Source organism: Halorubrum sp. AD140 (assembly GCF_034497445.1).
In the GTDB taxonomy this organism is placed as follows: Archaea; Halobacteriota; Halobacteria; order Halobacteriales; family Haloferacaceae; genus Halorubrum.
This window is the reverse complement of sequence record NZ_JAXRUU010000019.1, coordinates 1-48661: the sequence shown is the minus strand read 5'-3', so window position 1 is coordinate 48661 and position 48661 is coordinate 1. Positions and strand designations below refer to the sequence as shown.

The 48661-nt window shown below is 69.1% G+C and carries 46 protein-coding genes; 16 read left to right on the top strand and 30 right to left on the bottom strand.

What is annotated here, in order from left to right:
* A partial coding sequence (locus tag U4E84_RS07060) for a paraslipin (protein ID WP_322531392.1) occupies positions 1-650 on the bottom strand: 650 nt, incomplete at its 3' end.
* A 145-nt stretch (positions 651-795) separates the two neighbouring features.
* Here U4E84_RS07060 and U4E84_RS07055 point away from each other — a divergent pair.
* The gene (locus U4E84_RS07055) at positions 796-2100 is read left to right on the top strand and encodes an O-acetylhomoserine aminocarboxypropyltransferase/cysteine synthase family protein (RefSeq protein WP_322531391.1); all 1305 of its coding nucleotides are present in this window, start codon (positions 796-798) and stop codon (positions 2098-2100) included.
* A gap of 35 nt (positions 2101-2135) precedes the next feature.
* On the opposite strand, the gene U4E84_RS07050 is transcribed toward U4E84_RS07055, so the two are convergent.
* Positions 2136-2573, bottom strand: a complete 438-nt coding sequence (locus U4E84_RS07050; protein WP_322531390.1) for a hypothetical protein — start codon at positions 2571-2573, stop codon at positions 2136-2138.
* Between the two features lie 139 nt (positions 2574-2712).
* On the opposite strand from U4E84_RS07050, the gene U4E84_RS07045 reads away from it, so the two are divergent.
* The 5 genes from U4E84_RS07045 to U4E84_RS07025 all read left to right on the top strand — a co-directional run bounded on the left by U4E84_RS07045 (position 2713) and on the right by U4E84_RS07025 (position 8491).
* On the top strand, positions 2713-4053 hold the full coding sequence (locus U4E84_RS07045; protein ID WP_322531389.1) for a PQQ-binding-like beta-propeller repeat protein: 1341 nt from the start codon (positions 2713-2715) through the stop codon (positions 4051-4053).
* 110 nt (positions 4054-4163) lie between these two features.
* Entirely contained in the window at positions 4164-5819 is a 1656-nt protein-coding gene (locus tag U4E84_RS07040; RefSeq protein ID WP_322531388.1) for a CTP synthase, read from the top strand.
* Positions 5820-6737 (top strand): glutamine-hydrolyzing GMP synthase, encoded by a 918-nt coding sequence (gene guaA / locus U4E84_RS07035; RefSeq protein WP_322531387.1) that lies wholly within the window; start codon positions 5820-5822, stop codon positions 6735-6737.
* Positions 6737-7090: a CTP synthetase gene (locus tag U4E84_RS07030; protein WP_322531386.1), complete on the top strand. Its 354-nt coding sequence runs from the start codon at positions 6737-6739 to the stop codon at positions 7088-7090. Before guaA ends, U4E84_RS07030 begins: the two co-directional genes overlap by 1 nt.
* A 93-nt stretch (positions 7091-7183) precedes the next feature.
* Entirely contained in the window at positions 7184-8491 is a 1308-nt protein-coding gene (locus U4E84_RS07025; protein WP_322531385.1) for an acetamidase/formamidase family protein, read from the top strand.
* 29 nt (positions 8492-8520) lie between these two features.
* On the opposite strand, the gene rdfA is transcribed toward U4E84_RS07025, so the two are convergent.
* The gene (rdfA, locus tag U4E84_RS07020; RefSeq protein ID WP_322531384.1) at positions 8521-9180 is read right to left on the bottom strand and encodes a rod-determining factor RdfA; all 660 of its coding nucleotides are present in this window, start codon (positions 9178-9180) and stop codon (positions 8521-8523) included.
* Positions 9181-9756: 576 nt separating this feature from the next.
* Here rdfA and lhgO point away from each other — a divergent pair.
* Together lhgO and U4E84_RS07010 are read left to right on the top strand one after the other, a co-directional pair.
* Positions 9757-10965, top strand: coding sequence for an L-2-hydroxyglutarate oxidase (gene lhgO, locus U4E84_RS07015; protein WP_322531382.1), 1209 nt, complete (start codon positions 9757-9759; stop codon positions 10963-10965).
* Positions 10966-11149: 184 nt separating this feature from the next.
* Positions 11150-12622: an acetyl-CoA hydrolase/transferase C-terminal domain-containing protein gene (locus U4E84_RS07010; protein ID WP_322531381.1), complete on the top strand. Its 1473-nt coding sequence runs from the start codon at positions 11150-11152 to the stop codon at positions 12620-12622.
* Positions 12623-12668: 46 nt separating this feature from the next.
* Here U4E84_RS07010 and U4E84_RS07005 read toward each other — a convergent pair whose 3' ends face one another.
* From U4E84_RS07005 to U4E84_RS06975, 7 genes are all read right to left on the bottom strand, one after another.
* Entirely contained in the window at positions 12669-12902 is a 234-nt protein-coding gene (locus U4E84_RS07005; protein ID WP_322531380.1) for a hypothetical protein, read from the bottom strand.
* Positions 12899-14896 carry a TRAP transporter fused permease subunit gene (locus U4E84_RS07000; protein ID WP_322531379.1) on the bottom strand — a complete coding sequence of 666 codons (1998 nt, stop codon included), beginning with the start codon at positions 14894-14896 and terminating at the stop codon, positions 12899-12901. The genes U4E84_RS07005 and U4E84_RS07000 overlap by 4 nt, the downstream gene beginning before the upstream one ends.
* Positions 14897-15051: 155 nt before the next feature.
* On the bottom strand, positions 15052-16179 hold the full coding sequence (locus tag U4E84_RS06995; protein ID WP_322531378.1) for a TAXI family TRAP transporter solute-binding subunit: 1128 nt from the start codon (positions 16177-16179) through the stop codon (positions 15052-15054).
* Between the two features lie 124 nt (positions 16180-16303).
* Positions 16304-17125: a fumarylacetoacetate hydrolase family protein gene (locus U4E84_RS06990; RefSeq protein WP_322531377.1), complete on the bottom strand. Its 822-nt coding sequence runs from the start codon at positions 17123-17125 to the stop codon at positions 16304-16306.
* A gap of 45 nt (positions 17126-17170) precedes the next feature.
* Positions 17171-17518, bottom strand: coding sequence for a cupin domain-containing protein (locus U4E84_RS06985; protein WP_322531376.1), 348 nt, complete (start codon positions 17516-17518; stop codon positions 17171-17173).
* Positions 17515-18303, bottom strand: a complete 789-nt coding sequence (locus U4E84_RS06980) for an SDR family oxidoreductase (protein WP_322531375.1) — start codon at positions 18301-18303, stop codon at positions 17515-17517. Before U4E84_RS06980 ends, U4E84_RS06985 begins: the two co-directional genes overlap by 4 nt.
* 78 nt (positions 18304-18381) lie before the next feature.
* On the bottom strand, positions 18382-19686 hold the full coding sequence (locus tag U4E84_RS06975) for a DUF362 domain-containing protein (RefSeq protein WP_322531374.1): 1305 nt from the start codon (positions 19684-19686) through the stop codon (positions 18382-18384).
* 113 nt (positions 19687-19799) lie between these two features.
* On the opposite strand from U4E84_RS06975, the gene U4E84_RS06970 reads away from it, so the two are divergent.
* From U4E84_RS06970 to U4E84_RS06960, 3 genes are all read left to right on the top strand, one after another.
* Positions 19800-20909 carry a mandelate racemase/muconate lactonizing enzyme family protein gene (locus U4E84_RS06970; RefSeq protein ID WP_322531373.1) on the top strand — a complete coding sequence of 370 codons (1110 nt, stop codon included), beginning with the start codon at positions 19800-19802 and terminating at the stop codon, positions 20907-20909.
* A 22-nt stretch (positions 20910-20931) separates the two neighbouring features.
* Positions 20932-22149, top strand: coding sequence for a mandelate racemase/muconate lactonizing enzyme family protein (locus U4E84_RS06965; RefSeq protein ID WP_322531372.1), 1218 nt, complete (start codon positions 20932-20934; stop codon positions 22147-22149).
* Positions 22150-22250: 101 nt separating this feature from the next.
* Positions 22251-23411, top strand: a complete 1161-nt coding sequence (locus tag U4E84_RS06960) for an acyl-CoA dehydrogenase family protein (RefSeq protein WP_322531371.1) — start codon at positions 22251-22253, stop codon at positions 23409-23411.
* Between the two features lie 36 nt (positions 23412-23447).
* On the opposite strand, the gene U4E84_RS06955 is transcribed toward U4E84_RS06960, so the two are convergent.
* Both U4E84_RS06955 and U4E84_RS06950 read right to left on the bottom strand, forming a co-directional pair.
* Positions 23448-24407: a D-2-hydroxyacid dehydrogenase gene (locus U4E84_RS06955; RefSeq protein ID WP_322531370.1), complete on the bottom strand. Its 960-nt coding sequence runs from the start codon at positions 24405-24407 to the stop codon at positions 23448-23450.
* A gap of 79 nt (positions 24408-24486) precedes the next feature.
* Positions 24487-25737: an MFS transporter gene (locus U4E84_RS06950; RefSeq protein ID WP_322531369.1), complete on the bottom strand. Its 1251-nt coding sequence runs from the start codon at positions 25735-25737 to the stop codon at positions 24487-24489.
* Between the two features lie 135 nt (positions 25738-25872).
* Here U4E84_RS06950 and U4E84_RS06945 point away from each other — a divergent pair, with 135 nt between their 5' ends.
* Positions 25873-26661 carry an IclR family transcriptional regulator gene (locus U4E84_RS06945; protein WP_322531368.1) on the top strand — a complete coding sequence of 263 codons (789 nt, stop codon included), beginning with the start codon at positions 25873-25875 and terminating at the stop codon, positions 26659-26661.
* A gap of 669 nt (positions 26662-27330) precedes the next feature.
* Here the strand turns inward: U4E84_RS06945 and U4E84_RS06940 are convergent.
* Together U4E84_RS06940 and htpX are read right to left on the bottom strand one after the other, a co-directional pair.
* Entirely contained in the window at positions 27331-28626 is a 1296-nt protein-coding gene (locus U4E84_RS06940) for an MFS transporter (RefSeq protein WP_322531367.1), read from the bottom strand.
* 82 nt (positions 28627-28708) lie between these two features.
* Complete coding sequence (gene htpX / locus U4E84_RS06935; protein WP_322531366.1) at positions 28709-29578, bottom strand: zinc metalloprotease HtpX; 870 nt, start codon at positions 29576-29578, stop codon at positions 28709-28711.
* Positions 29579-29721: 143 nt separating this feature from the next.
* Here htpX and U4E84_RS06930 point away from each other — a divergent pair, with 143 nt between their 5' ends.
* Entirely contained in the window at positions 29722-30642 is a 921-nt protein-coding gene (locus U4E84_RS06930) for an NAD(P)-dependent oxidoreductase (protein ID WP_322531365.1), read from the top strand.
* A 281-nt stretch (positions 30643-30923) separates the two neighbouring features.
* Here the strand turns inward: U4E84_RS06930 and flaJ are convergent, their stop codons facing one another.
* The 10 genes from flaJ to U4E84_RS06880 form a co-directional block, all read right to left on the bottom strand.
* The gene (gene flaJ, locus U4E84_RS06925; RefSeq protein ID WP_322531364.1) at positions 30924-32660 is read right to left on the bottom strand and encodes an archaellar assembly protein FlaJ; all 1737 of its coding nucleotides are present in this window, start codon (positions 32658-32660) and stop codon (positions 30924-30926) included.
* Positions 32661-32688: 28 nt separating this feature from the next.
* On the bottom strand, positions 32689-34362 hold the full coding sequence (locus U4E84_RS06920) for an ATPase, T2SS/T4P/T4SS family (RefSeq protein ID WP_322531363.1): 1674 nt from the start codon (positions 34360-34362) through the stop codon (positions 32689-32691).
* Positions 34363-34378: 16 nt separating this feature from the next.
* Positions 34379-35128, bottom strand: coding sequence for an ATPase domain-containing protein (locus U4E84_RS06915; RefSeq protein WP_322531362.1), 750 nt, complete (start codon positions 35126-35128; stop codon positions 34379-34381).
* Between the two features lies 1 nt (position 35129).
* Positions 35130-35627: a flagellar protein G gene (locus U4E84_RS06910; RefSeq protein WP_322531361.1), complete on the bottom strand. Its 498-nt coding sequence runs from the start codon at positions 35625-35627 to the stop codon at positions 35130-35132.
* Positions 35628-36104 (bottom strand): flagellin, encoded by a 477-nt coding sequence (locus U4E84_RS06905; RefSeq protein WP_322531360.1) that lies wholly within the window; start codon positions 36102-36104, stop codon positions 35628-35630. It abuts the gene before it with no gap.
* On the bottom strand, positions 36094-37800 hold the full coding sequence (locus U4E84_RS06900; protein WP_322531359.1) for a FlaD/FlaE family flagellar protein: 1707 nt from the start codon (positions 37798-37800) through the stop codon (positions 36094-36096). The genes U4E84_RS06905 and U4E84_RS06900 overlap by 11 nt, the downstream gene beginning before the upstream one ends.
* A gap of 133 nt (positions 37801-37933) precedes the next feature.
* A complete protein-coding gene (locus U4E84_RS06895) occupies positions 37934-38392 on the bottom strand; it encodes a chemotaxis protein CheD (RefSeq protein ID WP_322531393.1) in 459 nt (152 codons plus the stop codon).
* An 80-nt stretch (positions 38393-38472) separates the two neighbouring features.
* Positions 38473-39687 carry a chemotaxis protein CheC gene (locus U4E84_RS06890; RefSeq protein ID WP_322531358.1) on the bottom strand — a complete coding sequence of 405 codons (1215 nt, stop codon included), beginning with the start codon at positions 39685-39687 and terminating at the stop codon, positions 38473-38475.
* The gene (cheY, locus tag U4E84_RS06885) at positions 39687-40043 is read right to left on the bottom strand and encodes a chemotaxis protein CheY (RefSeq protein WP_322531357.1); all 357 of its coding nucleotides are present in this window, start codon (positions 40041-40043) and stop codon (positions 39687-39689) included. The genes U4E84_RS06890 and cheY overlap by 1 nt, the downstream gene beginning before the upstream one ends.
* 105 nt (positions 40044-40148) lie before the next feature.
* Entirely contained in the window at positions 40149-42629 is a 2481-nt protein-coding gene (locus tag U4E84_RS06880; RefSeq protein WP_322531356.1) for a BGTF surface domain-containing protein, read from the bottom strand.
* Positions 42630-42858: 229 nt separating this feature from the next.
* Between U4E84_RS06880 and U4E84_RS06875 the strand changes: the two genes are divergently transcribed.
* Positions 42859-43329 (top strand): zinc ribbon domain-containing protein, encoded by a 471-nt coding sequence (locus U4E84_RS06875; RefSeq protein ID WP_322531355.1) that lies wholly within the window; start codon positions 42859-42861, stop codon positions 43327-43329.
* Between the two features lie 33 nt (positions 43330-43362).
* On the opposite strand, the gene U4E84_RS06870 is transcribed toward U4E84_RS06875, so the two are convergent.
* From U4E84_RS06870 to U4E84_RS06855, 4 genes are all read right to left on the bottom strand, one after another.
* Positions 43363-44019 (bottom strand): hypothetical protein, encoded by a 657-nt coding sequence (locus tag U4E84_RS06870; protein WP_322531354.1) that lies wholly within the window; start codon positions 44017-44019, stop codon positions 43363-43365.
* Between the two features lie 85 nt (positions 44020-44104).
* Positions 44105-44734, bottom strand: a complete 630-nt coding sequence (locus U4E84_RS06865; RefSeq protein WP_322531353.1) for an archaellin/type IV pilin N-terminal domain-containing protein — start codon at positions 44732-44734, stop codon at positions 44105-44107.
* Between the two features lie 2 nt (positions 44735-44736).
* Positions 44737-45321, bottom strand: a complete 585-nt coding sequence (locus tag U4E84_RS06860) for an archaellin/type IV pilin N-terminal domain-containing protein (protein WP_322531352.1) — start codon at positions 45319-45321, stop codon at positions 44737-44739.
* A gap of 325 nt (positions 45322-45646) precedes the next feature.
* Positions 45647-45985 carry a hypothetical protein gene (locus U4E84_RS06855; protein WP_322531351.1) on the bottom strand — a complete coding sequence of 113 codons (339 nt, stop codon included), beginning with the start codon at positions 45983-45985 and terminating at the stop codon, positions 45647-45649.
* Positions 45986-46167: 182 nt separating this feature from the next.
* On the opposite strand from U4E84_RS06855, the gene U4E84_RS06850 reads away from it, so the two are divergent.
* Positions 46168-46506: a helix-turn-helix domain-containing protein gene (locus tag U4E84_RS06850; protein ID WP_322531350.1), complete on the top strand. Its 339-nt coding sequence runs from the start codon at positions 46168-46170 to the stop codon at positions 46504-46506.
* Between the two features lie 55 nt (positions 46507-46561).
* Here U4E84_RS06850 and U4E84_RS06845 read toward each other — a convergent pair whose 3' ends face one another.
* Positions 46562-47290: an ATPase domain-containing protein gene (locus U4E84_RS06845; RefSeq protein ID WP_322531349.1), complete on the bottom strand. Its 729-nt coding sequence runs from the start codon at positions 47288-47290 to the stop codon at positions 46562-46564.
* Positions 47291-47435: 145 nt separating this feature from the next.
* Here U4E84_RS06845 and U4E84_RS06840 point away from each other — a divergent pair, with 145 nt between their 5' ends.
* Complete coding sequence (locus tag U4E84_RS06840) at positions 47436-47999, top strand: HalX domain-containing protein (RefSeq protein WP_322531348.1); 564 nt, start codon at positions 47436-47438, stop codon at positions 47997-47999.
* Positions 48000-48036: 37 nt separating this feature from the next.
* Here the strand turns inward: U4E84_RS06840 and U4E84_RS06835 are convergent.
* Positions 48037-48661: DHHA1 domain-containing protein (locus tag U4E84_RS06835; RefSeq protein WP_322531347.1), on the bottom strand; the 625-nt coding region annotated here is incomplete at its 5' end.

Genomic DNA, 48661 nt, shown 5'->3' with positions numbered 1-48661 from the left:
TCCATCGCGCGCTGGACCTCCTGGGAGGGGCTCACCTCGCGGACCTCGACCGCCTCGACGCGGATCCCCCACTCGTCGGTCGGCTCGTCCAACTCCTCGTTGATGCGGTCGTTGATCTGGTCGCGCCGGGAGAGCGTGTCGTCGAGCTCCATGTCGCCGAGCACCGCCCGGAGCGTGGTCTGCGCGAGGTTCGAGACGGCGTTCTTGTAGTCGTCCACCTCTAAGAAGGCCTTCTTGGCGTCCATCACCTTGATGTAAACGACCGCGTCCGCGGTGACCGGCGAGTTGTCCCGCGTGATCGCCGACTGGCTCGGCACGTCGATCGTCTGCGTCCGCATGTCGAACGCGTACGTCCGCGAGACGAACGGCGGGATGAGGTGGACGCCCGGCTCCAGCAGCTTCCGGTACTCGCCGAACACCGTGAGCGCCTCCTTCTCGTAGGCGTCCACGATCTCCACCGCGCTGACGACCGTGACGGCCGCCAGCAACACCGCGAGCGCCGCGACGCCGAAGACGAGGCTCTGGCTGAGGAGGGCGATCCCGACGAGCAGCGCGGCGCCGAGCGCCGTGTACTGCCAGACGGAGTCCGGGATGCCGCCCATCGCGTCCTCCAACTCGAAGGGGTCGCCGCGCGGACCTTGGGTTCCCATGACCTGCGTTACGCTTCGACGCTGTTAACGGTTCGCACGAGGCGGGCGAGGGGCGCCGCCGCCGCGTCGGAGCGCTGACTCCGAGAAACCGGTAACGCCGGTCTCCGCGACCGTTTTTAAATAGATGGCGGGCGCACGTCGGACCATGCCATCCGACGAGGACGACATCGAGCACGAGTTCCGCACGCGAAGCGTCCACGCCGGCTCGAGTCCGGACCCGACGACCGGCGCCCGCGCAACGCCCATCTACCAGACGACCTCCTACGAGTTCGAGGACGCCGACCACGCCGCCCGGCTGTTCGCGCTGGAGGAGGCGGGCAACGTCTACTCGCGGATCATGAATCCGACGAACGCCGCCTTAGAAGAGCGGATCGCCTCCCTCGAGAACGGCGTGGGCGCGGTCGCCACCTCGTCGGGGATGGCGGCGCTCGACCTGGCGACGTTCATGCTCGCGTCCGCGGGCGACAACGTCGTGTCGTCGTCGGCGCTGTACGGCGGCACCTACACCTACCTCACCCACTCCGTCGAGCGCCGCGGGATCACGACGCGGTTCGTCGACCCGCTCGACTACGAGGGGTACGCCGACGCCATCGACGAGGACACCGCCTACGTCCACCTCGAGACCATCGGGAACCCCGCGCTCGTCACGCCGGACATCGAGCGAATTGCCGATATCGCTCACGACCACGGCGTTCCCCTGTTCGTCGACAACACGTTCGCGACCCCCTACCTCTGCCGCCCGCTCGACCGCGGCGCGGACCTCGTCTGGGAGTCGACGACGAAGTGGCTCACCGGTAACGGGACCACCGTCGGTGGCGTCCTCGTCGACGGCGGCTCCTTCCCGTGGGGCGAGTACCCCGAGAAGTTCCCGGAGATCGCACGGGACAACCCCGCGTACCACGGGATCAACTACGTCGACGCGTTCGGCGACGCGGCGTTCACGTTCGCGGCGGTCACCCGTGGCCTGCGCGACCTGGGCGACCAGCAGTCGCCGTTCGACGCGTGGAACACGCTCCAGCAGACGGAGTCGCTCCCGCTCCGGATGGAGCGCCACTGCGAGAACGCCGCGATCGTCGCGGAGTACCTCGACGACCACGCGGACGTGGCGTGGGTGAACTACCCCGGGCTGGAGAGCCACGAGACCCACGACGAGGCGAGCGAGTACCTCGAGGGCGGCTACGGCGGCATGATCACCTTCGGGCTGGAGGGCGGCTACGAGGCCGCGAAGGGGACCGTCGAGAGCGCCGACCTCGCCTCGCTGCTCGCGAACGTCGGCGACGCGAAGACGCTCGTCATCCACCCCGCCTCGACCACCCACCAGCAGCTGACCGAAGAAGAGCAGGAGGCCGCCGGCGTCACCGGCGACATGGTGCGGCTCTCGGTCGGGATCGAAGACCCCGCCGACATCGTCGCCGACCTCGAAGCCGCGATCGAGCGAGCGACGGCCTAACGCTCGGACCGGAGGCGAGGGTTCGAACGCGGACGTCAGGTCTCGTCCCGCCGTCGCCGCTCGCCGAGCGCGATCCCGGCGAACGCGACGACGGCCAGCTGGACCCCGACGCCGACGCCGGAGCCGACTCCGCCGAGCACGGTCACGAGACCCTGCCGTGGGTCGAGGACGAGGAGGGTCGCGGCGGTCGCGACGAGGTAGACGACCCCCGCGGCGAGCCCGGTCGCCAGCACCGTGGCGCCGGGCCCGTCGGCGGGGTCCCGGCGCTCGCCGGCCGCGACCGCGAGCGCGAACAGGAGCCCGTACACCAGGACGAACGAGACGAAGCGCCCGCCGAGGGCGTACAGCGATATCGTCTCGGGTGACGGTAGGCTGACTCCGCTCTCCAGCACGAGCGGGGGGAGGCGACGCGACACGGCGATCGCGGCCGCGGCGACGGCCGCGGCCGCGGGAGGGACTGCGGACCAGTTCATGGGGCGGGTGCCCGATGCGCGCTCGCGTCGGGAGTAGATTTCGCTTCGCGGCGGCCGACTCGGGCGTCCTCCGAGGCAGTCGTCCCGGGGGCTTCCGCGAGCGGCATGACTTTTTATCCTCACCCGCGAACCAGCCCCCATGACCCAACGGACGCGTCGCGACTGGCTCCGGACCGCGGGCGCCGTCGGCGCCGCCGGGCTCGCGGGGTGTAGCTCGCTCGGCGTCGACTGGCCGCCCGACGACGGCTCCGACGGCTCCGACGGCGACGACACGGGACCCGGCGCCCCGCTCGACGATCCTATCGACCTGGAGACGCGGTCGGAGTCGTCGGACGGGCTGACCACCCAGTTCCGGCAGGGGCTCCGCAACCACGGCCACGCCGACGCGACGATCCCGGACACCGTCGAGACGGAGTGGGCGGTCCCGACCAACCGCGGCGACCACACGGCCTCGAAGGGGAGCCCGGTGCAGGCGCCGACGGGCGCGATCCTCATCGCCGACGACACGGGACGAATTCGGTCGCTCACGACGGACGGGGAGACGAACTGGTCGACGTCGCTCTCCGACGACGACCGCGGGAGCCACGGGACCCCCGCGATAGCCGAGGGGACGGCGTACGTCGGCACGTACGACGGCGTCGTCTCGGCGGTGGCGGTCGAGAGCGGCGAGATCGAGTGGCAGACCGAGGTCGGCGACGCGGCCGCCGCCAGTCCGACCTACCACGAGGGGAAGCTGTACGTCGCCGTCGAGCACGCGACGCCGAGCGGGAGCGTCGTCGTGATGGACGCCGAGAGCGGCGAGGTCGAGTGGCGCGACGAGCGGCCGACCGACCACCCGCACTCGACGGTCGCCGTTGATCTGGAGCGCGACCGCTTCCTGTTCGGCTCCAACGACGGTCACGTCTACGCGTGGTCCCTCTCGGACCGCGAGCGGGCGTGGACGCACGACACCGGCGGCGACGTGAAGGCGCCGATCGCGATCAGCCGCGGGATCGCGCTGGTCCCCTCGTGGGCCGGCACCGTCACCGCCCTCGACGTCGCCGACGGCACCGCGCTCTGGGTGTTCGAGACCGACGAGGACGTGTCGCCCGAGGACGGAGAGGAGGGCGCCGATCCGATGCGGACGGGCGGCGTCATGTGCGCGCCCGCCGTCCACGACGGCGAGGTGTTCGTCGGGAGTCACGACACCAACGCGTACGCGATCGACCTGGCGACCGGCGAGGAGCTGTGGTCGACTCCCACCGACGGCCTGATCACGGGCAGCGTGACCGCGACGAACGAGCACGTCCTCGTCGGCTCGTACGACGCGCACCTCTACGCGCTCGACCGCGAAGACGGCTCGGTGACCTGGGCGGTCGAGGGGGGCGGCGACGTGACGAGCGCGCCGCTCGTCACCGACGACGGGATCTACTACGCCGAACGCGCGCCGGAGGACACCGACGAGCCCGGAATGTGCTACAAACTCGTTGCGCCGGAGTGAGTCGGCCGTCTCGGGCTCCAGACCGGCCGCCGCGCCCGCGAGAACTCACGAACGTCCACCCGAAACGGTGGGTCCGAAACGGTTTTGCCGGCCCCTGACGGACGGTCGATATGCCAACGGATCCCGACACAGGGTACGACCCGTCGCTGGGTCGGAAGTTCGTGTTCGTCACCGGCGGCGTCATGTCCGGACTGGGGAAGGGGATCACCGCCGCCAGCACCGGGCGGCTCCTCTCGAACGCTGGCTTCGACGTCACCGCGGTGAAGGTGGACCCCTATCTCAACGTCGACGCCGGGACGATGAACCCGTACGAGCACGGCGAGGTGTACGTGCTCAAGGACGGGGGCGAGGTCGACCTCGATCTGGGCAACTACGAGCGCTTCCTCGGCACCGACATGACGTTCGACCACAACGTCACCACGGGGAAGACGTACCAGCACGTCATTGAGCGCGAGCGCGCCGGCGACTACCTCGGCAAGACCGTCCAGATCATCCCGCACGTCACCGACGACATCAAGCGGCGCATCCGAGAGGCCGCCGAGGGCTCCGACGTCTGTCTGATCGAGATCGGCGGGACGGTCGGCGACATCGAGTCGATGCCCTTCCTCGAGGCGCTCCGCCAGTTCGCACACGAGGAGGACGACGAGGACATCCTCTTCACCCACGTCACGCTCGTCCCGTACTCCAAGAACGGCGAGCAGAAGACGAAGCCCACCCAGCACTCGGTGAAGGAGCTGCGCTCGATCGGGCTCCAGCCGGACGTGCTGGTCGGGCGCTCCGAGGACCGGCTCGACCCGGAGACGAAAGAGAAGATCGCCCTGTTCTGTGACGTCCCCACGGACGCCGTCTTCTCGAACCCCGACGTCGAGGACATCTACCACGTCCCGCTGATGGTGGAAGACGAGGGGTTAGACGAGTACGTGATGGACCGGCTCGGCCTCGCCGACGAGGCGCTCCCGAAGGCGGAGCGCTCCACGGAGTGGCGCGAGCTGGTCACCCGCGACCGCGACCGCGAGATCGACGTGGCGCTCGTGGGCAAGTACGCCTTAGAGGACGCGTACATGTCGATCCACGAGGCGTTGAAACACGCCGGGATCCAGACCGAGACCGAGGTGAACGTGCTCTGGGTCGACGCCGACGAGACCCGCGCGGAACACGAGGAGCGGCTCGCGTCGGCCGACGCCGTCGTCGTCCCCGGCGGGTTCGGCTCCCGCGGGACGGACGGGAAGATCGAGGCGGTCCGGTACGCCCGCGAGAACGACGTCCCCTTCCTCGGGCTCTGTCTCGGCTTCCAGATGGCGGTCGTCGAGCACGCGCGCAACGTGCTCGGGCTGGCGGGCGCCCACTCCGCGGAGATCGACCCCGACACCCCGCACCCCGTCATCGACCTCCTCCCCGACCAGTACGAGACGGAGGACATGGGCGGGACGATGCGGCTCGGCGCGCACGTGACCGACATCAAGCCCGGCACGCTCGCCGCGTCGGTGTACGGCGCCGACTCCTGTACCGAGCGCCACCGCCACCGCTACGAGGTGAACCCCGAGTACATCGACCAGCTGGAGGCCGACGGGCTGACGTTCTCCGGGCGCGCCGACAACCGGATGGAGATCGTCGAGCGCCCGGACCACCCGTTCTTCTTCGGGACGCAGGCGCACCCCGAGTTCCGCTCGCGCCCGGACCGCGCGAGTCCGCCGTTCGTCGCCCTCGTGGAGGCGGCGCTGGAATCGACGGACACAACCGAGCGGAACGCGGACGTGAGGCTATAGATGGTCGATACGGACGAGTTCATCGACGAGGCGATAGCGGAGATCCGGGAGGCGATCGGCGACGCGAACGCCGTGATCGCCCTCTCGGGCGGGGTCGACTCCTCGGTCGCGGCGACGCTCGCGTACGAGGCGGTCGGCGACCAGCTCACCCCCGTCTACGTCGACACGGGGCTGATGCGCAAAGGGGAGACCGAGGAGATCCGCGACACCTTCTCGTTCATGGAGTCGCTTCGCGTGATCGAGGCGCAGGAGCGCTTCTTCGACCGGCTGGCGGGCGTCACCGACCCCGAGGAGAAGCGCCACGTCATCGGCGAGGGGTTCATCGACGAGTTCGAGGCGGTCGCCCGCGACGTCGACGCCGACTACCTCGTGCAGGGGACGATCTACCCCGACCGCATCGAGTCGGAGGGGAACATCAAGTCGCACCACAACGTCGGCGGGCTCCCCGAGGTCGTCGACTTCGAGGGGATCGTCGAGCCCGTCCGGGACCTGTACAAAGACGAGGTCCGCGAGGTCGCCCGCGCGCTCGACCTCGAGGCGGTCATCTCCGAGCGCATGCCGTTCCCTGGGCCCGGGCTCGCCGTCCGGATCGTCGGCGAGGTGACCCCGGAGAAGGCCGCGGTCGCCCGCGAGGCGACCCACGTGGTCGAGGAGGAGCTGGCGGAGTACGACCCGTGGCAGGCGTTCGCCGCCGTCCTCGGGAAGGCGACCGGCGTCAAGGGCGACAACCGCGTCCACGGGTGGGTCGTCGCCGTGCGCTCGGTCGAGAGCCGCGACGGGATGACCGCCCGCGCCCAGGAGATCGATTGGGGAACGCTCCAGCGGATCCAGAGCCGGATCACCGGCGAGAACGAGAGCGTCGCCCGCGTCGTGTACGACGTGACCCACAAGCCGCCCGCGACGATCGAGTACGAGTGATGGCGGACCAGCAACTCGCCGTCGTCGCCGGCCCCGACGAGCACGGACTCGGCGAGGAGCTCGAAGCCCTCGGCGTCGACGTCCGCCGGATCGACGGGCTGGTCACCGCCGCCGCGCTCTCCGAGGCCGGGATCGCCGAGGCCACCCTCTTCGTCCTCACCGACGTCGAGGAGGCGACCGGGATCCCGATCGCCAAGGAGCTGAACTCGAACGCCCTCGCGGTGACGTACGCGGAGCGGTCGCTCCCCGAGTTCGTGGCCGGCGTCGCCGACCTCGCGGTCGACCCCGACCTGATGGACGCCGCGACCGTCGCCGAGGAGCTCGTCGACGGCGCCGCCGACCGGGCTGCGTAGGCAGGGGGCGCGGCGTTGGCGTCCGCCGGCGAGAACGTGGACGGTTCCGCGAACACTAGCGTTATTCCGGTGTGTCACGTATTGTCGCGTGTCATGTCACAGCAGGAAGTGAACGAGGAGCTGTACGTCGACCAGTACACGCTCGGGCTGGTCGGTCCCGACCAGGAGTGGGCCGGAACCGTCGCCGACGGCGGGACGGTGAAGACGTACACGCCGCCGGGGTGTTGGGGGCCGATGGTCACGCCCTCGTTCCGCGGCGGCCACGAGGTGACGCGGCCGATCCGCGTCGAGGGCGCCGAGGTCGGCGACGCCGTCGCGATCCGCATCCGCGACGTGGAGGTGACCAGCATGGCGACGAGCACGGGATCGATGGCCGAACGCGAGGGCGCGTTCCGGGACGATCCGTTTGTCGACCACCGCTGTCCGGAGTGCGGGACGACGTGGCCCGACTCCTACGTCGAGGGCACCGGCGAGGACGCGATCCGGTGTGCCGAGTGCGGCGCCAACGCCTCCTCGTTCGGCTTCGAGTACGGCTACACCGTCGCGTTCGACCACGAGAACGCGGTCGGCGTCACGCTCGACGAAGACGGCGCCCACGCGCTCGCGCTCGACGCCGACGAGGTGATGGACATTCCCGAGAACTCCCGACAGCACCCGATCCTCCTGTACGAGCCAGACGGGATGCCCGGCACGCTCGGTCGCCTCCGGCCGTTCGTCGGCAACATCGGGACGACCCCGCCCGTGACGATGCCCGACTCGCACAACGCGGGCGACTTCGGCCAGAGCCTGATCGGCGCCGACCACGACTACGGGGTCGAGACCGAGGAGGACTTAGAGAAGCGCACCGACGGCCACATGGACATCCCCGAGGTGCGGCCGGGCGCCACGCTGATCTGTCCCGTCAAGGTCGACGGCGCGGGGGTCTACGTCGGCGACCTCCACGCGAACCAGGGGGACGGCGAGCTCTCCTTACACACCACCGACGTGAGCGGCACCGTCACCATGGACGTCGAGGTGATCGAGGGGCTCGAACTCGACGGTCCCGTGCTGCTCCCCAACGCCGATGACCTCCCGTTCATCAGCGCGCCGTACACCGACGCGGAGCGCGAGGCCGGCCGCGCGCTCGGCGCCGACCACGGCGTCGAGGTGAACGCGGAGGCGGCGCCGATCCAGGTCGTCGGCTCCGGCGCCACCGTCAACGACGCCACGCAGAACGCCTTCGACCGCGCGACGACGCTCCTGGACATGAGCGAGGGTGAGGTCCGCGCTCGGTGTACGTTCACCGGCGGCGTCCAGATCGGTCGGCTCCCGGGCGTCGTCCAGCTCGACCTGCTCGCGCCGCTGGACGCCCTCGAAGCGCGCGGGATCGACGGGCTGGCCCGCGACCAGTACGACCTGTAGCGTCGTCGTCGCCGTGACGTCGCCGGAGGCTACTCCTCCGACTCCTCCGGCGTCCCGGCTTCCCTCCCCGCCTCTCCCGACTCGCAGTCGCACTCGCCGGTCGCGAGCAGCTCGTCGACGCCGTACCGCGAGCCGCACTCCGTACAGAGGACGCTCACGTCGACCATCACCCGGAACTCTCCGAGCGCGAGCCCCGACCGCTTCCGAAGCCGCTCCAGCTTCGTCTCCGCGACCGCGGCCAGCCGACCGCGGAGCTTCTGGATGGCCTCGCCGGCGCTGGCCGTGCGGTCGCCGTCCTCGCGCTCGTACTCCGCGCCGCGGTGGTCTCGAAGGTAGCTGCGGACGGCCTGATAGGTGACCACGTCGCCGTCGAGCGCGTCGACGTCGACGCCGTCGCGTTCGAGCCGCCGCCGGAGCTGCGTTCGGTCCGCCGCGCTCACCTCGTCGCCCGTCAGCGACCGCACCACCGCCTCGACCTCGCGTTCCGACAGCCGCACGCCCGCCTCCGCGAGCCGCGCCTCGACCAGCTCGCGGTTGAACGCCGCGGCGAGCTCGCGCAGGCTCCAGTGGTCGTCGCCGGTCGCGGTCCACCGCGACTCCAGCTCGTCGCCGACGCCGTCCAGGCCGTACTCGTCGACGAGGCGAGCCACCTTGTTCCGGCGGCCGCCCGCGCCCTCCCTGTCGCTCATTCGTTCGGCGTTCGGTCGAGCAGACCCATAGGCGTTGCCGTGGCGTCGGGCCGACGGATCACCGCCGCTCCGACGCGAGTCAGCTCACTCAGACAACGGGATCCCTCACTCGCCGTGCGCCCGAGACTCCGCTTCGGCTTCGTCGTCGACGTCTGGCCCGATCGCCGCTCGAAACATACTAAAACAGCCACTTTCAAATTCGTATTAGATTATATGAATATTCTGGCCGTGCGGTCCCACCCGCCGGCTGATCGAAGAGAGATACGTGAAGTGCCCGGAAGAGACGCCATTCGTCGTGATTCGCGCTCTCTGTGAGCTGTGACGGCTGCGAGACGAAACGTGCTGTACCGGGGATCCTCTCACGAAGTGTGTCCGGATACGAGGGTCTGAGATGCTGACTGCGCTGTCGACGACCTCACCGCATGGTAACGGTTCGATCTGTCGAGCACTAACACATATGTTTCCAATACAGTATATTTTTCTGATATTCAAGCGAGGAGCTGCACTGATTCGACGCCGTCGGCCTGCGGCGAACAGCACATATAAGCCCCCGCTCTCGGATCCGTGAGACGTGCCATGATGCGTCACGACGTCGCCGTCGTCGGCGGCGGCTGCGTCGGGCTGTCGGTCGCCAAACACCTGGCCGAGCGAACCGAGCTCGACGTTGCCGTCTTAGAGAAGGAGCACCACCTCGCGTCCCACCAGAGCGGCCGGAACTCCGGGGTGCTCCACCCGGGGTTCAACTACCCGCCGGATTCGAAGAAGGCGCGGTTCGCCGTCGAGGGAACCGCCCGGATGAAGGCGTACTGCGAGGAGCACGACGTTCCCTGCGAGGAACTGGGCGTCCTCGTCGTCGCGACGGACGACGAGGAGGAGGCGCGCCTCGACGACCTGGCCGAGCAGGCCGAGGCCAACGGCGTCGCCTACGAGCTGCTCGACTCCCGCGAGGCGATCCGCGAGCACGAGCCCCACGCGGAGGGACAGGCCGCGCTCCGCGCCCCGGAGGCGGCGTCCGTCGACTCCGAGCAGTACGTCTACGCGCTCGCCCGCGAGGTCCGGGAGCGTGGCGTCACCCTGTACACGGGCTACGAGGTCTCGCGGCTCGAGGAGGCGGCCGAGGGGTACCGGCTCGACACCAGCAACGGTCGGTTCGAGGTGTCCTACCTGGTCAACGCCGCGGGGCTCCACGCCGACACGCTCGCCCACCAGGTCGGCGTGGGAGAGGAGTACCAGGTGGTCCCGTTCCGCGGCGAGTACTACGAGGTACGTCCCGAGCGCGCCCACCTCTGTGAGACGATGATCTACCCGACGCCGAACCCCGAGCTCCCCTTCCTCGGCGTCCACTACACGCGCCGCACCGACGGCAAGGTGATCGTCGGCCCGAACGCGGTCCTCGCGTTCGGCCGCGAGGCGTACGACAACACGGACGTGAACCCGAGAGAGCTGCTCGAGACGCTCACTTACGGCGGGTTCCGGCGGCTGCTCGCCTCGCCGCTGATGCTCTCGGTCGCGTGGGCGGAGCTCAACAAGTCGTATCGGAAGGACCGGTTCGCGGCCGCCTCCCAGAAGCTGGTGCCCGAGGTGCGCGCGGAGGACCTCGAAAAGAGCTACGCGGGGATCCGCGCCCAGCTCGTGAGCGCGGACGGCGAGCTGGTGAAGGACCCGCTGTTCGTCGAGCGTGAGGACGCCGTCCACGTCCTCAACGCCGTCTCCCCCGGGCTCACCTCCTCGCTGCCGTTCGGCGAGCACATCGCGGAGCGGCTCGCGGCGAAGGTGACCGTTTAAGTCACGGCCGTTCGACGTTGCGACCACCACTCAGGGGACGTCGCCGCCGCAGCCCGGCTCTCGCCGCGCGGCGCGCCCCGATCACGACGATGACATCGCCGACTCGCGGCGGCCTCGTTCGAGCCGCCACCGACGGTCGCACCGCCCCTCGCGAGCGCGCTTCCCGGCCGGACCGAGGGACCAGATGAGCCGCGGGCCCGCCCGGCGACCGATCGAGAGCCGACTCCACGGCGACGTGCCGCTCGTCGACGCGGAGGCGGCGGCCGCGGCGATCGAACCCGGAGCGACGGTGCTCACGAGCGGGTTCGGCAGCGTCGGCTACCCGAAGGCGATCCCGCTCGCGCTGGCGTCGTCGTCCCGCGACCTGTCGCTCACGCTGGTCTCCAGCGGGAACGTCGGCGACGAGATCGACGTCGACCTCGTCGGCTCGGGCCAGGTCGCGCGCCGCTTCTCCTACCAGTCCTCGCGGGTCGCCCGCGAGAAGACGGACGCCCGCGAGGTCGCCTTCAGCGACCGCAACGCCTCGTCGATCGGCGACGAGGTCCAGTACGGCGGGCTCGTCGACCCCGACGTCGCCGTCGTCGAGGCGGTCGCCGTCGGCGAGGACTGGTTCGTCCCCTCGACGTCGCTCGGGCAGGTGCCGGCGTTCGTCGAGGCCGCCGACGCGCTGTACGTCGAGCTCAACCGTCACCAGCCCCTCGCGCTGCAGGCGCTCCACGACGTGTACCGCCCCGACGCGCCTCCGAACCGCGGGCCGATCCCCCTCTCAGCCCCCGGCGAGCGGATCGGCGCCGCACACGTCGCGTTCGATCCTGAGAAGCTCGCCGGCGTCGTCGAGACGGAGATCCCCGACTCGACGTACACGTTCCGCGACCCGACCGACGACGACCTCGACATCGCGGCCAACCTCGGCGCGTTCCTCCGCGGCGAGCTGGAGCGCTCGCCCGTCTTCGACGACGCGGTCCACCTCCAGTTCGGTGTCGGCTCGCTCGGCAACGCCCTGATGAGCGAGCTGCAGGCGCTCGAGTTCGGCGACCGCGACGTGTACTACTTCGGCGAGCTCATCCAGGACGGCCTCTTCGACATGCTCGACGCCGGGGGGCTGGCGGCCGCGAGCGCCACGTCGCTCGCGCTCACCGACGAGGGACAGGCGCGCCTCTTCGAGGACGTCGAGCGCTACGCCGAGGACGTGGTGCTCCGGCCGGCCGACGTCTCCAACCACCCGGGACTCATCGACCGGTTCGGGGTGATCGGCGTGAACAGCGCCATCGAGTTCGACGTCTACGGCAACGTCAACTCCACGCACGTCCGCGGCGAGCGCATGATAAACGGCGTCGGCGGCTCGGCCGACTTCAACCGGAACTCGCTGATCACGGTGTGTGCGCTCCCCTCGACGCTCGCCGACGGCGAGGTCTCGCGGGTCGTCCCGCAGACCTTCCACGTCGACCACACCGAACACGACGTCGACGTCTTCGTCACCGAGCAGGGCGTCGCCGACGTGCGCGGCCTATCGCCGGTCGAGCGCGCCGAGCTGATAATCGAGCGCTGCGCGCACCCCGCGTTCGCGCCCGAGCTGCGCTCGTACCTCGACGACGTCTGCGAGCGGGAGTACCACATCCCGCAGGACGTCGAGCGCGCCGCGGAGTGGTTCGAGTAGTCGGCAAAGGAAAGGAGTGCCGGCCGGCGCTACGTCGCCCGCGGCCTCACAGCAGTTCGAGGAAGATGAGCAGCCACCAGACGTAGCCGCCGGTGAGCGCGAGCGCGGTGAGCAGCTCCAGGGCGCTGACGTACGTTTCGCCGTGAGTCCGGCGGAACGCCTGCACCTTCTCCACTTGGTTCCACACCGGCATCAGCGGTTCCGGAACGACCTCGTCGAGGCCGCCGGCCTGCTGTGCGGACTCCTCGGCGATGGACTCGGGGGAGTCGTCGGCGCTCATTGGCTCGCCCCCGTGCTGAACGGCAGTTCGAGCCCGCGAGTCATCACCTTCTCGGCGACGAAGACGGCGGCGAACGCCGCGATGCCGACGAGCTTCGCGACGTTGCTCGGGTACGCCATGATGAGGACGCCGAGCGTCGCGAGCAGGGAGCGCGCGAGGAGCTTGCGTCCGGGTCGCATCTCGAACGGGTAGTTGAGCCCGTAGATGATCGCCACCGCGCCGAGCAGCACGAGCATCCCGACGGCGAGCGTGTCGAGCCCCGGCTCCATCGAGATCAGACCGGGGTTGTAGACGAACGCGACCGGGAGGACGAACAGCGGCGCGGCGATCCGGATCGCCGCGCCGCAGGTACGCCAGAAGTTCGCCTGCGCGATCCCGGCCGCGATCACCGCCGCCGTCGCCACTGGCGGCGTGATCCCCGCGAGGATGGCCGCGTAGAACATCGTGTAGTGGGCCGTGATCTCCGGGATGCCGAAGTCCGAGACGAAGGTCGGCACGATGAGGATTGCCACGATGACGTACGCGGCGACAGTCGGCATGCCGACGCCCATGAGGATGGCGACGGCCATCCCGAGCAGCACGGCGAACAGCAGCACGCCGCCGGAGATGTTGATGAGCAGCAGGGCGATCTTCGCCGGGATGCCGGTCGTGCTGAACAGGTTCACGACGCCGCTGATGACGATCAGGATGATCGCGATCGGCGCCAGGATGATGGCGCCGCGACGGATCCCGTGGACGGTGTTCTTCACCTGCGAGACGACCTCTTCGACCGGACCGGTGCCCGAGTTGTCCACGAACCGCTGGAGCGGCGGCATGAGCGTGCCGGTGATCATCATCGCGACGACGGTGTACAGCGCGGACGTCATCACCGTGTACTGGACGACGCCGAGCAGGTAGATGAGCAGCGCGAACGGGAGCCCGAACCGGATCGACTGGAACACCTTCTCCTCGGTGGAGAGCGTCTCGTCGAAGAACTCGGAGAACTCCATCTCCTGGTTGCTGGTGTCGGAGATGGCGAGGTAGTGAACCGCGATGGCGATGGACACGACCAGGATCGCGGCGGGCATGAGTCCGGCGACGACGATTGTGAGGTACGACACCCCGAGGTACGACGCCATCACGAACGCGGACGCGCCCATCACGGGCGGGAGCACCTGTCCGGACGTGGAGGCGACCGCCTCGATGGCGGCCGCGCGGTGGCCCTTCATCCCCGCCTCCTGCATCGTCGGAATGGTGAACGAACCCGTCATCGCCGCGTTGGCGGTGTACGAGCCGTTGATCGAGCCGATGACCGCCGAGGAGAGCACGGCGGTCTGGGCGATCCCGGACTCGATGTACCTCGCGGCCACGATGGCGACCCGCAGGATGAGGTCGAACGCGCCGTACGCGAACAGCAGCCCGGCGTACAGCAGAAACGGCGCGATCCACGAGGCCGTGATCTGCGTCAGGCTCCCGTAGAACCCGTACAGGTCGGTGACCGTCGCCTGCAGCAGCGTCGCCTGCGTCATCCCCGCGTGCCCCAGCACGCCGGGCACGTGATTCCCGTACACCGCGTACCCGAACACGACGAAGATGAGCCCGAGGAACACGTTCCCGAACTCGCGCCACGTGAGGTACATCAACGAGAGGATGACGAGGCGCGCGAGCATGTACTCGTGTTCGAGCGCGTACCCCTGTCGCTGGAGGTACACGTCCTCGAAGTTGATCGCGAAGAAGGCCGACGCGGTCATCAGCGACAGCGACGCGGCGATCAACACGGCGCCGTCGATCCAGTCGCCGTCCGCGATGGCGAGCCGCGTCTCGTTGAGCGCGTACACGGTCAGGATACCGCCGACGAACGCGGTGGCGAACTGCACCTGCGAGATCGCCTGGGTCTGCGCCCAGTAGAGGACGCCGGCCCAGAACAGCAGCGCCGCCGCCGTGACCGTGACGTCGAGTCCCCGCAGCAGTCCAGTCTCGGATTCGGGTTCCGTCGAGGCCGTTTCCGTGCTCATTGGCGCCAGCGTACGTTAGCGCGGCTGTTCGTTACTCCGGGCGTGGTTGGTCGTGTCATGGGTGGTGTCTGAGTAGTCGGTTACGCGTTCGATGATTTTAAATTATTGATCGGGACGCCCTGGAGGCGTGAGAGGAAAGCCGGTCTACCTGGCGTTCACTCGCTCCCGCCTTCCTCCAGGCTGTCGTCCCACGCGTCGTTCTCCTCGTAGTACTCCACCGCACCGCGGTGAACCGGGATGTCCTCGGTCGCGTAGGCGAGCATGTCCTCCGTGGACTCGTAGTCGTTGAACTGCGATTCGCCCTCGTTGACCACGTCGTTGTGTTCGTCGACGACGCGGCACAGTTCGTAGACTGCGTCGGGGTTCGCGTCGGGGTTGAACGTGTAGTTCACTTGCAGGTCCCAGGTGAACACTTCGTCGGTGCCGATGTCGGTGTCCGCGATCGGCCAGTCGTCGTACGCGATGGTGCTGCTGCCGGCGCCAGCGTACATCTCGGCGGACTCGCGGAGCGCGTCTGTCGGCTCGACGTAGTGGATGTCGACGCGAGAGGCGATCTCCTGGACGAACCCGGTGTACCGCTCACCGGGGGTTCCGTACGCGATGGAGGCGTCGATGTTGCCCTCCTCCATCGCACCGGGCGCGTCGCCGACGCCCATGTTCTGGATGCTCATCTCCTCGTACACGTCCGCCGTCGGGTCCTGCGACCAGACGTCGAGCGTCGTCGCGCGCGTGGAGTACCCCGGCTCGGCGGGATAGACGTTCGCCCCGGCGAGGTCGTCGAACGTCTCGATGTCCGTGTCGTCGCGGGCGACGATGTATATCGAGTAGGGGAACGCGGCGAACCCGTACTGCGGGATGCGGTCGACGGGCTCCTCTTCGAAGTCTCCCCGCTCGTCGAGCGCCTTCGACAGCGAGTTGTTGTCGGTGATGCCCGCGTTGAACTGGTCGTTCGCCATCCGCCGGATCGTCCCGATGAATCCCGGGCTCTCGACCGTCGAGTACTCCAGCGAGTCGCTCTCCTCGCTCACCGCGCGCTCGACGGCCAGCCCGACGTCTTGGGTGCCGCCCGCGGACGTCCCGACGCGCAGCGACAGGTCTCCACTGCCGCCGTCGCCGCCGTCGTCGCCGTCGGACCCGTCGTCGCCGTCGCCGCCGTCGTCTCCGTCGCCGCCGTCGTCTCCGTCGCCGCCGTCACCGCCGCCGGAACAGCCCGCGAGTCCGGTGATGCCTACTGCGCCAGTGCCGTACAGGAACTTTCGTCGGTTGACCGAATCGTCTACCATACTCAACCGTGATATTTCGGTCGATCATTAACAATGTATCTGTTTGTTTCAGTTCACACGGAGAGAATACTCCAATTCGTGAAACCCCGGGGACACGTTCCGGTGGCGCCGTCCGCGGCTGTGCTCACCGGGTCACGAGCGCGTCGACGGCGCCGATCGACTCGACGACCGCCCGCACCTCGTCGCCGGGGTCGATGGGCGCCGCGCCGGGCGTCCCCGTGCTGAACAGGTCGCCGGGCTCCAGCGTCATCACGTCGGAGTGGAACGAGACGATCTCCGCCGGCGGGAACAGCATGTTCCGGATCTCGTTTTCGGCCCGCACCTCGCCGTTGACCTCCGTCCGCACCGAGAGCCCCTCGAGGTCGAGCGGCTCCTCCGGCACCGCGAGCGCGGCGCCGGGCACGAGGAACGTGTCGTAGCTCTTCGCCCGCGTGAGAAAGCGCGGGTTCCGCTGGAGGACGTCCTCGGCCGTCATGTCGATCACGGGGAGGTAGCCCGCGACCACGCTCTCGACGTCGGCCGTCCCGACGTTCCGGCACGTCCGGCCCATCACGACCGCCAGCTCCGCCTCGGCGGTCACCCGCTCGCTCTGCGACTCCGGGGGCAGGCGGATCGGGCCGCCCGGGCCCGTCAGGACCGACGGCGGCTTCATGAAGCTCGCCGGTTCCTCCGGGCGCCGCTCGTCGAGGTCGCCGGCGTGCTCCTCGTAGTTCAGCCCGATCCCCCACAGCTTCCCGAACGACTCCAGGGGCGCGCCGAAGGACAGGTCGGCGGCCGGGACGGGGTCGGCGGTCGCGTCGGCGACGTCGCCGAGGTCGCCGGCCGCCGCGCGCGGTAGCGCCTCTCGGACGCTCCCCAGGTCGGGCTCGACGGCGCCGAGGGGGACGTACCCCCGGTCGTCGCCGAGCAGCGGGTCGCCGGTCGCGGTGCGCGCGAGGTACTTCATCGCGTGTTCGCTCCGTTCGTCGCCGTCGCGTTCGCTCCGCTCATCTCACTCCTCGCGGTCCGTCCAGAAGTCGAACGAGCGCCCGGGCGCGAACACGTCGAGACCGACCGCGCGCTCGTCGCCCGTGTTCTCGACGCGGTGGGGCTCGTTGGACTCCAAGAGGACGGAGTCGTGCTTCTGGAGGGTGACCTCGTCGTCCTCGGTCGCGACCGTGAGCTCGCCCTCCAGGCAGAGACACACCTGCTCGTTCTCGTGGTCGTGCATCGGCGAGCTGTGGCCCGGCGGCTTCTCGAACCACTCGAAGGAGAACTGGTCGCTGCCCGCCATCGACACGCGCCGCCAGCCCTCCTCGGGCTCGTACGTCTCGGCCTCGTCGAACGCGACCGGCTTCATAGGTTCGCCCCGGTGGCCCCGCCGTCGATCACGACCGACTGCCCGTTGATGAACCCGGACTTCGGCGACGAGAGGAACGCCACGGTGTTGCCGAGCTCCATCGGATCGCCGATGCGGTCGAGCGGGTTCCCCGCCCAGTCGTCGAGGCCCTCGTCGTAGGAGTCGTAGTCGCCGCGCTCGACGGCGGCCTCGACGAGGTCTCGGATCCGGCTCGTCTCGTGGGGGCCCGGCAGGACGGCGTTCGAGCGCACCTCCGGCGCGAACTCCTTCGAGAGGGTCTTCTCCAGCCCGATGACGCCCATCCGGACGGAGTTCGACAGCACGAGGCTGTCGATGGCCTCCTTCACGCTGCGGGAGGTGATGTTGACGATGGTGCCGCCGTCGCCCTCCTTCAGGTGCGGATACGACTCGCGCGCCAGCCGGACGACGCTCATCACGAGCAGGTCGTAGGCGTGCTGCCAGTCCTCGTCGTCGGTGTCGAGGAAGGCGCCCGAGGGCGGGCCGCCCGCGCTCGTCACGAGGTGGTCGATCGTGCCGAACTCGTCGACGGTCGCCTCCACGAGGGCCGCGACCTCGTCGGCGTCGGTCAGGTCGGCGGGCTGTGCGACGACGTCGCCGGTCGCCACTTCCTCCACCTCCTCTTTCGCGGCCGCCAGCCGCTCCTCGTCGCGGCCGTTGATGACGACGTTCGCGCCCTCGCGGGCCAGCGCCTTCGCCGATGCCTTTCCGAGTCCGCTGGACGACGCCGTGACGAGCGCCGCGTCCCCGTCGATCTGTAGGTCCATGTCTCACCCATCCGGAGTGTGGCGTGAAAACGTTTCCCTAGAGGCAAGTCGACGGCTCCGACCGGCCGCCCGTCGCCGTCAGTCCGACGCCGCCTCGAACCCCGCCGTCCCGTCCTCGAACGCGACCGTCTCGCGGCCGACCACGCTCGCCGCCTCGGGGAGGTCGTCGACCACGGCGTCGGAGACGCGCATCTCCCCGAGGTCCTGGGTGTTCCGGATCCAGACGATACGGGCCGTCTCGGGGTCGTAGCCGCCGAGCGCCGCCAGCGCGGTCCGGAGCGCGAACTCGTCGTCGGGCGCCACCACGGGGAGCTTCGACTTCGCGAGCGACCCGCTCGTGAGCGCGTTCGCGTACGTCTTTTTCAGGTCCAACTGGTCGACCGCGCTCTTCCGGGTGAGGTCGGCGAGCCCGATCCCGTTGCCGTTCCCCTTCGTCGCCTCGGTGAGTCCCCGGACGTAGACGAGGTCGACGTCCGGGGTCTCGGGGTCGGGCGCGTTGAGGACGCGGTAGCGCCCGATGACGTTCGTGTCCATCCCGGCGCCCGAGATCTCCTTGCCGATCTCGTCGACGACGAGGAGGTCGACGTCGTCGACCGGCAGCGTCGGCATCTCGTCGTACGCGCGCTCCAACAGCTCCGGCTCGCGGTCGAGGAACGAGCCCGCGGGGACGGCCTCCAGGTGACCGATCTCCTCCTCGAAGTTCTCGACGAGCGCGATCCCGCCGACTATCGGCGTCTCCCGCTCGATGACGTCGAGCGCGGCCGTCAGCGTCTCGACGTACCCCTCGGCGATCGCCGTCGAGTGGAACGACTTCGCGCCGCGCTGCTTGCCGAGGCCGACGACGGTCATTTTCGCGAGCCCGCTCTCGACCGGCCCGGTGAAGTTGGTGTGGGCCTTCACGCGGTTGATGACGAGCACGGCGTCGGCCGCGAGCGCCGCCTCCGAGAAGTACACCGGGCAGTCGGCGTCTCCCACCGCGACCGTCGCCAGCCGTTCGGCCGCCATGCGCGCGTCGATCGGCGCGCCGATCGTCTCCTCGGTGATTCCGAGCGCCTCCAGCACCTCGCGCTGTCCCTCCGGGGTCGCGCCGCCGTGGCTCCCCATCGCCGGGACCACCACGGGGTCGAAGCCGCGCTCGGCGAGCCGGGCGACGACCGCCGCCGCGACCTCGTCGATCCGGTCGATCCCGCGGCTGCCGACCCCGACGGCCACGGTCGCGCCCGCGGGAAGCGCGTCGAGGTCGAGCGCGTCGAGTTCGGTGCGAGCCGCTCCGACGGGGTCGTCGAGGCGCTCCGTCTCCGGGTCGTACCGCACCCGCGCGAACCCCGGGAGCGGCTGCGGGTCGATGAGCCCGTCGACGTCGCGTCGGTCGGGGAACTCCATGTGGAGGCCCTCGCGCCGCCGGTACAAAAGCTGCGGGTGAGTGGTCACGACCCCGCGTTGACAGTGTTGCCGATACAGCGGGCTACTTGTACCCGTGTGACGCCGCTGCACGCATGCAGATAACCGAAGTCGAGTCGTTCCCGATCAAGCTGCCGCTGGAGTCGCCCGTCTCCTTCTCCAACCGGACGCTCACCTACCGGGACCACGCGATCACGTACGTGCGAACGGACACCGGTCACGAGGGGGTGGGCTACTCGTTGGGGTACGAGGGGGCCGGCCTCATCGCCGACGCGGTCGAGTCGCTGCTGGAGCCGCTGCTCGTCGGCGAGGACCCCCGCGACACGGAGCGCCTGTGGCACGCGATGTACGACGGCAACGTCCAGATCGGCCGGACCGGCCTCTTGCTGCGCGCCATCTCGACGGTCGACATCGCGCTCTGGGACGTGAAGGCGAAGGCCGCGGAGATGCCCCTCCACAAGCTGCTCGGCGGCCACTCCGAGTCGGTGCCCTCGTACGCCAGCGGCGGCTACTACCGCGACGACAAGGGCCACGAGGCGCTCCGCGGCGAGATGCGACGCTACCTCGACGAGGGCCACGACGTCGTGAAGATGAAGGTCGGTCGCCTGTCGGCCGCGGAGGAGGCCGAGCGCGTCGCCGCGGTGCGCGACGAGATCGGCGACGAGCGCACCCTGCTCCTCGACGCCAACGGCGTCTGGGGGTCCAGCACGGAGGCGCTCCGCAACTGTCGGGCGTTCGAGCCCTACGACCCGTACTTCATCGAGGAGCCGGTGATGATCGACCGCGTCGACACGATGGCCGCGGTGAACGACGGGATCGACTACCCCGTCGCCACCGGCGAGCTGGAGGGGACCCGGCACAGCTTCGCCCGGCTCGTCGACTCCGGCGCGGCGACGATCCTCCAGCCCGACGTCACCGTCTGCGGCGGGGTTACGGAGTGGCTGAAGATCGCCCACTACGCGTCGGCGTACGACGTGCCGATCGCGCCCCACTACAACTGGAACATCCACGCCTCCCTGCTCGGCGCCATCGAGAACGGCCTGTGGGTGGAGTACTTCTACCGGGACATGGACGTGAAGGCGTTCGACGACGTCGTCGCCGATCCCGTAAAACCGGGAGACGACGGGACGATCGAACTGCCCGACCGCCCGGGCCACGGAGTCCCGCTCGACGAGGACGCACTGCAGCGATTCAGAGACGACTGACCACGACACACCGTTCAGACACATGCGAGACTACTCAGACCAGATCGACACCCGCGACCCGGACCGAGACGTACAGATCACCGGCCTCGACGCCTGCGTCGTCGAGGGGAACTTCGAGTGGAACCTGATCAAGGTGGAGACGGACGCCGGCGTCACCGGCATCGGCGAGGCGTACCGCGGCGGCGGCGTCCCGGAGCTCGTCGAGTACACGAACCGGTTCCTCGTCGGCGAGAACCCGCTCGACGTCGAGCGGCTCGTCCGGTACATCTTCCAGGAGATGTCGGGCCACGGCGGCACGACCGGGAAGGTCGTCACCGCGGCCTCCGGCATCGAGATCGCGCTGTTGGACGCCGCCGGGAAGATCCTCGGGCTCCCCGTCTACCAGCTGCTCGGATCGAAGTACCGCGACGAGGTCCGGCTCTACTGCGACTGCCACGCCGGCGAGGCGTACGCGGTCGAGGACGGCGCGACCGCCTACGCCGACGCCGAGGCGTACTCTCCCGAGGCGTACGCCGCCGAGGCCGCCCGCGTCACCGACATGGGCTTTTCCGCGCTGAAGTTCGACCTCGACCTGCCGGCCGACAACGAGAACGACCCGTACAACGGGCGCCTGACGAACGCGGCGATCAGGGAGAAGCGGGAGATCGTCGCGGCCGTGCGCGAGGAGATCGGCTACGACGTCGACCTCGCGTTCGACTGCCACTGGGACTACTCCGTCGAGAGCGCGAAGCGGCTCGCTCACGAGCTAGAGGAGTTCGACCTGATGTGGTTGGAGGACCTGATCCCGCCGGAGAACATGGAGGCGCAGAAGGAGGTGACGAGGGCGACGCGGACCCCGGTCGCGACCGGCGAGAACCGCTTCCGCGTGTTCGAGCTGTCGGACCTCATCTACGAACACGGCGTCGACGTCGTCACGCCCGACCCGGCGACGGTCGGCGGGCTCACGGAGACGATGCGGATCGCCGACCGCGCCGAGGAGAACTACATGCCGATGTCCCCGCACAACGTGTGTAGCCCGGTGGGGACGATGGCCTGCGTCCACCTCGGCGCCGCCACCCCGAACTTCGACCTGCTGGAGTACCACGCCCTGGAGGTCGACTGGTGGGACGACCTGCTCGTCCGCGACGAGCCGCTGATCGACGAGGGCCGCATCGCGGTGCCGGAGGCGCCCGGTCTCGGGATCGAACTCGACGACGACGTCGTCGAGGAGCACCTGCTCGACGGGACGACCGGGTTCTGAGGCGCTCGGCGCCCGACACGCCACGCGGTCTCGGGCCCACGCCTCGCCTCCGGAGGCCGGCAATGTCACGGTTATTTATTCGTCCGTTCGTACGATCGGGTATGCTCGATTACTTCGACATGGAGTCGACCCTGTCCCAGGAGGAGCGACTGCTCGTCGACTCCGCCCGATCGTTCATCGACGGCGAGGTCGACGACATCGGCCAACACTGGATCGACGGCACGTTCCCCACGGAGCTCATCCCGAAGATGGGCGAGATGGGCTTTTACGCGCCGAACCTCGAGGGGTACGGCCTTCCCGGCGTCAGCGAGACGGCGTACGGCCTGCTGATGCGCGAGCTGGAGGCGTGCGACTCCGGGCTCCGCTCGATGGCGAGCGTGCAGGGCGCGCTCGTGATGTACCCGATCCACGCGTTCGGGAGCGACGCACAGAAGGAGGAGTGGCTGCCGAAGCTCGGGGCCGGCGAGGCCGTCGGCTGCTTCGGACTCACGGAGCCGGAGCACGGGTCGAACCCCTCCGCGATGGAGACGCGCGCGGAGGCCGACGGCGACGGGTACGTGCTGAACGGCTCGAAGACGTGGATCACGAACTCCCCCATCTCGGACGTCGCCGTCGTCTGGGCGAAGGACCACACCGAGGACGACACCCCGGTCCGCGGGTTCCTCGTCGAGACCGACCGCGACGGGGTCACGACGAACAAGATCGACGAGAAGCTCAGCCTGCGCGCGTCGATCACGGGCGAGATCAGCCTCCAGGACGTGCACGTCCCGGCCGAGAACGTCCTCCCCGGCGTCACGGGGATGAAGGGGCCGCTGTCGTGTCTGACCCAGGCGCGCTACGGCATCGCGTGGGGCGCGGTGGGGGCGGCGCAGGACTGCTTCGAGGTCGCCCGCGAGTACGCCACCGACCGCGAACAGTTCGGCAAGCCGATCGGCGGCTTCCAGATGCAACAGGCGAAGCTCGCGGAGATGGCGACGCAGATCACGCTCGCGCAGCTACTCGCCCACCGCCTCGCGGACCTGAAGGAGGCGGGCGAGATGCGCCCGCAACACGTCTCGATGGCCAAGCGAAACAACGTCCGCACGGCCCGCGACCAGTCGCGGATCGCCCGCGAGATGCTCGGTGGCAACGGGATCACCGCCGACTACTCGCCGATGCGGCACATGACGAACATGGAGACCGTGTACACCTACGAGGGGACCCACGACATCCACACGCTGATCCTCGGCGAGGACCTCACCGGGATCCCGGCGTACCAGTAGCGCCGCCGGCCTCCCCTCGTCCGTCGGGACCCCCCGTCAGGCGACCTGATTCTTCAGCCCGTCGTACTCGCCGGTCTCCGCGACCCGTTCGAGGTTCTCGACGAGGATGTCGGCGCACCGCTCCCAGTACTTCGGCGTGTGGCCCGCGACGTGGGGCGTCACGAAGACGTTCTCGAACCCCCACAGGTCGTGGTCGCTCGGGAGCGGCTCCGGGTCGGTGACGTCGAGCGCGGCCCCGTGGAGCGCGTTCGCCCGCAGTGCGTCCACCAGCGCGGGCGTGTCGATCACGCCGCCGCGCGCGACGTTGACGACGACCGCGTCCGTCGGCAGCGCGTCGAGCTCGCTCTCGCCGATCAGCCCCTCGGTCGTCTCGGTGAGGGGGCACGCGAGGACGAGCACGTCCGTCCTCGGCAGCGCGTCCGGGAGGCCGTCGTAGCCGATCACCTCGTCGGTGGGGCCGCCCTTCGCGACGGTGTGTCGGACCCCGATCGTGTCGACGTCGAACCCCCGGAACCGCTCGACGACGGCCTCGCCGATGGAGCCGAGCCCGACGACGGTCACGGTGCTGCCGGCGAGCTCGGTGAACGACTGGAAGCGGCGCCACTCCCGGCGCCGCTGGCGGCGGCGCCCCTCGTCGAGCCGCCGCGCGAACGTGAGCACCCAGCCGAGCACGTGCTCGGCGATGCCGGGGCCGTGGACCCCGGAGGCGTTCGTCACCGCGACGCCGCGTTCGGCGAGCGCGTCCAGCGGGAGGTGGTCGACGCCGGCGGCGTTGCACGCGAACAGCCGCAGGTCCTCGGCGGCTCTCACCTCCTCGGCATCGACGTACTTCCCCGCGACGACCGTCGCCTCCCGCAGGTAGCGACGGTGTTCGTCGGGGGTCGTCGCGAGGCGGACGTCACGGTCCGGGAGCCGTCGGTCGAGTATCTCCGCGTAGTCTGCCGCCGGGATCCCGTGCGCGTCGTGGTCGAGCACCGCGACGTCGATGGTGGACATGGTCGACGCCTCGCGGTCGGCCGACAAAGTACCCGGGGGTGGCAGTGGTCGGCGAGTCCGTGCGTGACGCGGAGCCGCGCTACTCTCCCATCCGAATCGGCGGCGACGCGCTCATCAGCAGGAGACAGGCGATCCCGACGCCGGCGCCGAGGAGGCCGGTGCCGACGCCGACCGCTCGGACCGCCGCCTCGAATCCCAGCGGGCGCGTCGCGACCGCGATGGCGGCGCCCATGAGGATCGGCGTCGCCGTCGCCGCCGCGCGCCCGCTCCCCTCGCCGAGGCTGACGAGCCCGCCTCGCAGCGCCGCCGGCGGGAGCGCGGTGATGACGCTCCGGTAGATGGAGAGGACGAGCCCGAACCCGGCCCCCATGAACACGACGCCCACGGCGGCGACCGCGAGCGACCGGGAGAGGAAGGCGAGCGAGATCCCGGCGCCCATCGACAGGTTCGTCGCGACGAGCGGGTAGAGTCGGTCGTCGAAGGCGTCGGCGACGCGGCCGGCCTGCGTCGCCGCGAGCGCATACGTGAGGCTGGCGAGCGCCGCGAGGATCCCCGCTTCCGCGGGGGTGTAGCCGAGGACGTCGACGACGAGGATCGAGTTGTAGGTGAGGAAGCCGAACCACGCGAGGTTCGCGCTCCCGCGAGCGACGACCATCGTCCACGCGCGGCGGTGCGCCACGAGCGCGCGCATGTCGCCGAGCTGCTCCCGGACCCCCGCCTCCGACCCCTCGTCGGCCGTCTCGTCGAGCGGCTCCTCGAAGCGAACGTAGACGATCGCCGCGATCGGGAACGCGACGGCGTACAGCAGGAACGGATACTGCCACGCGACGCCGACGAGGACGCCCGCGACCAGCGGAAACGCCGTCTGCGAGAGGCCGGAGCCGGTGAATCGGAGCCCCTGGGCGGTCGCCTCTCTCGTGCCCGCGTACAGGTCGCCGAGGCTCGTGATGATGATCGGCGTGAGCGCGGCGAACCCAATCCCCTGGAGCGCGCGCAGCGCGAGCGCCGCGCCGAACGAGGAGACGAACGCGATGGCGGTGCCCGTGAGCCCGAACCAGACCAGTCCGAAGATGAGCACCGGTCGCCGCCCGTATCGGTCAGAGACCACGCCGGCGATCGGGATGACGACGATGGAGGGCGCGGTGAACGCCGACATCATCAGGCCGACGTTCGCCGTCGTCGCGCCGAGCGGCTCGACGAGCGACCCCAGTACCGGCGAGAGGAGCGCGGTGCCGAGCGGCGGGAGGACGTTGATGAGAAGCAGCAGCTGGAAGGGGCGCTCCCGCACGATGTCGGCGTCGGCTCCCGCTATCGACGAGGGCGATACCACGCCCGCTCGGACACGGCCGTCCGAATTAAACCTACGTGTTACCACAGTCTACGCGGTACCGAGAGCGACGGGGGCCGATGTACCACCGTTCGACGAAATCGAACGCTTATGTGGATGGAGCGACGAGCGTCGAGCATGCCCAACTCACCGATCGACGCCGAGAACGGGACCGAAGCCGACTCGGTTCGGACCGCGGAGACGCTGTTCGACGTGGTGCAACGGCTCGTCGCCGACGACGGCGCGTCGCTGGCGGAGCTGGCGGCCGAGCTCGACTACGCGAAGAGCACGGTCCACCGACACCTGCACACCTTGGAGGAGCTCGGCTACGTCGTCCGGCGCGGCGACGGCTACCACGTCGGGCTCCGGTTCCTCGAGATCGGCGTCACCGCGCGCGGCAGCTACCGCGGCTACGACCTGGTCCGCGAGAAGGTCGAGGAGATCGCCGAGGTCACCGGGGAGCGCGCGCAGTTCTTCGTCGAAGAGCACGGGAAGGCGGTGTACCTCGCCCGGGCCGTCGGCGACAGAGCGGTCCGCACGGACCCCGGGATCGGCAGTCGCATCCCGCTGTACGCGGCCTCGGCAGGGAAGGCCATCCTCGCCGAGCTGTCCGATCCGGAGCTGTCCGACATGTTCGAACGCATGTCGTTCGAGCCGGTGACGGCGCACACGATCACCGACCCGGACGAGCTCCGCGCCGAGATCGAGGCCGGCCGAGAGCGGGGGTACTACTTCAACAGGGAGGAGTCGCTGCTCGGGACCCACGCCGTCGGCGTCGCGATCTGCGGCCCCGACGGCGACGTTATCGGCGGGCTCAGCGTCACTGGCCCGTCTCATCGCCTCGACGGAGAGCGGCTCGAGTCCGAACTCCCGAAGCTGTTGCTCGGCGCGGCGAACGAACTCGAGCTCAACATCGCACACTCGTAGCCACCCTCGTGTCGCCGCCGTCGCCCTCACGCATTCGAGCACTTCGAACGCGATTGAGCCGAACGTATCGCTCTCCCGGTAACGCGAGGTGTCCCCGTCTCCGTCACCGCGAGTACATAACAGCGGTACTGCTGTTATTTTATCCCGGCAGAAACGGACACGTCATCGACGGCGCCCGATATCCCCGTCCGAGATCGAGTGACGCGCATCGGTGTGCTCAGGAATCTTGGTCGGTTCTAGAACGTTTCGAGATCGAACACCGTCTGCGATACTCTCGGATTTCATATGGTTTTTGAGTACACGCATCCGTCGGAGTTCGGTGACGCTCCAGTCGAGGGGTGTTCCGGCAGAGCGGGGAACGTTCCGGCAGGAGACCGGCTCTCGGCCCCGTTCGAACGCGTTCCCTCACCCGTCTATGGCCGCACTCCCGTTCGCGACCTCTCCGACGAACCGCAGTAAACTCCGTTGGCTCGTCGAAATCCACGGAACGTCGACCGCTAGACGCCGCCGAGAGGAGGGATCGGACGTGGGGTCTCTCACACGTCGTCGGTCGACTGCCATCGCGTCCACCCCCTCTCCTGCGCGTCCGTGTCTTCCGAACGGAAACGTGTCACTTCGACAGTTATGTTTGGATACGTAACTGTATTCCGTTCTGGTACCACGTCGCGCTCACTGAGGTGTCGCCGCCGTCCGCCGACGCTCCCTGACCGACAGCCACACCGCGCTGCAGAAGGCGAGGCCGACGGCGACGGTCGTGACCGAGAAGGCGATTCGGTAGCCGAGCTCGGTGTAGACGACGGCGCCCGAGACGACGTCGCCGGTCCGGTACCCGTCGAGGACGACCCCCATGGCCGTCGGGAGGACCGCGCCGCCGAAGAACCCGGCCCCGTTCACCGTCGCGGTGGCGACGCCGCTCGCGCTCGGCGGGTACTGCTCTTTGATGATCGGCAGCGCGAGCATGACGAACCCGAGGCTGAAGCCGATCAGGAAGAACATCCCGCCGACGACCGCCAGCGGCGGATCGCCGAAGACCGGGACGATCGCGAGCACGAGGGTGAACAGACCGAGCCCGGCTATCATCGGACCGAGACGCCGGCCGAGACGGTCGGAGACGCGTCCCATCGCGGGCGCGCCGAGCAGCATGCCGACCGCCCCGACGAGCGCGAACCACGACGCGGTCGTCACGTCGACCCCGTACACGACGACGAGGTACGGGACGCCCCACAGGCCGATCACCGTGAGGATAGAGCCCATCGCCGAGAAGAACACGACCGACAGTAGCCACTGGTCGACGTCGGACAGCAGCGCCCGCAGGTGGCCGGCGGTCTCGCGGAGCGTCGTCGACGGCTGGTCCGGAACGTTCTCGATGGAGTCGAGGCCGGCGTCCCGGGGCGAGCGTCGCACGAGCGCGAAGACGACACCGGCCGCGAGAAACCCCGTCGCGGCGAGCGCGAGCACCGTCGGCCGCCACCCCACGCGGTCGATGGCGACGGCCAGCGGAACCGTCGCGAAGATCGCGCCGAGCCCGGCGATCCCGGTCGTCAGACCGGTCATCGTCGCGAATTCGGAGGTCCGGAACCAGCTCGCGCAAAAGCGGAGCGTGGCGATGAAGATCACGCCGCTGCCGAGCCCGATCACGGCCCGTGCGAGGAACGCCGTGAGATAGCTCCCGCTGAGCGTGAAGCCGATCGCGCCGGCGCTGAGCACGAGCGCCCCCGCGGCGCCGACGTACCGGGCGCCGTACCGATCGGAGAGAACGCCCGTGGGGATCTGCACGACCGCGTAGATGATGAAAAAGGAGGCGTGTAGCGTCCCAAGCTGCGCCGCGGTGACGCCGAAGGCGTCGATCAGCTGTTCGGACAGCACGGCCGTCGAGAGGCGGTGGACGTTAACGAGCAGGAAGACGACCGCCAGCGATCCCCACCCGAGCCAGCGTCGCTTCGTCGGGTCGCCGAGGAGACTCATGGCTGACCCGTCTCGGGCCCCCACCTAAAAGGGTGACACGTTCACGTTCGGGCCGTCGGTCCTCGCCGAGGACCGGGGCCGCTCAGGCGGTCTCCATCTCCCGCTCGAGCTCGCGGAGCCGCTCGACGCGCTTCTCGGTCGACGGGTGCGTCGACGCGAGCTTCCCGATGAACCCCGACTTGATCGGAATGATGAAGAAGGCGTTCATCTCCGCCTCCTGACGGAGGTCCTCCTTCGGCACGCGGTCCATCCGGCCGTCTATCGTCATCAGCGCGGACGCGAGCGCGCCGGGCTTGCCCGTGATGAGCGCCGCGCCGCGGTCGGCGGTGTACTCGCGGTACCGCGAGAGCGCGCGGATCAGCAGGAACGAGACGATCCACACGAGGATCGACACGAGGATGGCGACGATGACGGGGGCGCCCTGGCGGTTGTCGCCGCTGAACAGCCACCCCCACCGGACGATGAAGAAGGCGATAGTCGAGAGGAAGGAGGCGATCGTCATCACCATCACGTCGCGGTTCTTCACGTGTGCGAGCTCGTGGGCGAGCACGCCGTCGAGCTCGTCGCTGTCCAGCGACCGGAGCAGCCCGGTCGTCACCGCGACGGTGGCGTTCTTCCTGTTCCGGCCGGTCGCGAACGCGTTCGGCACCTGCGTGTCGGCGACGGCGACCGTCGGCTTCGGGAGGTCGGCCTGCTGGCTCAGGCGCTCGATCCGCCGGTGGAGGTCCGGGTACTCGTCGGCGTCCACCTCGCGTGCGCCCATGCTCCGCAGGGCGAGCTTGTCGCTGAAGAAGTACTGGGCGACCGAGAACCCGCCGAGCATGATCAGCGGGAACAGGAAGTCGCCGAAGTACACGGTCAGCGCACCGACGAACACGACGTAGAGGGCGAAGAGGAGGAACATCGTGAACGCCATCCGTCCACGGAGTCCCCAGTCGGTCTTCCATTCCATATCCGGGGTTTACCGTTCGTGGGATTAAAGGCTGCCGGGGTTCGGGAGGGCCCGCTGCGCCCGCGGGACCGCCCGACGGGGCCGCCTCGGTCGCCCGCGGCCGGTGACGGTGCGCTTTTGCCCCGCGACGGCGACCCCCACGCATGGAGACCGTCCTCGTCACCGGCGGCCGCGGCGCCTCCGGGCGCTGGGTCGTCGACCGACTCGCCGGCGACTACGAGGTCGTCGTCGTCGACTACGATCACCCGGGCCTCGACGTCGCCCCGGCCCCCCACCTCTCGTTCCGCGCGGCGGACCTCGCCGACCGCGGCGCGGCGCTCGACGTCGTCCACGCGGTCGACCCCGACGCCGTCGTCCACTGGGCGGCGATCCCGGTCGCGGGCACCCACCCCGACGGGCGCGTGTTCGAGACGAACGTCCGCGCCGCGAAGAACGTCCTCGACGCCGCCGGCCGCGCCGACGCCCGGATCGTGCAGGCGTCAAGCGACGGCGCGTACGGCTTCTTCTTCGCGGAGCCGACGCCGCTCCCCGACGAACTGCCGGTCACCGAGGACCACCCGCTCCGACCGGAGGACCCGTACGGGCTCTCGAAGGTGACGGCGGAGGCGACCGCCGGTGCGGTCGCGCGCCGCGAGGGGGTGTCCGCGGTGTCGATCCGCCCCTCGTGGATCCAGTACCCCGGCGACTACCCGTGCCGGAGCGACGGCTACGTCGACGACCTGGACGCCGGCGCCGGCAACTTCTGGTCGTACGTCGACGCCCGCGACGTCGCCGACCTCGTCGCCGCCGCGCTCGACGTGGCCGGGGAATCGAACGCTGCCGTTCCCCCGGGAACGCACGAGGCCGTCAACTGCGTCGCCGCCGACAACGCGCTCGGCCGGCCCCTACTCGACCTCCTGCGCGAGTCGTACGGCGCGGTCCCCGACGACTGCGGGGTCGCGGAGGGCGACGACCGCGGCGCCTACGCGGTCGCGAAGGCCGAGCGGCTGTTCGGGTGGAAGCCGAGCCGGTCGTGGCGCGCGGCGGCCGACGAGGACGTCCCTGAGCCGACGCTGTTTGAGTAGACCGCGAGGAAAGCCCCTTATAAAACAGTGCGGTGGCGCGCGCCTCCGAGCGGTCGCCGACGGCGACCGCGAGGTGCGCGTGCGAGGGACGCCGCGAGCGCTTGTAAGCGCGAGCGGCGAGGCTGGGGAGGCGTGAGGTGCGATTGCTGTGCGGCCGGGGCTTTGGAGGTGTTCACCGTCGATGCGTTGGTAACCATTTATAAGCGAACGGCTGCAAATTCTGAGCAGCCCGCCCCACTGTTAAAAGCCATTTATAAACGAGCGACAGAACGTTCCCAGTCCTAAATCGACAGGATCGCGTTGACGAGCGTTCGGGTCGCGATCGCCGTCGCCGCCCCGAGCCACGTCAGGAGGACGAAGTGGATGTACCCATTCGCGGGGTTGCCGCCGTCGATCCGCCGGATCATCTGCGAGGAGAGCGCGGCGTTGAAGAGGACGACCGTCAACAGGAGGTACTCGATCAGCGGGATGTCGTACGCGCCGGGGTAGACGATCTGGCCGATGTCCATCTGGTCGAGCTCGAAGTCCGCCGTGAGGTCGGCTAAGATCGCGACGATCTCCAGTCCGATGAAGAAGGCGAACGTCGCCGCCGCCGTGATCCCGTACAGCAGCCCGATGAACGTCACCGCCGCCTGCCGGCGCTGCTCGCGCAGCTGGTTCACGGCGTTCATGTTCTTCGAGATCAGCTCGCCGAGCATCTTCGGGTCCCCGCCCATCCGCCGACCGACGAGGTACATCTCGGAGAACTTCTGGACGAGGTACGACCGCGTGTCGTACGTGAACCGCTCCCACGCGCCCTCGGTGCTGATCCGCATGTTGAGTCGACGGTAGAGCCGCTCGATCGCGGGCGAGAGCGCCCCGAAGTTCTTCTCGCGCAGCGTGGTCAACACGTCCGTCGTCGTCGACTGCTTGGCGCTCTCGGTCGCGCCGAGCGCGCGAACGAACGAGGGGAACTCGCCGTCCCGGGCCGTGATCTGCTGTTCTTCCTTCCGGAGAATGACCCCGGTGACGAAAAGCGGCGAGATGGGGACGGCGAGGTACAGCGGGAGCCGGACGTCGTCGAGGAACCAGAGCAGTCCGGGGAGCCCGGGCCCGTACCCGAACATCCCGGCGGCCGTGATCCCGATGAGCAGGAAGGAGAGCCCGCCGCCGACCCCCAGCGACGCCCACAGCCGCAGGTCTCCGGGCGCGCGCTCGTCCGGGTGGAACCAGATCGGGTCGTACGGCGACGTCGCCCGGATCATCGCGTAGAAGCCGAGCTGGACGAAGACGAAGAGCACGATGACGGCCGCGACGGTCGCGGTCGGGTCGTTTCCGGTCAGGATCGGGAGCACGATGGCGAACACCAGCGCGAACGTCATCGAGAGGATCATCGACATGTACAGGTCCTTCATCACCTCCAGGTTCGCCAGCGAGGACTCGTACAGCGTCTCGTACTTGGCGAGCATCACGTCCTGCTCGGAGACGAGGAACTCCTCTAACGACTGGCCCGCGCCCATCGTGTAGCCGAGCCGGTCGAAGAAGTCGGCCATCGCGTCCGAGGGAACCTCCTCGGCCCGCCGCCGACACGCGTCGTCGAGGCTCTGGTTCCAGGTGTCGACGAGGTGGACCACCCGCCGGATCTCCTCGGCCGCGACGCCGTACTCCTCTTCCCGGGCCAGCGTCCGGAACACCTCCATGCGGTCGATGTTCGTCGTCGACAGCACGGTCATGTGCGTCATCACGAGGTGGAGCTGGTTGTCGATCTGCGTCTCCAGGCTGGAGAGGTAGATCTTCGGGTAGATCACCGCCGCGACCAGCACGAGCGCGCCGAACATCGGGACCGGCACCCGCGCCGCGAGCGGCAGCGGCAGGAGGAACAGGCCGGCGACGCTCGCGAGGAACACGGCGACCGCCGGAAGCAACACGAGCCCGACGTACTTCCGCTTCGAGATGTCGAGCTTGTCGTACGACTCCAGGATCGCCGACGTCAGCTCCGCGGCCGTCGCGAGCCCGCTGCCGACCTGTTTCACCGACATTACCCCTCGACCTCGCTCATCGCGGCGATCACCTGACGTTCCGGTGCATCTCGAAGGGAAGTCCCTCGACGCCGTCGCGCTGGAAGGCGTCTATCGCCTCGTTCACCTCGTGGTAGCCCAAGATCCCCTCCTGGATCATCCGCTCTATCAGCTCCGCGCGGAACGAGAGGTCGTCGTAGATGTCGCGGGTGTCGGCGTAGCCGAGCAGCGTCGCGATCTGCTCTTCGAGCACGTAGGAGTTGTTCATCCCCTGGAACACGATCTCGTCTTCGACGGGGTCCCAGCTGAACACCTCGCGGGTGACGACCCCCTCCATCTCCTTGGAGTACCCCTCGATCTCCTGGACGCTCGTCACCCGCCGAAGCACGTCGTCGCCCTGTTTCACCCGGTTCTGGAACAGCGCCACGTCGGCGTTGTCCATGAACGTCTCCGGGACGTTGATCGGCTCGGAGGTGAACCGCTGTATCATCGAGACGATGTCGGACGCGTGGAAGGTCAGCATGATCGGGTGGCCGGTCTGAGCCGCCTGGAACGCCATGCGCCCCTCGGCGCCCCGAACCTCGCCCACGATGATGTAGTCCGGGCGAGACCGCAGCGCGGCGGCGACCAGGTCGAACATGTCGACATCGGAGCTCCCCTCACCGCCCCCCTCGCGGGTCAACAGCTGCTGCCAGGTGTTGTGCGGCGGGATGACCTCGGCGGTGTCCTCCGCAGTGTAGATCTTCGAGCCGCTTGGGATGTACGAGAGGACCGCGTTCAGCGTCGTCGTCTTCCCGGACGCCGTCTCCCCGACGACGAACACCGTCTGTTCGTTCTCCAAGCAGAGCCAGAGGTACGCCGCGAGCTCAGGCGACAGCGTCCCCCAGTTGGTGATCTGGTTGACCGACAGCGGCACCTCCTCGCCCTGCCGGATCGTGAGGGAGGAGCCCTTCAGCGAGACGTCGTCGGAGTAGATGATGTTGATACGCGACCCGTCCGGCAGCGTGGAGTCGACGATCGGATCTGAGTCGGAGAGCGGGTCGCCGATCCGCTCGCCCATGTTGCGCAGCCAGTTGTCGAACTCCTGTTTGGTGCCGAAGTCGACGGTCGTCTCCAGCATGCCGAAGGTGCCGTGATCGACGTGGCACTCCTTCGGGCCGATGACGTGGATGTCCTCGTTGGCCGTGTCGCGCATCACCGGCTCCAGGGGGCCGAGCCCGACGATGTCGCGGTTAAGCCGGTACCGGATGTTCTCGTAGGTCTCCTCGGTGACGGAGAGCTTCCCGGCGTTGAGCAGCTTCGAGACGCCGCGGCGCCAGCCGGTGGACTCGTCGTCGACGTGGGTCACCTCCTCCAACAGCTCCTCGATGAGGTCGTCGTACTCCGCCTCCGAGCCGGGAGCGCTGTGCTGGCCGCTCACGGTGAGCAGCCTGTTTTTGACCTGATTGAGGATCTCGGCCTGCGGGCCGGACACCTCCGGCTCGATGGCGTAGTACTTCGTGTCCTGCCCGAGGTCGCCGTAGATGTGGCTGTAGATCGGCCCCCCGACGGGGTAGATGACGTTCGGCCGGTTCGACTCGTACTCCGGTTTCGGTTCTTCGATGAACTGCGGGAACTCCCCGGTTATCTGTTTGAACTCCCGCAGGTGCTCGCGGAGGTGCGGCCGCCGCATGGCGGCCTTCCGGAGCTCTTCCGACGGTTTCGCGGTTCCGTGCTCGGTCATGGTCTACTCGGATCCTTCACGCGACGCTGCGACTCTCGATGACGATTCCGGTACCCGACCGGACCGAGAATCCGATCGTGTCCCCGACCTGTTCGCCCATCCCCGCGAAGCGCTTCACGTTGATCTGCCGACGGATGTCGCTGCCGACCTCGATCATCTCCAGCTGGAAGAACACGTCCGCGATCGACCGGAACGGGCCGATCGCGTCGGCGTCGACGGCCGACGGGTCGACGGTGAGGACGACGACCTTCCCCTGGGAGATGATCTCCCGGAAAAAGGAGATGATCTCTAGGGCGGCCTGGCGCTCTTCGTTCTTCCGGACGAGCGCCTCGAACGTCGGGTCGTTCCGGAAGATGGCGTCGAACGTGTCGAGGAAGATCACGTCCGAGTTCCACATCGCCTCCGCGTTCATCAGCCGCTTGAGCAGCTCCTTGCGCTCGCCGTCGCCGTCGGAGAACGCGCCGCCCGAGTCGAAGTCGGCGTGGAGAAAGAGCAGCTCCTCGTTCAACAGCGGCTTCACCACGTCGTACTCCAGCGAGTGCATCTGGTCGATGAACCCGCGGACGGTGAGCTCCGTCGACATCAGCGTCACCGACGCGCCCTCCTCGACGAGCCCGTAGGCGAACCGCTGGGAGATGGCGCTCTTCCCGGCGCCGTAGTCGCCCTCCATGAGGACGATGCTGCCCCGGGGGATCCCCCCGCCGAGCTCCTTGTTCAGTCGGTCGCGCTCGCCGAGGCCGATCGAGAGCAGGTTGTCGCGCGGCATCTCACTCGCCCTCCGTGCGGAACTGGAACAGCTCCTCGTCGCCGTTGACGGTGATGTACACCCGGTGGTCCGTCCCCGGCTCGAGCCCCTCGTCCGTCCCGTCGAGCCGGCTCACGTCGATCGTGAGCCGGAGGACGTCCCCCCGACTCCACGCCGCCCCCGAGCCGGCGGAGACGAGTTCGCCCTCGGTCGCGTCCCGCGGGACGTACGCCCCGTCGAACATGACGTCGAGCCCCGACCCGTCGGGGGCGAGCCGATAGGTCCCCGTGTTCTTTATCAGGAGCGTCACGTTCTCCTCGCCGCTCTCGTTGTAGACGCCGGCGCTCGCGTCGGAGATGACCGTCACGTCGGTCCGGAGCTGCTCGGTCGCGTCGAGCCCGGCGTCCTCGACGGCCCCGCTCACGCGGTCGACGCCGGTCGTGATCGTGCCGACGACGCCCGCCGCGATCACGAGGCTCGCGATGAACAGGATCAGGTGAGAGACGGGGACGCTCGCCATCTACCCGCTCACCTCCGTCACCGTCTCGGCGTCGCGGACGCCCGACTCGACGGCGAGGACGACCCGCGTCTCGTTCGCGACCACGTCGGTCTCCAGGGCCGACTCGTCGACCGTCACCGTCAGCGTCTCGCCGCCGAGCCAGAGCTCGGTGTCGGCGTCGCCGTCGACGCTCGTGCTCGCCCCGTCGCCGCCCACGTCGACGTACTCGTTGCCGACGAGAAGCGTCGCGTCGCCGGCGACCAGTCCGACCGAGCCGTCGTTGGTGGCGTCGACGACGAGCTCGCCCGCGTCGTCGTCGTACGTCGCGTTCGTCACCGCGAACTCGGTGTTCTGCCGCTCCAGCGAGCGCTCTTCGATGCCGTTTTGCGCGTCGGTGACGCGCTCGAAGCCGTTGGCCGCGACGGGGTAGAACGCGGTGAACGCGAAGAACAGCCCCGCGACGATGATCGCCGTCGACGCGGAGACGCTAACGCCCATCTCCCCACCCTCCGTCGGCCGGATCGGCGCGGTCGGAACGCGGGTTCGGGTCGTTCATGGGTCGGGGGGAGCCGCCGTTCCGCTCGCACCCGCTCTGTCGTTCGCCGCCACGCTCCGGTCGTTCGCCGCCACGCTCCGGTCGTTCGCCGCCACGCTCCGCGTCGTTCGCTCGCGGATCCTCCCGTTCGTCGTCGTCCCAGCGACCGTCGCGCCGGTCGTCACCTTCTCGGTCGGCACGCTCGCGGTCGTCGTGCTCGCGATCGTCGCGTCCGCGCCCCTCGCGACGCCCGCCGCGGTCTCCGCGCCGATCGCGTGTCCCGCCGCGGGAGTCCGCGGGAGGCGGCCCGCCGCCGACCAGCGAGCCGCCGGCGAGGTCGTCCCACCGGTCGAGCAGCAGCAGGTGGCCGCTCGTCCCGTTGAGCTGGGTCACGTACCGGAGGCTGCGGGTGTGGTGTTCCCGGACGAGCCGGTCGGTCCCGGGTCGGTCGACGAGGTTGCGGTCGATCGTGCCGAACCCGGAGAGGAAGTCGCGGAGCCGCGCCGCCGCCTCCGGACCGACCCACTCGATCCGCTCGTAGTAGTTGATCGCGCGCACCGCGTCGGTGACGTCGCTCTCGGAGACGAGGAACTCCAGCCACTCCATCACGAGGAGGTCCCCGACGTAGTCGCCGGGGAGAGCGGTGAGGTACGGCTTCCCCCGACTCCCGGAGAGGTCGTCCTCGCCGACGTACTCGAAGCCGTCGCCGGTCGCCTCCGCGGGGTCACCCCCCGGCCGCTGTCCGCCCGGACGCTCCGGGGCCGGGTCCGCCGCCGCGTCGTCGAACCCTCCGTCGTCGAATCCGTCGTCGAACGGGTCGGTCTCGTCGCCGAGGTCGTCGTCGAACGAGTCGGTCCCGTCGTCGAACGGGTCCTCCTCGGCGGCGTCCGCGTCGCCGCCGTCCTCTTCGGCCCAGTCGGCCTCCCCGGCGTCGTACTCCTCTTTCAGTTCGCTGAAGCTCTTTCCGTCGTCGTTCATGTCGTCACCGTCGTCCGTGTGGTCGCCGTCCAGTTCCTCGCCCAGCTCGTCGAACTCGTCCGTCCCGTCGTCGAGCACGTCCTCGTCGAAGAAGCCGTCGGCGTCCGCGTTCGCGACGTCCTCGTCGAGGCCGTCGTCCTCCTCCTCGCCGTCGTCGTCGAAGAGTCCGAACGACCCCTCGCCGCCGCCGTCGACGCTCTCGAAGCCGCTCGAGTCGTCGACGAAGGGGTTGATCCCGCGGGTGACCATCTCGTAGATGTCGAGTAGGTTCCTGACGTCCTCCTCGATGTCGTCGACCGCGGCCGAGATCTCTTCGTTCTCGGACCGGACCGTGGACACCGTCGAGGAGAGCGAGGCGACCTCGTTCTCCAGGTCGTCGAGCCGCTTTTCCAGCTCGTCGGTGTCGGCTCCGGCGCCGCCGCCGCCCTCGTCGAAGCCGTCGTCCCACTCGTCCATCCCGTCGAAGTCGTCGAGGCCGTCGCCGCCCATCCCGCCGCCCATTCCCCCGCCGCCCATTCCCCCCCCGCCGAAGGGGTCGTCGCCGCCGCCCACGCCTCCGGCGTCGTCGTCGGAGCCGCCGTCGTCGAGGAAGCGGTCGAGGACGCTCGCACCGACGAGCCCCAGCGCGGCGACTGTCCAGGCGGCCGTTGGAGCTCCCCACACCGGTAGTTCGAGGCCCATTACCGAGTACGACCCCCAGACCGCACTTCAATTCACCCCTCAAAATATCAGGTGTGAGAAAACCGACGGTTCCCGACGACGAGTCCCGTGTGAACCCCTCACGCGGCGTCGCGTTGCGACCGCGGCTCCGCCGTCACAGCCTGCGCTCGAACCCGTCGGCCGCCCGGACGACGAGCGTGCCGTCAGGTCCGAAGCTGACCGTTCGGCCGACGCCGTCCCCGACGTCGCTGCCGACGATCGGGACGCCGGCCGCCGCCAGCCACCGCTGGGCCCGCTCGACGTTTCGGGGGCCGACCGCGTCGGTGAGATCGAGCATCTCCGCGCCGCCGGCGACGCGTGCCTCGAGGCGTTCAGGCGAGGCGCCCGCCTCGGCGAGCTCGGCGACGAGCGCGTCGATGCCGGCGTCGACGTACTTCCCCGGTCGAGCCGCCGCCGTCCGAGCCTCGTCGCCGGTCGGAAGCATCGCGTGGAGGAGTCCGCGAACCTCCGCTCGCTCGTCGACGAGCGCGACGGCGACGCAGGATCCGAGTCCGCTCGTCGTCAGCGTCTCGCCGTCGGCGGCGACGGCGAGCTCGCCCACTCCGACCCTGATGCGGCGTTCCCCGTCGCGACCGCCTCCGTGCCCGACCGCGTCCCCCCGTCTCTCTCGGCCGCACGTCGACGAGGGGTGACTCACGGCTCGGAGAGGTGGTCGAGCGCCGCCGTCAGCTCGCGCTCGTCCGGGAGCGCGTACACGTCACACCGCGCCCGCGTGCCCGCCGTCCGGATCGCGGCGTCGATCACGAAGCCGTAGTCCTGGCGGCGGCTCAGCCTGGCGACCAGCGGACTGATCGTCGCCGAGCCGATGTCGTGGACGAACTCCGGGGGCGAGTGGGTGATCGAGGTGCCGAGCACGTTCGCCCAGCCGTCGATGAACCCGCTCGTCATCACGTTCCCGAGCTCGCAGAGGGCGTTCTCGGCCATCCCGCCGAGCGGCTCGTCGGGCTCGCTCGGGAGCATCGCGGCCGCGACGGTCGCCGCAGACTCCTCCTCGAAGAGGATCGCGAGGTAGCCGCTCGGCTTCCCGCGGAGCTCGAAGACGGTGCCCGCGTGCGGCTCGACGCCGACCTCCGCGGGGACGTCCGCGAGCGGGACGAACCGCAGGCGGCTCACGTCGACGGTCGTGTCGAGCCCGGTCATCATCGCGACGTTGTCGGCGGCGTTCGCCGAGCCGCGCTTCGCCAGCGACGCGAACGTCGCCAGCGACTCGTACGGGACCGCGGTGCCGCCGGCGCTCCCGCGGTCGCCCGCGCTCCCGTCGCCGGCCCCCTCGGCGCCCGCCGCCGCGGCCGGCGCGGTCTTCCCGACGATGAGGTCGCGGAACGGCCCGGAGTCGGGAAGCATGTAGATCGCGAAATCGAGGTCCGTCGCCGTCGCGTCGAGCCGGCTCTCGAAGAGGAACACGCCGTCGCCGGTGAGCGCCCCGTCGGGCAGAACGGCGGCGCCCTCGGCCTCGAAGTAGCGAGGCGGCGTCATGTCGATCGCCCGCCCGAGGTAGTTCGCCCAGCCGTCCAGGAAGCCGCCGAGCGCGATGTTGCCGACCTCCGTCACCGCGCTGCGCCCCATCGCCGCGCCGCCGGGAAGCAGCGACAGGAGCGCGTCCGCGTGGGCGGCGTCGAACGCGAGCACGGCCTCGCCCTCCAGTCCGCCCCGGAGACCGACGCTCACGCCGATCGACTCGCGCCCCGCGAACGCCTCCGCGAGGTCCTCGCCGCTGGCGACGCTCGCGCCCGTGACCTCCACCGAGAGGTCGGTCCCCGTCAGCTCGGTCAGCGCGCCGGCGGCCCGGTCGGCCCCCCGCTCCGCCAGGCGGTTGCACGCGCCGAGCGCCCGGACGTCGACCCGCATTATACCGCCGATCCGATGGCGTCGAGCACGTTCGGCTTCTGGAACGGCTTCGTGATGTACCCCTCAGCGCCCGCCTTGATGGCGGCCTTCATCTTCTCCTCCTGGCCGACGCTGGTGCACATTATCACCGTCGCCTCCGGGTTCGACTCGAGGATCTCCCCCGTCGCCTCGATCCCGTCGCGGATCGGCATCACGATGTCCATCATCACGAGGTCGGGGCCGTGCTCCTCGTACATGTTGACCGCCTCCACGCCGTTCTCGGCCTCGCCGACGATCTCGAACTCCCCCTCCAGTATCTCTCGGAGGAGGTTCCGCATGAACTCCGAGTCGTCCGCGATGAGCACGCGCGTCGCCATTGTCGTCCGGAACGCGGTCCAGCGGTCACTTAACCGCTCCCCCACGGTTCTCAGTGCTGAGAATCGACTCCGACGAGAGCCGACGATCGGGTCGGTTCCGCCCGCTCAGACCCAGTGGCCGAGGAGGTACGTCGCTCCGACGAGGACCGTCCCGCCGAACGTCTCGCGGGTTCCAATTCCGAACGGAAGGAGCGTCGGCGGCGCCTCGTCGGACCCCTCCTGGTCGGATCCCTCCTCGTCCCGCGTCTCTCCGTCGTCTCCCCGGGTCGACGCTTCGTCCGAGCCCTCGTCGGTCGAGTCGTCCTCGGTCGAGTCATCCTCGGTCGAGTCGTCCTCGGCCGTTTCGCCGTCGTTCGATCCGTTCGCGTCGTCGTTCGATCCGTTCGCGTCGTCGTTCGATCCGTTCGCGTCGTCGTTCGATCCGTTCGCCTCGCCGTCCGTTCCGTTCGCGTCGTCCACGCGCGTCACCGCCGGGTCCGCCTCGACGATCAGCGTCCCGTTCACCCTGTCGCCGTCGATCGCGAGCGAGTACGGGTACTCGCCCGGCTCCAAGTCGGCGTCGACCTCCGCGAACGTCTCGTTCTCCGAGGCCCCCGGCGCGACCGTGACGTGTCGCTCTTCGACGATCGCCCCGTCGTCGACGTCGAGCGTCAGCTGTTCTCGGTTCCGCACCTGGCCGGTGTTCTCCACCGCCGCGGTGAGGTTCGCCAGCGACTCGCCGCGGGTCACGGTGCGGTTCGTCGTCGTCCCGTTCGCCAACCGCAGCCGGTCGGGGTCCGTGGCGTTCTCGACGACGAGGACGTCCCTGCTCTCCTGCAGCGACTGCCCTCGGTAGAGCCGGTAGCTCGCTTCGGTCCCGGGCTCCGCGCCGGCGAGACCGCTGTCCACGGAGACGTTCCCGTCCTCGATCGACAGCTCGGATTCGGTCCGGTTCGGGGTCTCGTCGGTGTCCCGGACGGTCGTCGCCGACAGCTCCGTCTCGGGCAACACCGAGGTCGTCCCGGTGATCGTCCCGTTGTCGGCCTCGACGAGGAGCGTGCCGTCGTCGGTGACGTGGTCGTATCGGAGGTAGCGCTCCCGGACGCTGAACGTCGCCTCGGCGTCGACGCGCCCGTCGTCGGTCCCGTGGTACGGGTACTGTTCCGACAGGTCGTCGTCCGTTTCCGACGCCGCGCCGAACGCGGCCGGGGGCTCTCCCCCGTCGCGGAAGGCGTACCGCTCGCCCTCGGTTCCCTCCAGCGCGAACTCCGCCGAGAACTCGTCGCCCGGTTCGACGTCGTCGGTGAACGGGCCCCCGTCGCTCGTGTCTATCGCGAGGTAGAAGCGGCCGGGCGCGCGGTCGGCGTCCCCGCGGTCGAGCTCCTCTCCCTCCGCGAGAAAGAGGGTGACGTCGTCGGGGTCGGCGTCGGCGAGGTCCAGCTCCGTCGGGCGTTTGTTCCGGCCGGGATTCGTCTGCCGGACCCGCAGCGAGACCCCTTCCTCGGCCTCGAGGAGGTCGACGAGGACGCGGTGATCGACCGTCGTCCCGGCCTCGATCGGGCTCTCGTCCCCGGACTCGCCCGTCCGGTTCGCGGCGAAGTGCGACAGGGCGCCCCAGATCCCGGTCGACTCGAAGCCGAGGACGATCCGGTCGCCCTTCGTCACCGCCGTGCGGTCGACCCCGTGATCCCTGAGGTCGTCGAGCGACTCGGTCTCGTCCCCCTCTCCGTCGGCCGCCTCGCCCCCGTCGCCGTCGGCGATCACGTCGGCGTCCGCGGTCGTGAAGACCTCGACCTCGTCGTGGAACGTCGGCTCCCGTAACACGAGATCGGACTCCGCGGCCACCTTCACCGGGTCCACGGCACCGGAGTCCCGGACGACAAACGTGCCGTTCGTGATCGCGAGCCGGTATCGCTCCGGGACCGGGGGCCGCGCGAGGCCGCCCGCGCCGGTCGCGCCGACCGAGTCGGAGAGCTCCGTGAGGTTCTCGGCGATCACCTCCCCGTCCTCGTTTTCGAATTCGAGGTCGCAGTCCACGTCCGGGGCGCTACAGCTGTCGACGTCGCTCTCGTTCGTCCCGAGGAGCCGCGTGTTGATCGTCGTCGACCCGTCGTCCACCTTGAGCACGTCGACGTACCCCACCGTTCCGCCGTCGTCGGTGAGGCGGTTGCCGCCGACCAAGAGGTAGGCGGTGTCGTTGCCGGAGGCGTCGGCGACGTGTCTGATCTCCACCGGATCGCCCGCAGTCCCGTTGTACGTCGATCGACTAAACGAGCCGTCGACCTCCCGACTCACGGCGTCGCCCGCCCCGGTCGCCGCGTCGGTCTCGATCGCCCGGGCAGTCTCGCCCCCGCCGGCCACGTCGCTCTCGTCGAGGGCCGCCGCGGCGGGTCCCGAGGCCGCGCCCCCGAGGAGTGCGAGGAGCACCGCGATGGCGACCAGCGTCGCCCCGAGCGTCGCGAGTCGAGCGCGCTCGCCGACTCGCGCGTCCCGCTCCGCGGCCTCATCGCCCCGCTCGACGCCGGAATCGACCCACTCTCCCCGTGAACCGTCGGTCGACGCGCTGTCGGACCGGTCCGCGTCGTCCGGGGGAACTCTGGAGGTCATCGTGGTGTCGGGTCCGTCGTGACGGGGCCGAGCCGCGCGAACGGCTCACCGTCGATTGCTACACGGTCGGGATCTCAGCGACTAAAGCGTACGCCCCCGATTATCTCCTGAGAGAATCGGAGTCGGTCGCCGCGACGCGTATCGGGACGAATCGGCAGACTGCAGCGGGATCGATGTGCGAGTCGCACCCCGAAGAGTTAAGCCCGACTGCGGTTCCGTTCCGGTGAGGATGAAGACCTGTCCCCGGTGCGAGTCGTCCATCGACGACGCGGCCCGCTACTGCGTCGACTGCGGCGCCCCCCAGACCGAGGCGGCCGCGGAAGAGCTCGACGAGTACGTGCAGCGGCAGGCCCGCAAGGTCGCCACCGACGCGGGGGCGAGCGGGGACGGCTTCGACGACGAGTCCGGCGGCGGTGACGACGACGGCGTCGCGGGCTTCGTCCCGACCGAGGAGCTCACGGACCGCGAGCAGCTCTGGCGACGCGGCTGTTACGTCGCGGGGTACGGGACGATCGTCGTCGCGCTCACCCTGGTACCGCGGGTCGGCGCGTTCCTCCTGATACTCGGCGGGATCGCGATCCTCCCGCCGATCCGCCGGCTCACCGCGGAGCCGCTCGGGAGCCCGCTGAAACGCGAGGTGATGGCCGGGCTGTACGCGCTGTTCGCGGTGCTCGGCGCGGCGCTGCTGTACCTGTTGTAGCCGCGCCCGATCGGCCGGGCCGTCCTGACCGCCTCACTCGATCCGGAAGCCGTCCGCCTCCTCCGCCGCGCGCACGAGGTCGCCGATGCTGTCGCTCGCCGTGAGCCCGTGGCTCGCGGCGAACCGCTTGATGGCCACCGGCGGCACGTCGACGGTGGTCTCCGAGGCGACGAGCAGCAGCCCGAGCGCCTCCGGCGTCGGCGAGCTCGGGCCGGCGTTCGACGCGAACCACGTTACGAGCGCGTCGAACGTCGCCGTCACGTCGTTCGACACCATCCGCTGGCGGGTGGTGTCGCCGTCGACGTGGAGCGTCGCGTCGATGCCGTAGGTGAACCCGTCGCCGTCGAAAGAGGTCGCCAGCCACCGGCTCACGGCCTGCCGGTCGACCTCGGCGTCGCCTCCGCCGCGCGCGTTCTCCCCGGCGACGTCCGGCCCGGACGCGTTCGCCCGCGGGTCCGCGCCCGCCGGCCGACGCTCCGCGGGGCTCGCGGGCTCCGCGGCGGTGAACCCGGACTCGTCGACGGCCCGGCCCTCCGGACGCGACCGCCCGACGTTGGGGCGGCCGTTCGTCCCGACGACGTACCGGCTCTCCCCGATCTCGACGACGCTCTCGTCGTCGGTGAAGTCGAGGTCCTCGGGGTCGACCGGCGGCGCGTCCGGGTCGCCCGCCGGTGCGTCGTGGTCACTCATGGCGTAGTCGTGGACGCGCGATAAAATAGGTGTTCCGGGCGGAGGGATCCGCCGGGGAAGTGGTTCGGGGGCTGTTCGAGGCTCGTTAGAGTCGGACCGCCTCGTCGTCCTCCTCGTAGAGGTCGGGTGATTGGAGTTCGACCGAGGTCGTCGCCGAGGACGGCGAGACGATCTCCAGCGAGGAGGAGTCGCCCTCGCCGAACGCTTCCTCGTTTTCGTCACCGAACGGAGGCGCCTCCGGATTCAGGACGATCGTTAGCTGTTTGTCGCCGTCGAGGATCGCGCTGTCCGAGTCCACGTAGTCGCCGTCCTGCTTGACGGCGAATTCGTTATCAGAGATGTTGGTCGCGTCGTCACCTTCTGGGGGGCCGCTAAACACGAGGTTCTCCTGACCGTCCGGCCCGACCGCCTCGATGGTCGCCTCGCTCAGGTCGATCTGGTCGGAACCGGCGGAGCCGGCGACGCCGACGCGCATCTCACTGAGGTTCCCCTCCTCGGCGTCGCTGACGATCCCCACCGAGCTCGTCACGTCGATCCGTTCGGAGACGAGGTCCGTGCTCTCCTCGCCGGTCGACTCGGCCTGCGACTGCAGGAAGCCGGCCGTGTTGATCAGGACGCCGGCGGCGATCGCCGCCACCAGCACCATCGCGATGAACACGATGAGGGTCCCGATACCGACCTGACCGCGCTCGTCGTCGTTGATGAACTCGAACATTGTTACAGCCTCACCGAGTCTTCCTCGTCGGTCAGCGTCGTCGGGACACGGAGGTCGGCACTCGTCGTCGCCCCGGACGGCGTGGTGAACGTCACCGAGAGCTGGTCGCCACCTGAGAGGTTCCCGTATTCGATATCGTCGCCGTCAAGCTCGAGCTCGATATTCGCGCGCTCGCTGCTGTCAGTCAGCACGACGGCACCATCTTCGTCTTCGGTGAAGATGTCGATCATGTCTTCGTTAAGCTCGGTCGTCTCCTGACCGCCGGTACCGACGAGCTCCACCGTCGTCTCGTTCAGGTCGATGTTGTCAGAGCCTGGAGACTGAGCGACCGTGAGACTGATGTTGTCGATTTCGCGGCTATCACCGTCGTCGGTCACGTTCCCGGACTGGCTCACGATCTGGAGTCGGTCGCTCACCTGACTCGTACTCTCCTCGCCCGTCGCCTCCGCCTGCGTCTGGAGGAAGCCGGCCGTGTTGATCAGGACGCCGGCGGCGATCGCCGCCACCAGCACCATCGCGATGAACACGATGAGGGTCCCGATCCCCACTTGACCGCGCTCTTCCTCGTTCTGTATGGTTTCGAACATTGTGTGTTGCGTCGGCCCCCGGTCTGCCCGGCGGGCGTTATCGGTAGGGAACAATATTTCACTATTAAAGACTCCGTGCCGATTATTCGACCTGATAAAACTCCGCAGTCGTGCGATTTTTCGGTTAAATCCAATGAAATAATTTCCAAAATTATCAACGATATCGCGGGCTGATTATCGGCTTAGATACTATGAACGCCGATGGACGTGCGCGTGAATCTCGGGTTCCGCCGGTGACTCCGCCGTTCGCGAAGAGGCGGGCGAAGCACCCGAACCCGTCGCTCTCGCGTCTCGTCGATTCCGTACTCCGTCGCGTCGCGGGACGCTATCGGTCCTGCATCCGCGCGATCTCGGATTCGGGGATCACGAACTCCCGCGCGCCGGGCTCGTAGACGGCGAGGCTCCCGGCGACGAGCGCCATCGACGCCGCCAGCAGTCCGGTGTTGATCAAAAGCAGCGCCTCCGCGTTGGCGAACGACGTCCGAAAGCCGGCGACGGGCGTCGCCACGGCGGCGACGACGAGCAGCCCGAACCCGACTGCCAGATACGCCATCGCCGTCCGTCCCGACGACCGGTACGCGGCGACCGCGAACGCCAGCAGCGTCGCGCTCGTACCCGCGAGAACGGTGGTCGTCACGAGATACAGCGCCTCGATGAGCTCCATACGTCCCCTGCTCGAAATCGACATATAAACCCACGGTGGCGGCTATCACCGTCGATAACACCAGATCTACCGCTGCGTTCGCCGGAGGCGGTACGGCGCCTGCTGCCGGTTTACTCTCGGCTTTACGGCGCCTGTGATCACCGGTACCCTTTTAAACCTAAAAATCAACAGCGATAACGAGAATGGCGGGGGACGACCTGATCACTGTGCTCGGCAACAAGTACAACACGGACATCCTGACGGCGACCGGCGAGGCGATGTCCGCGCAGGACCTGAGCGACGAGCTCGACGTCCCGATCGCGACGTGTTACCGACGGATCAACGAGCTGGAGGAGGCCAACCTGCTCGAACTCCACGACCGACCGCTCTCGGACGAGCACCGCCGCGTGAAGGTGTACCGCCGGAAGGTCGACGGCGTCGACGTCGACTTCCGCGACGGGCTCACCGTCGAGGTCGAGGAGCGATCCGCGGTGAAGAACCGGCTCGACGACGTCTGGCGCGACCTCTCGTCGAGCCAGTAGGCCTCTGGCGCTCCCGCGCTCCCTCCGTACCCTCGGCTTTTCCCGTCGTGTTCCGCTAGAACGACGGCTCGTCCGACCGCCCCATCATCGAGAACCCGCCCGCCCGCTCGTGGACGGTGATCCCGCCCTCGCCGATCTCCATCGGGAAGATGTCGGTGTCGATGTCCTGTTTCCGCATCTTCGCCACCCAGACGTACCGGTTGACCCCGGAGTCGGTCGGCGTCTGGATGAAGTAGATGTTCCCGTCGGTCAGGAAGTTCTCCAGACCCACTTCGGTGTCCGGGAACACGGCACCCTGCTCGTTGATGAGCAGCGAGGTGAGCCCGTTCGCCTTAAGGATGTCCGAGAACTTCAGCAGGTACGTCCGCTTCTCCTGTTCGGCGTCGAAGAAGAGCTGGAACATCGACAGCGAGTCGAGCACGAGCCGGTCGAACTCCCCGTCTTCGATCGTGTCGAGCAGCCGGTCGACCGCCGTGGAGAAGTCGGTCTCTCGCAGCATCTCGCGTTTGTCCAGGATGACGATGTCGCCGTCGTCGACGAAGTCGCCGAAGCCGTCGAGTCCGATCGACTCCGCGGCGCCGCGGATGTCCGCTTCGTCCTCCTCGAACGAGACGTACACGCCGCGCTCGCCGTGCTCGGCGACGCCGTGGTGGAGGTACTGGATCCCGAAGATGCTCTTGCCGGTCCCGGGATTTCCGGAGACGAGCACCGTCGACCGCTCCGAGATGCCGCCGGTGAGGATCGAGTCGAGCCCCTCGACCCCGGTGGAGACAAGTTCTGACATTCGTCTCGTTCTTTGCGGCCGGAGTATATAAAAGACGATCCGCCGCGACCGACCGCACGGACGGCGATAGCTTTATTTCTCGACGCGTCAGCCGTTCATGTATGCCCGGTGAAGCGTCTCCCGTCGACTCCGGCGGTGATCGGCGGTGAGCGATCCCTCTGTCCTCGTCGTGGAGGACGAGCCCGACATCGCAGCGCTGTACGCCGGCTTCCTCGAGGAGCAGTACGAGGTGACCCTCGCCGAGACGGCCGCCGAGGCCATCGACCGCGTCGACGAGACCGTGGCCGTCGTGCTTCTGGACCGCCGTCTCCCGGACGGGAGCGGCGACGACGTGCTCGAACGCATCCGCGAGGCCGGCTACGACTGCCGCGTCGCGATGGTCACCGCGGTCGAGCCGGACTTCGACATCATCGACATGGGGTTCGACCTGTACCTCACCAAGCCCGTCAGTCGCTCGAAGCTGCTGGCGGCGATCGAAACGCTCCTCACGCGCAGCGAGTACGACGACCTCGTGCAGGAGGCGGCGGCGCTGGCGAGCAAGCGCGCGGTCCTCAGCTCCCAGAAGCCCGCCGCCCAGCGGGAGGGGAACGAGTCGTACGCGGAGCTCGTCGACCGGCTCGAGGCGATCGACGCCGACATCGACGACCTCGGCGAGTCGCTGTCGGCCGACGACTACCGCGCGATGTTCCGCGACCTCGGGGAGGCCTGACGCGACGCTTCCCGAATCTCGTTCTCGCCTGACCGCGCTACTCCAACTGCTCGCCGACCAGCTCGTCGGCCGCCGCGACGAACGCGTCGCGCTCGTCGATCGGAATGGTCGCGCCCGCGGCCACGTCGTGGCCCCCGCCGTCGCCGCCGACGGTCTGGCTCGCCTTCCGCATCACCGCGGACAGGTCGAGTCCCCGTCGGACGAGCGCGTGCGAGCCGCGCGAGGACACCTTCAGTTCATCGGCGCTCTCCTCGGCGAAGGCGATCACCGGCTTCGAGCGGTCGACCGCGGGGGAGCCGATCGCCATCCCCGCGACGATGCCGACGATGGTCTCGCGGATGCGCGAGCCCGCGTCGAACCACTGGAGGTGGTCCTCGTCGGTGACGCCCTCGGTTTTGACCCACTGGAGCCCCTCCGAGAGGTTCCGCCGGTGGGTGCGGAGCAGCCGCCGGGCCTCCGCGAGCGCGTCGCCGCGGTCGCCGAGACACACCGCGAGGCCGACGTCGCCGCGCTCGTAGCGCGCGGTCGCGTTGAGCAGCGTGGAGAACTCGCTGACGTCTCGCAGTTCGGTGCCGGGCTCCTCGTCGACGAGCGTGTAGGAGGTGCCGACGAGCGCCTCGATCCGGTCGGACGGGACGCCCGACGCGACCGCGCGGCCCACC

What these genes read in the sequence shown, in the direction of transcription:
- U4E84_RS07055 (WP_322531391.1), top strand. Translation starts at nt 796, where the DNA reads ATGCCATCCGACGAGGACGACATCGAGCACGAGTTCCGCACGCGAAGC.
- U4E84_RS07050 (WP_322531390.1), bottom strand. Translation starts at nt 2,573, where the DNA reads ATGAACTGGTCCGCAGTCCCTCCCGCGGCCGCGGCCGTCGCCGCGGCC.
- U4E84_RS07045 (WP_322531389.1), top strand. Translation starts at nt 2,713, where the DNA reads ATGACCCAACGGACGCGTCGCGACTGGCTCCGGACCGCGGGCGCCGTC.
- U4E84_RS07040 (WP_322531388.1), top strand. Translation starts at nt 4,164, where the DNA reads ATGCCAACGGATCCCGACACAGGGTACGACCCGTCGCTGGGTCGGAAG.
- guaA (WP_322531387.1), top strand. Translation starts at nt 5,820, where the DNA reads ATGGTCGATACGGACGAGTTCATCGACGAGGCGATAGCGGAGATCCGG.
- U4E84_RS07030 (WP_322531386.1), top strand. Translation starts at nt 6,737, where the DNA reads ATGGCGGACCAGCAACTCGCCGTCGTCGCCGGCCCCGACGAGCACGGA.
- U4E84_RS07025 (WP_322531385.1), top strand. Translation starts at nt 7,184, where the DNA reads ATGTCACAGCAGGAAGTGAACGAGGAGCTGTACGTCGACCAGTACACG.
- rdfA (WP_322531384.1), bottom strand. Translation starts at nt 9,180, where the DNA reads ATGAGCGACAGGGAGGGCGCGGGCGGCCGCCGGAACAAGGTGGCTCGC.
- lhgO (WP_322531382.1), top strand. Translation starts at nt 9,757, where the DNA reads ATGATGCGTCACGACGTCGCCGTCGTCGGCGGCGGCTGCGTCGGGCTG.
- U4E84_RS07010 (WP_322531381.1), top strand. Translation starts at nt 11,150, where the DNA reads ATGAGCCGCGGGCCCGCCCGGCGACCGATCGAGAGCCGACTCCACGGC.
- U4E84_RS07005 (WP_322531380.1), bottom strand. Translation starts at nt 12,902, where the DNA reads ATGAGCGCCGACGACTCCCCCGAGTCCATCGCCGAGGAGTCCGCACAG.
- U4E84_RS07000 (WP_322531379.1), bottom strand. Translation starts at nt 14,896, where the DNA reads ATGAGCACGGAAACGGCCTCGACGGAACCCGAATCCGAGACTGGACTG.
- U4E84_RS06995 (WP_322531378.1), bottom strand. Translation starts at nt 16,179, where the DNA reads ATGGTAGACGATTCGGTCAACCGACGAAAGTTCCTGTACGGCACTGGC.
- U4E84_RS06990 (WP_322531377.1), bottom strand. Translation starts at nt 17,125, where the DNA reads ATGAAGTACCTCGCGCGCACCGCGACCGGCGACCCGCTGCTCGGCGAC.
- U4E84_RS06985 (WP_322531376.1), bottom strand. Translation starts at nt 17,518, where the DNA reads ATGAAGCCGGTCGCGTTCGACGAGGCCGAGACGTACGAGCCCGAGGAG.
- U4E84_RS06980 (WP_322531375.1), bottom strand. Translation starts at nt 18,303, where the DNA reads ATGGACCTACAGATCGACGGGGACGCGGCGCTCGTCACGGCGTCGTCC.
- U4E84_RS06975 (WP_322531374.1), bottom strand. Translation starts at nt 19,686, where the DNA reads ATGGAGTTCCCCGACCGACGCGACGTCGACGGGCTCATCGACCCGCAG.
- U4E84_RS06970 (WP_322531373.1), top strand. Translation starts at nt 19,800, where the DNA reads ATGCAGATAACCGAAGTCGAGTCGTTCCCGATCAAGCTGCCGCTGGAG.
- U4E84_RS06965 (WP_322531372.1), top strand. Translation starts at nt 20,932, where the DNA reads ATGCGAGACTACTCAGACCAGATCGACACCCGCGACCCGGACCGAGAC.
- U4E84_RS06960 (WP_322531371.1), top strand. Translation starts at nt 22,251, where the DNA reads ATGCTCGATTACTTCGACATGGAGTCGACCCTGTCCCAGGAGGAGCGA.
- U4E84_RS06955 (WP_322531370.1), bottom strand. Translation starts at nt 24,407, where the DNA reads ATGTCCACCATCGACGTCGCGGTGCTCGACCACGACGCGCACGGGATC.
- U4E84_RS06945 (WP_322531368.1), top strand. Translation starts at nt 25,873, where the DNA reads ATGCCCAACTCACCGATCGACGCCGAGAACGGGACCGAAGCCGACTCG.
- U4E84_RS06940 (WP_322531367.1), bottom strand. Translation starts at nt 28,626, where the DNA reads ATGAGTCTCCTCGGCGACCCGACGAAGCGACGCTGGCTCGGGTGGGGA.
- htpX (WP_322531366.1), bottom strand. Translation starts at nt 29,578, where the DNA reads ATGGAATGGAAGACCGACTGGGGACTCCGTGGACGGATGGCGTTCACG.
- U4E84_RS06930 (WP_322531365.1), top strand. Translation starts at nt 29,722, where the DNA reads ATGGAGACCGTCCTCGTCACCGGCGGCCGCGGCGCCTCCGGGCGCTGG.
- flaJ (WP_322531364.1), bottom strand. Translation starts at nt 32,660, where the DNA reads ATGTCGGTGAAACAGGTCGGCAGCGGGCTCGCGACGGCCGCGGAGCTG.
- U4E84_RS06920 (WP_322531363.1), bottom strand. Translation starts at nt 34,362, where the DNA reads ATGACCGAGCACGGAACCGCGAAACCGTCGGAAGAGCTCCGGAAGGCC.
- U4E84_RS06915 (WP_322531362.1), bottom strand. Translation starts at nt 35,128, where the DNA reads ATGCCGCGCGACAACCTGCTCTCGATCGGCCTCGGCGAGCGCGACCGA.
- U4E84_RS06910 (WP_322531361.1), bottom strand. Translation starts at nt 35,627, where the DNA reads ATGGCGAGCGTCCCCGTCTCTCACCTGATCCTGTTCATCGCGAGCCTC.
- U4E84_RS06905 (WP_322531360.1), bottom strand. Translation starts at nt 36,104, where the DNA reads ATGGGCGTTAGCGTCTCCGCGTCGACGGCGATCATCGTCGCGGGGCTG.
- U4E84_RS06900 (WP_322531359.1), bottom strand. Translation starts at nt 37,800, where the DNA reads ATGGGCCTCGAACTACCGGTGTGGGGAGCTCCAACGGCCGCCTGGACA.
- U4E84_RS06890 (WP_322531358.1), bottom strand. Translation starts at nt 39,687, where the DNA reads ATGCGGGTCGACGTCCGGGCGCTCGGCGCGTGCAACCGCCTGGCGGAG.
- cheY (WP_322531357.1), bottom strand. Translation starts at nt 40,043, where the DNA reads ATGGCGACGCGCGTGCTCATCGCGGACGACTCGGAGTTCATGCGGAAC.
- U4E84_RS06880 (WP_322531356.1), bottom strand. Translation starts at nt 42,629, where the DNA reads ATGACCTCCAGAGTTCCCCCGGACGACGCGGACCGGTCCGACAGCGCG.
- U4E84_RS06875 (WP_322531355.1), top strand. Translation starts at nt 42,859, where the DNA reads ATGAAGACCTGTCCCCGGTGCGAGTCGTCCATCGACGACGCGGCCCGC.
- U4E84_RS06870 (WP_322531354.1), bottom strand. Translation starts at nt 44,019, where the DNA reads ATGAGTGACCACGACGCACCGGCGGGCGACCCGGACGCGCCGCCGGTC.
- U4E84_RS06865 (WP_322531353.1), bottom strand. Translation starts at nt 44,734, where the DNA reads ATGTTCGAGTTCATCAACGACGACGAGCGCGGTCAGGTCGGTATCGGG.
- U4E84_RS06860 (WP_322531352.1), bottom strand. Translation starts at nt 45,321, where the DNA reads ATGTTCGAAACCATACAGAACGAGGAAGAGCGCGGTCAAGTGGGGATC.
- U4E84_RS06855 (WP_322531351.1), bottom strand. Translation starts at nt 45,985, where the DNA reads ATGGAGCTCATCGAGGCGCTGTATCTCGTGACGACCACCGTTCTCGCG.
- U4E84_RS06850 (WP_322531350.1), top strand. Translation starts at nt 46,168, where the DNA reads ATGGCGGGGGACGACCTGATCACTGTGCTCGGCAACAAGTACAACACG.
- U4E84_RS06845 (WP_322531349.1), bottom strand. Translation starts at nt 47,290, where the DNA reads ATGTCAGAACTTGTCTCCACCGGGGTCGAGGGGCTCGACTCGATCCTC.